This is a genomic window from Vibrio sp. CUB2, assembly GCF_001557945.1.
Lineage (GTDB): Bacteria > Pseudomonadota > Gammaproteobacteria > Enterobacterales > Vibrionaceae > Vibrio > Vibrio owensii.
This window is the reverse complement of sequence record NZ_LNRB01000023.1, coordinates 1-57,671: the sequence shown is the minus strand read 5'-3', so window position 1 is coordinate 57,671 and position 57,671 is coordinate 1. Positions and strand designations below refer to the sequence as shown.

Genomic DNA, 57,671 nt, shown 5'->3' with positions numbered 1-57,671 from the left:
TTAATGCGCTCAGCCTCCGTATCAGGTACTATCTGTGACACGAATTTTTGGTGAGGCGAAGGATAAATGCTAAAAGTTGCGATCAATGGATTTGGACGTATCGGTCGTAATGTACTGCGAGCAGTATATGAGAGCGGTAAGCATCAGCAGATAAAAGTTGTGGCGGTTAATGAACTCGCGCAACCCGAAGCGATGGCACATCTTCTTCAATATGACACCAGTCATGGCCGCTTCGGAAAGAAAATCTCGCACGACCAAGAACACCTCTATGTTCACCACGACAGTGGCGAATTCGATCCCATTAGAATCCTTCACCTAGCTGAAATTGAACTCTTGCCATGGCGTGACTTAGAAGTCGACATCGTGCTCGATTGTACTGGTGTTTTCGGCTCACAAGCTGATGGCCAAGCTCATATTGAAGCTGGCGCGCAAAAAGTTCTGTTTTCACACCCTGGCGCAAGCGATCTCGATAACACCATTATCTACGGTGTGAACCACGAAACCCTCAAAGATGAACACCGCGTGGTGTCCAATGGTTCATGTACCACCAACTGTATCGTTCCTATCATCAAAGTATTAGATGAGGCCTTTGGCATTGAGTCTGGCACTATCACCACGATTCACTCTTCAATGAACGATCAGCAAGTTATCGACGCTTACCACAATGATTTACGCCGTACGCGTGCGGCCAGTCAATCCATCATTCCAGTTGATACTAAGTTGCATAAAGGTATTGAAAGAATCTTCCCGAAATTTTCCAACAAATTCGAAGCAATTTCGGTTCGAGTTCCGACAGTTAACGTCACTGCGATGGATTTAAGTGTCACAATTAGTACAAATGTGAAAGTTAATGACGTAAATCAAACCATTGTTAACGCATCTCAGTGTACATTACGTGACATTGTTGACTATACTGAATCGCCGCTCGTTTCCATCGACTTTAACCACGATCCCCATAGTGCAATTGTGGATGGAACTCAGACACGAGTGAGTAACGGGCAACTCGTTAAAATGCTCGTTTGGTGCGATAACGAATGGGGCTTTGCTAACCGGATGCTGGATACCGCCTTAGCAATGCAAGCTTCTTCACAAGTGGAGCAATAATGGTGAAGAAGCGATGGAGAAATTTTTTATTTTAAGCCTTGAAATAAATCTGACGTATCTCCATATCAGTAACCAGTTTGAAGAATTAACGGGCTTGGCAGGATTGCCGAGTTTTTAAAAACTTTAATTATTTAATATTTGAGAGGACACATCATGTCTGTAATCAAGATGACTGACCTGGATCTTGCAGGTAAACGTGTATTTATCCGTGCTGACCTAAACGTGCCAGTAAAAGACGGTAAAGTAACTTCAGATGCACGTATCATCGCATCTCTTCCAACTATCAAGCACTGCCTAGAAGCAGGCGCTAAAGTTATGGTTACTTCTCACCTAGGTCGCCCAACTGAAGGTGAATACGCTGAAGAGTTCTCTCTACAACCAGTAGTTAACTACCTAAACGACGCACTAGACTGCGAAGTTAAACTAGCGAAAGACTACCTAAACGGTCTAGAACTAAACGCTGGTGAACTAGTTGTTCTAGAAAACGTTCGCTTCAACAAAGGCGAGAAGAAAAACGAAGAAGAACTGTCTAAGCAGTACGCTTCTCTATGTGACATCTTCGTAATGGACGCATTCGGTACAGCTCACCGTGCTCAAGCATCTACTCACGGTGTAGGTATGCACGCAGACGTAGCATGTGCTGGTCCTCTACTAGCGAACGAACTAGAAGCTCTAGGTAAAGCAATGGACAAGCCTGCTCGTCCAATGGTTGCTATCGTAGGTGGTTCAAAAGTTTCTACTAAGCTAACTGTTCTTGAGTCTCTATCTAAAATCGCTGACCAACTAGTTGTTGGTGGTGGTATTGCTAACACATTCATCGCAGCTGCTGGCCACAACGTTGGTAAGTCTCTATACGAAGCAGACCTAGTTGAAACAGCTAAGAAGCTAATGGACGAGTGTGCAATTCCAGTAGCAACTGACGTTGCATGTGCGAAAGCATTCGACGAGAACGCAGAAGCTGAAATCAAGCACGTTTCTGAAGTACAAGACGACGACATGATCTTCGACCTTGGTCCAGATTCAACTGCTGAACTAGCAGAAATCCTTAAGAACGCTAAGACTATCCTATGGAACGGTCCAGTAGGCGTATTCGAATTCAAGAACTTCGAAGCAGGTACTAAAGGTATCTCTGAAGCTATCGCTGCTTCTGAAGGTTTCTCTGTTGCAGGTGGTGGTGACACGCTAGCAGCTATCGACAAGTTCGGTATCAAAGCTGACGTATCTTACATCTCTACTGGCGGCGGCGCTTTCCTTGAGTTCGTAGAAGGTAAAGTACTTCCAGCAGTTGAAATGCTAGAAGCACGCGCTAAGTAATATTAGTAAAGCGGGAGTCCTCTCCCGCTTTCTTGTTTGCTGCAACGAGAGTGGAACTCTGCTAAAATAGCCTCAGTTGTGAGCAAACGTTTGCAAGATTTTCAATTTAACAAGTTTTGTTTATAAAACGACAGATAAATAGGATTACATCCATGTCTAAGATCTTCGACTTCGTAAAACCAGGTGTTATCTCTGGCGATGACGTTCAGAAAGTATTTGAAGTAGCAAAAGAGAACAACTTTGCACTTCCAGCAGTAAACGTTGTTGGTACTGATTCTGTAAACGCAGTACTTGAAGCAGCTGCAAAAGTTAAAGCTCCAGTTGTTGTTCAGTTCTCTAACGGCGGCGCAGCTTTCTTCGCTGGTAAAGGCGTTAAACTTGAAGGTCAAGGTGCACAAATCCTTGGCGCTGTAGCTGGTGCTAAATACGTTCACGCTGTAGCTGAAGCTTACGGTGTGCCAGTAATCCTACACACTGACCACGCTGCTAAGAAACTTCTACCATGGATCGACGGTCTACTAGACGCTGGTGAAGAGTTCTTCGCTCAAACTGGTAAGCCTCTATTCTCTTCTCACATGCTAGACCTTTCTGAAGAGTCTCTAGAAGAGAACATCGAAACATGTGCTAAGTACCTAGAGCGCATGGCTAAAATGAACATGACAATCGAGATCGAACTTGGTTGTACTGGTGGTGAAGAAGACGGCGTTGATAACTCTGATATGGACGCATCTGAGCTTTACACTTCTCCAGAAGACGTTGCATACGCATACGAGAAACTAAGCGCTGTTAGCCCACGTTTCACTATCGCAGCATCTTTCGGTAACGTACACGGTGTATACAAGCCAGGTAACGTTGTTCTAACTCCAACTATCCTACGTGACTCTCAAGCATACTGTGCAGAGAAGTTCGGTATCGCACCAAACGCTCTAAACTTCGTATTCCACGGTGGTTCTGGTTCTACTGAAGCAGAAATCCAAGAGTCTATCGGCTACGGTGTTATCAAAATGAACATCGATACTGATACACAGTGGGCTACATGGGACGGTATCCGTGCATACGAAGCGGAAAACCGCGATTACCTACAAGGTCAAATCGGTAACCCAACTGGCGAAGACGCTCCAAACAAGAAGTACTACGATCCACGCGTATGGCTACGTGCTGGTCAAGCTTCAATGGTAGCTCGTCTAGAGAAAGCATTTGCTGACCTAAACGCAGTAGACGTACTATAATTCGTCTCAACTGAGTTTCTAAAAACCCGCTCTTAGAGCGGGTTTTTTTATGTCTAAACAATGAGACAGCCTAGATTCTCCTTCCTGTAGCAATTGATAACTAAATCAACTGTTATATGATCACCGCACTTCATATCCCTTCTGTTTTTGGCGCAAATTTCGAAACTCAGCGCATTTCCGCACCAAGTGGCATAAAACCAAGTAAAAAGTGTGGCGAAATGTAAATCCATTGCGTACTCTGTAACATGCCAGTATCAGAAAAATCTGATAAAGCTTTGTTTTGTAGGTCTTTGCTAAACTCTGACTTTGCAAAATTTCAGTTTTGAGATATTGTGCCAAAAATCTGACACTGTTCAGGAAAACAATAGGGATGTTGTTGTGAATAAGAACCTATAAAAAACAAGGTTCATAAATTAACGGCAATTAGATTTAATATCTTTATTTTGAGGATACGAATTATGGCAGGTGAATCGATGGGGATCGATACCTCTTTAACGGATGGTTTGAGCAAAGCTGAAACATGGCTAAATAACAACTCAGATCTTCTTATTCAGTACGGTGTGAACATCATTTCAGCACTGCTGATCCTATTTATCGGTAACATTATCGTTAAAGCGGTAGCAAACAGCGTTTCAAAAGTGCTTGAAAAGAAAAAGATGGACAAAGCTGTTGTTGAATTCGTCAATGGTTTAGTTCGTTACCTTCTATTTGTTATCGTACTTATCGCGGCACTAGGCCGTGTAGGTGTTCAAACCGCATCTGTAGTTGCGGTAATCGGTGCGGCAGGTCTTGCTGTTGGTCTTGCTCTACAAGGCTCACTATCTAACTTTGCAGCGGGCGTACTGATTGTTGCATTCCGTCCATTCAAGTCTGGTGACTACGTAGAAATCGGCGGTGTAGCAGGTAGTGTTGAAGCAATTCAAATCTTCCAAACTGTACTAAAAACACCTGACAACAAAATGGTTGTTGTACCGAACTCATCAGTTATCGGCGGCGCAATCACGAACTACTCTCGCCACGCTACGCGTCGTGTAGACCTAGTTATCGGTGTTTCTTACAGCGCTGACCTTAAACAAACTAAGCAAGTTATCCGTGACGTGCTAGAAAAAGATGAGCGTATCCTTAAAGATCCAGCAATCCAAATTGGTGTACTGGCTCTAGCAGATTCTTCAGTGAACTTCGTGGTTCGTCCATGGTGTAAAACTGCTGATTACTGGGACGTTTACTTCGATTCTACTCAAGCAATCAAAGAAGCGTTGGATGAAGCAGGCATCGAAATTCCATTCCCACAAATGGATGTTCACTTGAACAAAGTAGAAGCTTAATCCCTTCGATTGAGAACATGAAAAAGCGAGGCAATGGCCTCGCTTTTTTTAAATCCTAATTTTCTAAAGTTCTAACAGAGTGTTACTGCCGGCAAGGAGCAGACGTTTAAGTTCGCTACCTGCAAAGCCAAAGGTTAACTCGGGTAAACCTGGTGTATAGAGCAACTCATCATGTTGGTAGAGTGTTGTATCGACGATAATGGTGACATGTTCAGGTAAGCCAATAGGACAAACTGCGCCGGGCACACAGCCTAGCTGCTCAATCATTTCATCGTCGCTGCAAATTGAAGGTCGTTTACCAGTAATGGCTTTGATTTGCTTGGAGTCTAGACGCGAGTCCTTGTCGGTTAGGTATACTGCATAACCTTGCCCTTTCAGCTTGAGAAAAAGACTCTTAGTATGCGTGCCTGTCCAACCGAGTTGTGCGGCGACTTTGACGTCGGTTTCGAAGTCGAGAATGGCTTCGTGTTGCCATTCTCTAAAGGGGATGGAGAGCGCATTGAATCGCTCTCGGTTGATTTGATGGATTTTTTCCAGTGACTCCATGTCGTGTTTCTTTCCTATTTGTCTTTACCAGTATTTGGTGACTAACTCATTCGCAAGTACAAAAGCGATAGTAAACATCATAGCGGCAACCGCAATATCAATGCCTTTCTTCACTTTCGGTTTTGAGAGCGTCGGACCTAATTTCGCAGCACCTAATGAGAGTGTGTAGAACCACACAAATGAAGCCATGATGGTGCCCATAGCAAATGCGATGCGATCGTTGCCTTCGAATTGACCACCAATTGAACCCAAGATTACCACGGTATCTAAGTAAAGATGTGGGTTCAACACTGTGACGGCAAGTGCGCCAAGAATCACGGTACGACGGCCTCGAGCGACGACTTCACCTTTCGATTCAGAGGCGTTTGCTGGCTTGAATGCGCTTTTTAGTGACAGTAAACCGTAAACACTTAAGAAGGCAATGCCACCTAAAGTGACTGAGGTCAGCAGGATTTCATTTTGCGATAGGATCGCACCACCACCAAAAATACCAAGCGATATGAAGATCATATCTAGGATGCTACAGATGGTCGCGGTCGTCAGGTGATGTTGACGCTTAATACCTTGGTTAAGGACGTACGCATTCTGCGCACCGATTGGAATGATCATCGTCGCACCTAAACCGAATCCTTGTAATAACACCCAAAAGCTCACAACACACCTCAAAAATTAGCAATAGAACAACAGAGGAATGGAAGATAAAGCTTTTATTGAAATAAGTATAATTAATGATTTTAATATATTATTAGTAATACTTATCTGGTGTTTTGGGCGTTTATTAAGGAGGAAAAACACGTGCGAGGATTGGACTATAAATGGATTGAAGCGTTAGATGCGGTGGTACATCAAGGCAGTTTTGACCGAGCGGCTGAGCACCTTTTTGTCTCACAATCCGCCATTTCCCAGCGTATCAAGCAGCTAGAGAAGTACCTTGCCCAACCGGTTCTTATTCGCGAGCAACCACCAAAACCAACCCCGATTGGTAAGAAGTTACTCGGGCTTTATCGCCGAGTAAGACTGCTTGAGCATGAAATCCTCCCTGAACTAAAAAACGACACGACAACACGTCCTGTACAGCTTTCATTGGCAACCAATGCAGACAGCCTAGCGACCTGGCTCTTACCTGCGTTGCAAGACGTAATGAAGCATCGCCAAGTGGAACTAAAACTGACCATTTATGGCGAGTCGCGCTCGATTGAGAAGCTAAGGAGTGGTGAGGTTGCAGGGGCGATCAGTTTAGAGTCTCAAGCCATCCCGGGCTGTCGAGCAGACTATCTTGGTCGCATCGATTATGTTTGTGTGGCCAACCCAGAGTTTTATCAACGTTACTTCTCGGAAGGAGTCAACAACCAGACTTTGGCCAAAGCGCCGGCGGTGTCTTATGACCAATATGATGATCTGCATAAGAAGTTCTTAACGGAACACTTCAACGTGAGGCCAGATAGCGTGATTCATCACAACATCAGTAGCTCAGAAGCTTTCCTTAAGATGGCGTTAGCAGGCGTGGCTTATTGTTTGATTCCTCGATTGCAGATCACTGACGAACTGGAGAAAGGTGAGTTGATTGATATTACGCCGGGCTTTTTGATGTCCTATCGAATTTACTGGCATCACTGGCAGTTAGAAACGGGTGTGCTTCAAGAGATCTCACAAGCGATCGTTGGCTACGCGCAACAGCATTTGCCACAATAAGTTCCCGCTTGCCTCGCGTTTTAAGCTGAAATTACGGCGAAGTAACACAGTCAAAGTTGTGTTAGAAGTCGCTTAGGGCGCTTGGATAATTGGCAGAAGTTTCTATGATGAAGCTATATACACTCCAGTTCATTGGTGCCTCTTATTTTTCTGGTTTTGATGAGACATCAACTTAATCCGCCATGGCATTCATCGAGTATCTCGTCTTGAACTCCGGCATTTGGAGTGACTTTTCTATTTCAATACGGATGGATTTATCGAATGAAACTGTCTTCAATTTTTCTGGCTTCAGCACTAAGCCTTACTAGCGTTTCTGTACTTGCGAATGATGCACCTGATTTTGCTCATGTGAGTACGACTGGATACGGTGAAGTCGTTGCAACTCCAGATATGGCCACTTTCTCTGTGAAGGTAGTTGATACCACGATGACTGCGGAACAAGCGAAGCAATCGGTCGATAATACCGTTGATGCGTTTCTAAAAAGCTTAGCAGATGCAGGGTTGTCAAAAGATAACATCACCAGTTCAAACTTGTACTTAGCACCGCAGTATCACTATCCGAAATCGGGCAAAGCAGAGCTAGTTGGCTACCGCGCATCACGTAGTATTGATGTGACGGTAAACGATCTTGCTAACTTGAATGAATACTTGGACATGGCGTTAAAAGCTGGCATTAATCAAGTCGATAATATTCAGCTTAAAGTGAGTAACCAGTCTGAGTATCAGCAAAAAGCGCGTATGGAAGCAATCAAAGACGCGCAAAGCAAGGCGGCATCTTTAGCGACGGGTTTTGACAAAAAGTTGGGTGATGTTTGGCAGATTAACTACAACCAAATGCACGCTCGTCCAGTGCTTTTACGTTCAATGGCAATGGATGCAAGAGAGAGTTCGAATAGCTACCAAGACTCTACGCTTGTGATTCGTGACCAAGTAGATGTGGTTTATAAGCTGAAATAGTACAGAGAAAATCACGACGAATAGAAACAGAAAAGGCAGGGGAGTCCCTGCCTTTTTTATGTCTAGTAATCAGTGATTAATGAAGGATACGAGCACGGATTGTGCCTTCGATGCCTTTTAGTTTCACTAGTGCTTCTTCTGCGCGAGAAGTCTCAACGTCGATAACCACGTAACCGATCTCAGCTGCCGTTTGTAGGTACTGACCTGCGATGTTGATGCCGTCTTCCGCAAAGATGGTGTTGATTTGCGTCAGGATACCAGGGCGGTTTTTGTGGATGTGCAACAGACGTGAACATTCACGATGCTCAGGCAGAGAAACCTCTGGGAAGTTCACACTTGATAGGGTAGAACCGTTGTCAGAGTATTTCGCCAGTTTACCAGCAACTTCAACACCAATGTTTTCTTGCGCTTCTTGCGTTGAACCACCGACGTGTGGCGTTAGGATGACGTTATCGAACTTCTGCAGTGGAGACTCAAATGCATCAGCATTGGTTTTTGGTTCTACTGGGAATACGTCAACCGCAGCGCCCGAGATATGACCAGACTCTAGACTGTGGCATAGAGCAGGGATGTCTACGACGGTACCGCGCGCAGCGTTGATAAAGATTGCACCTGGCTTCATGCGTGCGAACTCTTCTGCACCCATCATGTTTTTGGTCTCTGGTGTTTCAGGTACGTGCAAAGAAATGACGTCACACTTGTTCAGCAGCTCGCTCATGGTGAACACTTGCGTTGCGTTACCTAGCGACAGTTTGTTTTCAATGTCGTAGTAGTAAACGCGCATGCCTAAGTTTTCTGCGATGATACCTAGCTGAGTACCGATGTGACCGTAACCGATGATACCCAGACGCTTACCACGTGCTTCGTAAGAGCTGTCTGCACTCTTCTTCCAAATACCACGGTGTGCAAGTGCGTTTTTCTCTGGGATACCACGAAGAAGCAGAAGAACTTGGCCTAACACCAACTCGGCAACACTGCGCGTGTTTGAGAATGGCGCATTAAATACAGGGACACCGCGTCGAGCGGCAGCACTTAGGTCAACTTGGTTGGTACCGATACAAAAACAGCCAATCGCAACTAGCTTGTTCGCCGCATTGATCACTTCTTCCGATAGGTTCGTTCGGGAACGGATACCGATGAAGTGCACGTCTTTTACTGCTTCAATCAGCTCTTCTTCTGAAAGGGAACCTTTGTGATATTCAATGTTGCTGTAGCCAGCTGCTTGAAGAACTTCAACTGAAGAAGGGTGGAGTCCCTCTAGCAAGAGGATCTTAATCTTTTCTTTTTCCAGTGAAACTTTGGCCATTTTTCTCGTCCTTAAAATGGAAAGGTGGGCTAATGTGGCGCACATAAAGCAAAACCATTAAAAAGGGGATAATTAACAGTTTTGTCGGAAGACAAACGTTTCCCTGTGCGTCTTCTGTTCAATAAAGTAACAAAAAATTTTTGCTTTGGGTAAGAAAATTACGGAATAAGGCATGCTTTTCTTAGAAAAAGGAAGAAAAAACGGCGCCCTAGGGCGCCGTCTGTAATGAAATAACAGAAAATTTAAATCATCTAATGATTTATTCTTCTATTTTCGCACCTTCTGGTGTGCCAGTGATAACCACGTCTGCACCACGGTGAGCGAACAGACCTACCGTTACCACACCTGCGATGCCGTTGATCTTGTCTTCAAGCTCTTTCGGGTTAGTGATTTGCATGTTGTGCACGTCTAGGATTACGTTGCCGTTGTCCGTCGTTACGCCTTCACGGTATGCAGGGTCACCACCTAGTTTTACCAATTCACGAGCAACGTATGAGCGCGCCATTGGGATAACTTCGACAGGAAGTGGGAACTGACCAAGTACGTCAACTGCTTTTGTGCCGTCAACGATACATACGAATTTTTCTGAAATAGCTGCAACGATCTTTTCACGAGTCAGAGCAGCACCGCCGCCTTTGATCATTTCACGCGCTGCGTTGATTTCATCTGCACCATCAACGTAGATATCTAGCATTGCTACGTCGTTACACTCGTAAACTTCAATACCAAGCTCTTTTAGACGCTCAGTAGAAGCAACAGAGCTAGACACTGCGCCTTTGATATCATCTTTGATACTGCCTAGGGCATCGATGAAGTGATTCACGGTAGAGCCAGTACCAACACCGACAATGCTGCCTTTCTCAACATACTTAAGTGCTGCCCAACCAGCCGCTTTCTTCATTTCATCTTGAGTCATGCCAATCTCCTGAATAGATGTTCGTTAACGTTTGCGGCGTGATTATAGCGGGTAAGTGTTACTTTTCCCATTGCCAGATTTGGCTTGGAGTCACGATCTTAGGTAATGGAATATCACAACTTTCAACGGGTAGGCGCTCTACATGCTGGCAATCGTGGGCGATACCGATCGGTTTGGCACCTTCGCCAGTGCTAAACCAACGTGAGAGTGTCCGGTCGTAGTAGCCACCGCCCATACCTAAGCGATGGCCGACACTGTCAAACCCGACTAACGGTGTACAAATGACATCCAGTTCACGGACCGGTTTCAGGAAACGGATATCAAGCGCAGGTTCTAAGATTCCGTATTTGTTGTACACCAACTGTTCATCATTGACGTAGTGCAAGAAGAGTAATTGACCTTTAGAGAAAGGATGAATGACGGGCAGGTAAATCGACTTACCTTGCTGCCATAGTGATTCAATCAAAGGTTTGGTGTCTAACTCGCCATCGGCAGAGAGGTAGATGGCAATGTGCTGCGCAGTTTTGATTTCTGCTAACTGCGAAAACTGCTGAACGAGATCGAGCCCAGCTTGAAACTGAGTATCGCTACAAAGGGCGTTGCGTTTTTCGCGGATGAGTTTACGGAATTCTTGTCGAGATAGGTCTGACATAGAGAGGATACCCCAGGGTGCCGTTGAGGATTGTGGCCCTTGAACCAGCTGGTTCAAGGCGGATCAGCAATGATAACCGTAGGCTTCTCGGTGCATGCCAAGCTTGCTCAATAGCTATCAAGTACTAACCCTTTGGTATTGCTTATCGGCTCAGGGACTTAAATCCAACTGACGCACACCCCAGGGTAAATTTTGTATCTACTGCTGTCCTTGCTTTACCTTACTAAGCGCACTTTCTAAAGACGCGGTGAGCTTTTCCATTCGCTCAGTAATTTCTTGTTGCTGACCGTTAGATTCGTATGATTTTGTATGCAATTCATAACAAATGTTCAACGCAGCAAAGGTCAGTAGCTGAATTTCATTGGTTACCTTAGTACGCTCGCTCATCTCTTTCAATCGACGATCAAGATCTTTAGCCGCTGTAATTAGTGACTCTTCTTGCCCCGCAGGACAATTGACTCGTGTCATTTTGCCAAGGATTTCAACGTCGATCGCTTGATTGCTCATGATGAATAAACTCTATATTCGCGCTATCTAAGGCGTTGCGTTATACAACTACCGAGGAGGAAACTATAGGAAAACCGCTATTAAGATTCAAGCATTTCCCATCACAGAAAGAAAAATGGTGAAGTGATCACACAGGAATTGGGCAAATTGATTAAATGCTGTCCAAAATTGAATTTGATAGCCGTTTCAGCCGACTAGGCTTGATGGTAGGATATGTCGATACATTATTACGCAAGAATGAGCCAAGATTATGAGTGAAATCACCCTTCCTGAATACCAATCTATTGCTGCTGAACTGAAATCTGCAAGCCTTGCTGTGACCCCAGCAGAATTGCACGGTCTACTTGTTGGCATGCTAAGTGGTGGATTGGCGATTAACGACCAAACCTGGCAACCGATTCTGTTTGATTACACCAACGAAGGCATGGGCTGGCCATCAAGCGCATTAGCACTTGCACAAAGCGTGTTTCAAGTAACCGTTAACGAGCTAACTGGCACTTCTATGGAGTTGTCTCTATTGCTTCCAGATGAAGCGGGCGAAGAAGGTTTGTTTGCACTAGCTGATGGTGTGTCTGACTTTGTTAACCACTTTATCTCAGGTATGGGCTTAGCGGGCATTGCGATTGATAAGGCATCAGACGATGCAAAAGAAGCTTTGGCTGATCTAGAAGAAATCACCAAGCTTGGTATTGATGAAGACGATGACCTAGGCGAGCAAGCGCTATTACTAGAGCAAGTAATCGAACACGTTAAAGCCTGCGTATTAACTATTCATGCAGAGTTTGGTGCTCGTCCTGAAAGCAACGAAAACAAACCAACGATTCATTAATCACTCGTTCCCCATTATCGAATAGTTTCTAGAGGTTAGCATGAGGCAATATGACGTTGTAATTGCTGGTGGTGCCATGGCTGGTGCCACACTTGCGTTAGCAATCGACCGTTTATCTAAAGGCGCGCTGCAAATTGCGGTTGTTGAGCCTTTTAAAGCCCAATCGGATCAACATCCGGGGTTTGACTCGCGCTCGATTGCTCTGTCCTACGGTACGGTCAACATTCTGCGTCACTTGCAGTTGTGGTCTGCTATCGAGCCTTGTGCAACCCCAATTGAACATATTCATGTTTCTGACCGCTCTCATGCGGGCATGACTGAGATTACCAAGCACGAAGTTGGCGTTGAAGCGCTTGGCTACGTAGTGGAACTCGCCGATGTTGGTCGCGTCTACCAAGAGCTCTTGGATAAGAGTGAGGCTATCACTCTGTTTTGCCCTGATTCGGTTGCGAACATCGAACGTGAGCAAGACAAAGCACACATTGAACTGAGCAGCGGTGAGAAGCTGGAAGCTAAGTTGCTGGTGGCTGCCGATGGGGCAGTATCGCAATGTTGTCAGCAAATCGGCTTAGAGTTGTCTGAACATGATTTCGACCAAGTGGCAGTGATTGCGAATATCGTGACGCAAGAGCCTCATCAAGGTCGCGCTTTTGAACGCTTTACAGATAATGGTCCAGTCGCACTGCTGCCGATGAGTGACAACCGCATGTCTTTGGTGTGGTGTCTGCGTCCTGAAGAAGCGCAAACCGTGGTGAACTTATCTGACGCGGAGTTTCTTGAGCGCCTGCAGAACGATTTTGGTTGGCGACTAGGTGCGATGCAGAAAGTCGGACAACGCGCGAGCTATCCGCTTCTTCTGCGTCATCGTAAGCAGAACATTTCGCATCGCTTTGCTATTGTCGGCAATGCTGCACAAACGCTTCACCCGATTGCTGGGCAAGGCTTCAACCTTGGTATTCGTGATGTGGCATCGTTAGCGGAAGAGGTGGTTAAGCAAGCTGAAGACGCGGGTCGTTACCAAGGCTTAATGCGATTTAGCCAGCGCCGTGAAGATGATCGCAGCGAAACGATTTGGCTAACCAGCTCTCTCGTGCATATTTTCTCAAATGATTTACCGGCGATGCGAATTGGGCGTAACCTTGCTCTCGCAACGATGGATAACCTTTCTACTTTTAAGCAGCCGCTGCTACGCCATACGCTTGGTCTAGTGAAACGATAAACGGCAACGAATTAGGTAACAAAAGCAATGATGCAAAGTGTAGATATCGCCATCATCGGCGGTGGAATGGTAGGTTTAGCATTGGCGGCCGCTTTTAAGGACAGTGACCTTCGAGTAGCCGTTATCGAAGGCGCAGTGCCGAACGACACCCTAAATGAACTGCCAGATGTACGCGTGTCGGCGTTGAGCCGTTCAAGTGAAACTATCCTTCGTAACCTTGGTGCTTGGCAAGGTATCGAGCAGCGTCGTGCTTCTCCGTACCATGCGATGGAGGTCTGGGAGCAAGACAGTTTCGCTAACATCGCATTTGATGCACAAAGCATGGCTCAACCAGACCTTGGTCATATCGTTGAAAACCGCGTGATTCAATTAGCGTTGCTAGAACAAGTACAAAAGCTGGATAACGTAACACTGTTTATGCCTGCTCGCTGTGCAACGCTTGCGGTGGGCGAGCAAGAAAGCTGGCTAACGCTCGACAATGGTCAAGCTATGACAGCTAAGTTGGTTGTTGGCGCAGATGGTGCAAACTCTTGGCTGCGTAACCAAATGGATATCCCTCTAACGCATTGGGATTACGGCCATAGTGCGCTTGTCGCGAACGTGAAAACCGCTGACCCACACAACAGTGTTGCGCGTCAGATCTTTACACCGCAAGGTCCATTGGCTTTCCTTCCAATGTCTGATCCGCACATGTGTTCGATTGTTTGGTCTACCGAGCCAAACCGTGCTGAGCAATTGCTGGCAATGAATGAGCAAGAGTTCAATAAAGCACTGACTAGCGAATTTGATGTGCGTTTAGGTTTGTGTGAAGTGGTTGGTGAACGTGCGGCATTCCCACTTAAGATGCGTTATGCGCGTGACTTTGTGGTTGAACGCGTGGCGTTAGTTGGCGATGCTGCCCATACCATTCATCCGCTGGCAGGGCAGGGTGTGAATCTTGGTTTATTAGATGCAGCAAGCTTAGCGCAAGAAGTGTTGGCGCTATGGAAACAAGGTCAGGACATTGGCACCAAACGTAACCTACGTGGTTATGAACGTTGGCGCAAAGCTGAGGCGGCGAAGATGATAGCGGCAATGCAAGGTTTCCGTGATCTGTTCTCCGGTGAGAACCCTGCCAAGAAGTTGGTTCGTGGTATTGGTTTGAGCCTAGCAGGACAACTGCCGGGTGCGAAAGATGAAATCATGAAGCGTGCACTAGGTTTGAAAGGCAATTTGCCGGAACTAGCGCGTCAATAATCGCGTTTCTCGCTTCACGAATAGAAGACACAAAAAAGGCTGGTTAATCCAGCCTTTCTTATTACATCGATGTTTAAGCTAAGCGTATGCGCATCTGAGCTTCATAATCTCTTGGTTAATCTCTTTTACTGCCTGAAAGTGACGTTTCTCAGCTTTCTCTGGCAACATCAATTTTCCGTTATCAAACTCGAACTTACCGACTCCGTAAATATAAATTCTTCCTTTAAAAAGACGACTTATGTGTTTAGCAATCATACCTGGTGTATAGCGCTTAAACAGTCTCATATTTACTCTTCCTTATCTCTTACCTAGCCCAGTTATTCTACGTTTTTCGCGTAAAAATTATTGTGACAGCAATAGTATTAAGTGCAGTTGAGGTACTTGGCTTTAGAGATTTGTGCTGCCTTAGACAAATTGACAGAGTCATATCTCAAATAGCGTGAGGATTACCTCAAAAAATCATTATCGAAGGAACCAGTCCTTGAGTCCTCCTGTTCTTACGTGGTGCATTAAGCAACAGTTTTGTTACAGAAATAAGAATAGAAGGAAAATGATTGTTTGCTAAATGTTTTTACTCAATGGGTTGCATTTTGTTCGTTTTGACGAGGTTGAAACCTCAAATGCATTGCTTTCATTGAGTTAGAGGAAGGAAAAGGGAAAAAGTTCCACGCAAAAAAAAGCCCGCTTCGGCGGGCGAATAGTCACAGATGCATTACACAAAAGTGGACGACTGACTTAATGAACGCTGTCATACAAGTCAGCAGATTCACTTTACGCTGGCTAAGTCGTTGTTGAAAACTTAACCAACGAATTCAGCATATACGAGTTTTTTATGTGTGACTATTTATGTTTTAAAAAATGATTAAAAATTCTTAAATGTAATCGGAGAGATATGAGTGAGATCACGCAGGAGTGAGAATCCTGCGCTTGATTACATGTTAGCGACAGATATCAGCCATGGTTGGTTGGCATAATTGGATTAGATCATCGATGGATAGTGCTAAGCCAGCCATACGATCTCCGCTGCTAATGGTGATTTCTTTTTCTTCAAGCAAACTTGGGTCAAATACGATAGGCATGTAGCGTTTTAGGAGTAGTGGTGTGACAGTACCAATCTTGTATCCGGTAATCGCTTCTACGTCTGCTTGATCAACACACGTCATACGACGGCACTGCAGTAATGCGCGCACCTTCTTTGGATCAACGCTACGATCACCTGGTGCACAAGCAAGCGCATATTGGTTCCCCATATCGCGCAAAAGAATCGCTTTGACCATTTGAGAAGGGCGAATGCCACGTTGTTGCGCGGCATCCTCAATGGTTGTTGCAGGTCTTTGATGAGGAAGAAGGCGAAACTCGATGTTCTGGTCCGCCAAAAACTGCATCAAAGGGGTATGAATGGTATTACTCATCGTCAAGGCTGTACGGCAGTGGTGCGATTTCCCATTCACACTCAGGTTGAGCAACCAAGCGCAGACGAGTGTCATCGTCTAGGTTGTTTGGCAATACAATGAGCCCCATCGCTTGGTTGTCGCTGAATTGGTAATGTGTGAGCAAGGCGCCTACTGAACGCCAGTTTTCACCGACACTACGTTCCAATTCGATTGCACCTTCACCTAAGGCTTCAGCGGTTGCACCTTTAACAATGTACATTGCACGTTTGTTGGTGCCGCGGTATTTCGCGCGCGCTACGGTTTCTTGACCTGTGTAGCAGCCTTTCGTAAAGCTGATGCCCTCAAGCGCTTGTAGGTTTAGTGCTTGTGGGATGTGCTCGTTTTGCGCATCTGCTGCCACGTATGGTAGTGCGGCTTCAATATCGAAACGGGTCCAAAGCTCATGGGTTGTCAGTGTTGCTTTGCTATCTTCCACTAACGATTGTGCTGCTTCTGCTGTAAGCGCAAGCAACCAGCGGTTTGAAGCAACTTTGACTGCAGTGCCACCTTCAACTGTACGCACGTCGCCAGAATCAGCATTTAGTGTTGAGATGAACGCATCTGCATTCTCACCAGCAACACCCAGCATGATGTCGTTTGATTGTTCGATGGTCACTTTCGAGAACACCGCGTATTTTTTGATTTCTTTTAGTTCCACTTCAATCGCTGATTTCGGCTGAACCATTGCATAGCCATCGTTATGGTGGAATAGGCGGAAGACACTCCACACTTTACCTTTCGCATCACAATGGGCACCCAACATTGATTGGTCTTTCTCAAGAGAAACCACATCGCAGGTAACTTGACCGTGTAGGTACGACTTTTTGTCGTCTCCAACCATGGTGAGCATGCCTAGGTTATCCAATAGCGAGATAGACAGCTCAGGTAGTGCGTCTTGTGTCGATAGGTTCAGCGGTGAAAAGCGAGTTTGCCATTCCATGATTACAATGCCTTTTGAAGATATTTTTCAGCTATGTTAAATGCAGAATCGGCATTTGTCAGCACTCAATATATCCACTCAATTTTAAGGTGTTTGGCTTTGCTGAACGTTTGTTTATTAAATGCGTTCAGGATTTGCAGCGACTTGGCTACATATTGTGACCCGCACACTAGTGACGTTGCACATCCCTTGTTACACTCCGCACTAAGAACAAGACATCTATGAAGGAATACTGAATGTACACTGCGGAAGAAAAGGCGCGTATTAAATGGGCTTGTCGTCGTGGCATGCTTGAGCTTGACGTGGTGATTATGCCGTTTTTTGAAGAGTGCTTTGATGCACTAAATGAGCAAGAGCAGCGTGATTTCGTCTCACTACTAGAATGCGATGATCCCGATCTGTTTACTTGGGTGATGGGCCACGGTCGCAGCGAAAACCTAGGTCATGCATCGATGGTCGATAAAATTGTCGCACACAACCTCAGCAAGGTTCGTTAATCTTAAGGTTAACACTTCTCTATACGCCCAAATTGCCAACCAACTTCTTCTCCTAGGTTGCGTTTGGGCGGTTATCTGCTCTGATATCCCACTCGTCTTATCAACTTATCTGTTACTACTGATTATCCGTTGCCAATTGCAAGGTGGCTTTGTCGTACCTTCAGCCTGTAGTGGTTGGTATTTGCATCGTGATGGCACAGTACGCAATGACAAACAAACTTCGACAATATCGAGCGTTGATGTGTCGGCGGTGGCGTTCAAAGTCACGTTTGAATTAGCGTCGGGTGAGAAAGTCACGATTTGGCGAGACAGTTGTGAAGACGTGGAATATCGTCAACTGTGTTTGATATTACGACAATGGAAAATGGGAGCCGAAGCTCCCATTTGATCTTGTATCTGACGGTTACTTTTTAGTGTCAGAGCTATTTGTTTGGCGTAAGAATCGTTGGGCCGCTGTTTTCTAGCTGGTTTGGATAATCCAAGGTGTAGTGCAGACCGCGACTCTCTTTACGCTGCATCGCACAACGCACCATTAGCTCTGCGACTTGCAGAAGGTTACGCAACTCTAGCAAGTTGTTTGATACGCGGAAGTGACTGTAGTACTCGTGCGTTTCTTGTTGCAGCATCTGGATACGGCGCAGTGCACGTTCAAGGCGCTTATCGGTACGAACGATACCCATGTAATCCCACATAAATAGGCGCAGCTCATGCCAGTTGTGTTGGATGATCACTTCTTCATCACTGTTGGTGACTTGGCTTTCATCCCAACATGGAACCTGCGGTGCTAGTTCTACTTCGTTGTGATGTTTAAGAATATCTTTGGCTGCCGACCATGCGTAAACCACACACTCAAGTAGCGAGTTCGATGCCATACGGTTCGCGCCGTGCAAGCCTGTGTAGCTCACTTCACCAATAGCGTAGAGGTTCTTCAGATCGGTATGGCCGTTTTGATCGACCATGACGCCGCCGCATGTGTAGTGCGCCGCAGGTACGATTGGGATTGGCTCTTTAGTCATGTCGATACCCAAATCCATCAAACGAGAGTAGATGGTTGGGAAATGCTTAGTAATGAAATCCGCTGGCTTATGGCTGATGTCGAGATACATGCAGTCAGCACCTAAGCGCTTCATTTCGAAGTCGATCGCGCGAGCCACGACATCACGCGGAGCAAGCTCTTTACGCTCATCAAAATCCGGCATAAAGCGTGAACCATCAGGGCGACGTAAGTACGCACCCTCACCACGCAACGCTTCTGTTAGTAGGAAGTTGCGCGCTTCTGGATGGAACAGACAGGTCGGGTGGAATTGGTTGAATTCCATGTTCGCAACGCGACAACCTGCGCGCCACGCGATTGCGATACCATCACCAGAAGAGACGTCTGGGTTAGAGGTGTATTGGTAAACTTTGGAAGCGCCGCCCGTTGCGAGAACAACAAATTTTGCACGAACAGTTTCAACTTGTTCTTCGTTGCGGTTCCAAATATAAGCACCAATGATCTTGTTTTTGTCGCCGCCAATTTTATCTTCGGTGATCAAATCCAGAGCATTGTGACGTTCAAGAACATGAATGTTTGGGTGGCTGTGTGCGTTGTCTTGAAGAGAAGTTTGCATTGCCATGCCAGTTGCATCGGCTGCGTGCAAAATACGGCGACGACTGTGTCCGCCTTCGCGAGTTAGGTGATAACGTGGTTCTTCGTCAGAATCATCGTCTTCACGGTCAAATGGCACGCCACCATCAATCAACCATTGCACGCACTCTTTTGAGTTTTCCGCGATGAATTTAACCGTCTCTTCGTCACAGATACCATCTCCGGCAATTTGTGTATCTTCAACGTGAGACTCAATGGTGTCCGACTCATCAAATACTGCAGCGATACCACCTTGCGCGTAAAACGTCGCACCTTCGCTACGTGGTCCTTTACTTAGAACCATCACCTTACAGTGGTTTGCGACACGTAAAGCCAACGACAAGCCCGCGGCGCCACTCCCTACCACTAACACATCACATTCATGTTCACGATTTGTGTTCATATTACTTTTACAATCCCAAGCTAAGGTAACAAGGCTACCTTGTGTATATTTTGCACACCATGTGCATCCATTAACGCGACATCCGTCGCTAAGGGCTAAGTTGGGAGGTATCTAAATCACCGCAACTCTGGTGACTTGTGCCACTCTTATTTTTGCATGTCGATGACATGCGAATGCTTCCTGAGTTTTATTTTAAACGCGTTGTTCAGATGGCCATTAGCCGTGCCAACAAAAAGTAATAGTTTGTCAATGCCATTGCTTTTCTAGGCTCTACCCAGCACAATCTGGGACAGAGATCATCCATTATACCCATTTCCCCAACACTATGCTCGCTTGTCAAAACGAGACGTAATTCAGACGTGGCGAGGGATTTGGCTAGTGACATCACACTGTGAAAAAACAATGACAAAAAATTTGAGAAACTATGGAACTTTCTCATTCACGTCGGAGTCACAATAGTGCTCAAGTAAGCAGTGGTGTCAATACTAAGTGCTCAAGTAAGCAGTGGTGTCAATACTACGTTTTGCATAATTAGTACCCATATCTGAGAAGAGTAGGGGCATAACAAATAGGAGTATCCGCTCGAATGAACGAGCAGCTGACCGATCAAGTATTGATTGAGCGAGTTCAGAATGGAGATAAGCAAGCATTCAACCTGCTGGTAACAAAGTATCAGAACAAGGTATGTAATCTTATTTCCAGATACGTAAGTAATCCTGGCGATGTTCCAGATGTAGCACAAGAAGCGTTTATCAAGGCTTACCGAGCTATCCCTAGTTTTCGCGGGGAGAGTGCGTTTTACACTTGGCTGTATCGCATTGCGGTGAATACTGCGAAGAATCATATCGTTGCTCAGGGTCGTAGACCGCCTGCGACGGATGTTGATGCTGAAGATGCTGAATTTTACGAAACAGGTAATGCACTGAAAGAAATTTCGAACCCTGAGAACTTAACGTTGTCCAAAGAATTGCAACGGGTAGTGTTCAGCGCAATCGAAGCCTTACCTGAAGATTTGAAAACGGCAATGACTCTGCGTGAGCTTGACGGCTTAAGCTATGAGGAAATTGCTGAAGTAATGGATTGCCCGGTGGGAACGGTACGATCACGTATCTTCCGTGCTCGTGAGGCGGTGGAAAAGAAAATCAAACCTCTTTTGCAGCGCTAGTACAAGTGATAACTATGGTGAAAATAATGGCTGACAAAGAAAAACTTTCAGCTCTCATGGATGGAGAATTGGTCGATAAGGCTTTAATTCAAGAATTAGAGCAAGACCAAGAGAGCCGTGATGCTTGGCAGAACTATCACCTGATTGGTGATGTGATGCGAGGCGAAGCGCCAGCAAAGCCTGAGTGGAATATTGCTGAAAGCGTAGCGTTAGCGTTAGAAGACGAGCCTGTGCATCGTGCTATCGATTCGCGCAGTGCAAACGTGATTTCAATTAACGACGCGCCAAAAGAGTCGCAACCAGAGCCACAAAAAGCGAAACGCCAATTGCCAGCTTGGTTGACCCAGTTTGGTCAAGTTGCGGTCGCTGCGTGTGTGTCACTCGTTGTGATTTTAGGTGTGCAACAATACGGTGGTAGTGACCCAATGTCGCCACAAGCCGATCAACTTCCTGTGCTTCAAACTGTGCCATTCGCTGGCAGTGCTGAACCAGTAAGCTTGACGCGTGAATCCGTAGAGCGTTCGGTTGGTGAAGCAAATATGCAAGAGCAACGCAAACGCGTTCATGCTATGCTTCGTGACTACGAACTGCAGCTAAGAATTAACAGTGATGCGTCTCAGCAAGATGCACATCTGACTCCGGATATTGAATGAAAAAATTTCTGATCAGCGCTTGCGCTCTGTTCAGTCTGATGTCTTCGCAAGCCTTTGCTGGTGATAAGCCAGCGGAGGCTTTATTGCATCAAATGAGCGAGGCGAGCAAGAATTTAAGCTACGAACTCTCTTATATCCTTATCAAAAAGAACAGCATTGAACCTTTGCTGTATCGTCATGCGACTCACGACAAAGACCAGTACGCACATCTTGTGTATCTAAGCGGTCCTGTGCGTGAGGTTATTCGTCGCGGCACTGAAGTAAGCTACATCGAAACCGGCGCGGAACCGTTTACCATCGAATCGGGTAAAATGGTTGCTCCAATCATGCCGATGCTGAACGCGAACATCGACGAGCTAAACTTGTACTACGACTATGTAAAAGTAGGTCGTGCCCGTGAAGCAGGTGTACCAACACAAGTGCTACGTATCGTGCCAAAAGATGGCCTGCGTTATTCTTATGTGTTGTGGATTGATGAGAAGAGTAAGTTGCCACTGCGTGCTGATCTGGTCGATCGCGATGGTGAAATGCTTGAACAGTACCGAACTATCTCTTACTCAGTGAACCCTAAAATTGGCGAGCTGATGAGTGGTTTGGAAGAGGTTCAATTACCTGGTGTTTTGACCATGCCGAAAGGCGATATCGGCACTAGTGATTGGACTGTGGGCTGGATACCAGAAGGTTTCCAACCAAATGAATTGAATCGCTACCGTATGGCCGTGACCGATCAAATGGTAGAAAGCCAATTGTATTCAGATGGGCTGTTTAGTTTCTCTGTGTATGTGGCGAACAAAGATGAGCATTCGCTGAAAGGTCAGCTGGTTCGTCAAGGTCGTCGCACTCTACATAGCTTTATTAACGGCAACCACGAAATCTCTGTTGTAGGTGATATCCCACCAACAACGGCTCAGCGCATCGCACAATCGGTCACTTTTAATGTAACAAAGAGTGAAGTGCAATGATGACTGCATTGGCTACCGTGACGGGCGTTCACCGTCACGGTCAGCAATATGATGTCGATCTCAGCTGCGAGCAACAGACCAGTTGCAGCAGTTGTTCATCGCAAAAAAGCTGCGGCACTGGCGTGGTTACCAAAGCCATCGGTAACAAAACGCTGTCGTGGCATTTGCGTACCCCAAAATCCGTCAAAGTTGGCCAGGTGGTGGAAATTGGCTTCCCTGAAGCAAGCCTGATCAAATCAGCCATGGCGGTCTACCTTCTTCCTCTATTTGGTTTGATTCTCGGTGCCGTGATTGGCAACTTCCTGCTTGCGCCTTTAACCGCTGGCGGAGAGGGTATTACCATCCTCGCTTCGGTATTGTTTGCCGCTGGTGGTATGTGGCTCGCAAAACGTGTGTCACGCCCGCTAGAAGATGAGTCCAAACGTCAAGTCACCCTCATTCGAGTTCTCGGTGAACCTATTCAATAAGTTCTAAACTTTAAATAAGGTGCGCCCGTTAACGAAATTGGGTAGAATCTGCCAACTTGATTGAAATGCCGTCAACTGACGGCTTTCTTACTGTCCCTATTTGTAAAGAGTTAGTCACCCTAAATCTATGAAGCACATTCGTAACTTTTCGATTATCGCCCACATCGACCATGGTAAGTCGACCCTATCTGACCGTCTAATCCAAGTTTGTGGTGGATTAAGCGATCGTGAAATGGCCGCACAGGTTCTGGATTCTATGGATCTTGAACGTGAGCGTGGTATCACCATCAAATCTCAGAGTGTGACGCTGAACTACACCGCTAAAGACGGCGAAACGTACCAGTTGAACTTCATCGATACTCCGGGACACGTTGACTTTGCGTACGAAGTATCACGTTCTCTAGCCGCTTGTGAAGGTGCGCTACTGGTGGTTGACGCAGGTCAGGGTGTAGAGGCTCAAACGCTAGCTAACTGTTACACCGCGATCGAAATGGATCTAGAGGTTGTGCCAATCCTGAACAAGATTGACCTACCAGCGGCTGATCCTGAGCGTGTAGCGGAAGAAATTGAAGAAATCGTTGGTATTGATGCAATGGAAGCTACTCGCTGTTCTGCAAAGACAGGTATCGGTGTAGATGACGTTCTAGAAAACATCGTATCAGCAATTCCAGCACCAGAAGGTGATCCAGACGCGCCACTTCAAGCGCTGATCATCGACTCATGGTTCGACAACTACCTTGGCGTTGTTTCTTTGGTTCGTATTAAAAACGGCTCACTGAAGAAAAACGACAAGATCAAAGTAATGAGCACAGGCCAAACTTGGGGTGTAGACCGTCTAGGTATCTTCACGCCTAAGCAAGTGGACACTGATGTTCTGCGTACTGGCGAAGTAGGCTGGGTAGTTTGTGGTATCAAAGACATCCTAGGCGCGCCAGTAGGTGATACGCTGACACTAGCGAAAAACGGTAGCGAGAAGCCACTACCAGGCTTTAAGAAAGTAAAACCTCAGGTATACGCGGGTCTCTTCCCAGTATCTTCTGATGATTACGAAAACTTCCGTGACGCACTAGGTAAACTGAGCCTTAACGACGCATCGCTATTCTACGAGCCAGAAAACTCAGCAGCACTAGGCTTTGGTTTCCGTTGTGGTTTCCTTGGCATGTTGCACATGGAAATCATCCAAGAGCGTCTAGAACGTGAATACGACCTAGACCTGATTACAACGGCACCAACCGTAGTTTACGAAGTTGAGCAAACAAACGGCGAGACTCTGTATGTTGATAGCCCGGCAAAACTACCAGCGGTTAACGACATCGAAGAGATCCGTGAGCCTATCGCGCGTTGTAACATCCTAGTACCTGCGGATTACCTAGGTAACGTAATCACACTTTGTGTTGAGAAACGTGGTACTCAGGTAGATATGGTTTACCACGGTAACCAAGTAGCCGTTACTTACGATATTCCAATGGCAGAAGTAGTACTGGATTTCTTTGACCGTCTGAAGTCTACATCACGTGGTTATGCGTCTCTGGATTACAACTTCCAACGCTTTGAAGCATCGAACATGGTACGCGTAGACGTACTACTGAACGGCGACAAAGTGGATGCGCTAGCGTTGATTACGCACAAAGATCAGTCTCAGACTCGTGGTCGTCAGCTTGTAGAGAAGATGAAAGAATTCATCCCTCGTCAGATGTTCGACATCGCGATCCAAGCGGCTATCGGTAACCACATCATCGCGCGTTCTACCGTGAAACAGCTACGTAAGAACGTAATCGCGAAATGTTACGGTGGTGACGTGAGCCGTAAGAAGAAACTTCTGAAGAAACAGAAAGAAGGTAAGAAACGTATGAAGCAGATCGGTAACGTAGAACTGCCTCAAGAAGCGTTCCTAGCAATTCTTCACGTTGGTAAAGACTAGAGTTGAACTATCTCGTACTCTTGTCTGTCATAAGACGTTAGATAGTAAAATAAGTGAAAGGGTTTCGGCTCTTTCACTTTCGTATTTTTAGATAAGGGAATTTAATGGCGAATACATTCTCACTGATTCTAGTTATCGTGACTTTGGTAACTGGCGTAGTTTGGTTACTAGAAAAGCTGGTGTTTGCGAAAAAACGTCAAGCAAAGGTAGCGGAGATCCAAGCGCAAACAGCAAATGGTCTGGATGCGGTGACGCTACAAAAAGTAGAAAGCCAACCTTGGTGGGTAGAGAACAGCGTCTCTATCTTTCCAGTGATTGCATTCGTACTGGTATTACGTTCTTTTATCTATGAACCGTTCCAAATCCCTTCAGGCTCAATGATGCCTACTCTGCTAGTAGGTGACTTCATTTTGGTTGAGAAATACGCATACGGATTGAAAGACCCAGTATGGCGCACGCAGCTAGTGGAAACTGGCAAGCCTGAGCGTGGCGACATCGTGGTATTCAAATACCCACCACAGCCAAACATTGACTACATTAAACGTGTGGTTGGTTTGCCTGGTGATACCGTGCGTTACTCTGCGGACAAACAGGTATGTATTCAATCGAAAGGTGAATCATCTTGTAAGCCAGTCAAATTGAGCAATGTTGAAGAGAGCCAATTCATCCAAAATGGCATTCCTCTGATTCAGATGAATGAAAAACTGGGTGAAGTGGAACACCAAGTTTTGGTGAACCCGCTCGCTCGTGACCGTGTGCAGAACTACCAGCCACGTCCAGGAGTTAACGAATGGGTTGTACCACAAGGTCAGTACTTTGTTATGGGTGATAACCGTGATAACAGTGCTGATAGCCGTTACTGGGGCTTTGTTCCAGAAGCAAACTTAGTCGGTAAAGCTGTCGCGATCTGGATCAGCTTCGAGTTTGATCGTGGCGCAGACAGCGTTCTACCTTCATGGATTCCAACTGGTGTGCGTTTTAACCGCGTCGGTGGTATTCACTAACCATTACATATCGAGAGAGTATGAATTCTCCAATTGATAAACTAGAGAGAAAGCTCGGCTACCAATTTAAGGATGCTGGGCTTATCAACTTGGCGCTGACTCACCGCAGCGCCAACAGCAAGCATAATGAACGTCTTGAGTTTCTGGGCGATTCAATTTTAAGTTTTGTCATCGCTGATGATCTGTACCATCGCTTCCCGAAAGTGAACGAAGGTGACATGAGCCGTATGCGCGCTACTTTGGTACGTGGGCACACATTGGCGGAACTGGGTCGTGAATTCGATCTAGGAGATTATTTAAAATTAGGTCCAGGTGAATTGAAGAGTGGCGGATTCCGCCGAGACTCTATTCTAGCCGATGCGGTAGAAGCCATTATTGGTGCGATTTACCTTGATAGTGATATTGAAGCCGTGCGCGGTATTGTACTGAGCTGGTACAACTCGCGTCTTGAAGCCATCAAGCCTGGCGTATCACAAAAAGATCCAAAAACTCGCCTACAAGAGTTCCTGCAAGGCAGAAGAAAACCACTGCCTGTCTACACAGTGACTAATATTAAAGGTGAAGCGCACAACCAAGAGTTCACGGTTGAGTGTGACGTAGCAGGTGTGGATAAGCCTGTCATTGGTAAAGGCACCAGCCGCCGCAAGGCAGAACAAGCGGCTGCTGAAACAGCACTTGAGCAATTAACAAATGGCTGATAACGAATTCGATATCGATGCATTTTTTGCATCCAATGGTGAAGTAAGTTCACCAGAAAACCAGCACTGTGGCTTTATTGCGATTGTTGGTCGCCCAAACGTTGGTAAATCGACGCTTCTAAACAAAATTCTTGGTCAGAAGATTTCGATTACATCTCGTAAGCCGCAAACGACTCGTCACCGCATCATGGGTGTGGACACCGACGGCGATTACCAAGCGATCTACGTAGATACGCCAGGACTTCACATTGAAGAGAAGCGCGCGATTAACCGCTTGATGAACCGTGCAGCAAACTCATCTCTAAGTGATGTGAACCTAGTCTTCTTCTTGGTCGATGGTACGCATTGGACCAAAGACGACGAGATGGTGCTGACTAAGCTTCAAAAGTCGAACTTCCCAGTTGTACTTTGTGTGAACAAGGTAGACAACGTGCAAGATCGTAACGAAGTGATGATGCACATGGCCGACATGTCTAAGAAGATGGACTTCGTTGACGTTGTGCCAATTTCTGCAAAACAAGGTAAGAACATCGATGTTCTGCGCAAGCATGTTCGCGATCACTTACCAGAAGCAACGCATCACTTCCCAGAAGAATACGTAACCGACCGTTCTCAGCGTTTCATGGCGTCTGAAATCGTGCGTGAAAAGCTGATGCGTTTTACTGGTGAAGAGCTGCCATACTCGGTAACGGTTGAGATTGAGCGTTTCGATTACAACCCAGAAACTGACGGTTTCCATATCAACGCCCTGATTCTTGTTGAACGTAATGGTCAGAAGAAAATGGTGATTGGTAAAGGCGGTGAGAAGATCAAGACAATTGGTCGTGAAGCACGTCTAGATATGGAAGAACTATTCGGTCGTAAGGTTTACCTAGAGACTTGGGTAAAAGTGAAATCTGGCTGGGCAGACGACGAACGTGCACTGCGCTCACTGGGTTACATCGACGACCTATAAGTTTGGTTGCTTGTAAGTTTGGTAACGAAGACACTTCGTTCCAACATCGACTAAAATATAATATCGATTAAAATAAGGAGCCACTTGGCTCCTTATTTTTTATTACCGACTTAGGCACACTGATTGAAATGAGCAACCAGTCTTCAGAAGGCTTCCAACGCTGCTTTGTCTTGCACCGACGCCCTTACAGTGAATCAAGCTTAATCCTTGATGTATTCAGCGAGGAGTATGGTCGTATCACGTTGATGGCGAAAGGTGCGCGCAGCAAACGCTCCAATCTGAAAGGGGCATTACAGCCCTTCACGCCGCTATTGCTGAAATGGTCCGGAAAAGGTTCGATGAAAACCTTACGTCAGGCTGAGCCCATCAGTTTGGGCTTGCCGCTGTTCGGGATAAACCTTTATTCCGCGATGTACGTAAATGAATTAGTCGGGCGCGTGTTAATGGCGGAAGTGCCGATGCCTGCGCTGTTTCATGATTATCTGCATGCACTAACGGAATTGGCTCAGAGTGATAATCCTGAACCGGGGTTACGTCGTTTTGAATTGGCCCTGCTGTCTTCAATGGGCTATGGCGTCGATTTCTTGCATTGCGCCGGGACAGGTGAGCCTGTCGATCCTGAGATGACTTACCGTTATCGTGAACAAAAGGGATTCATAGCTTCAGTAAGGCGCGACAACCTGACATTTTTAGGTAATGAATTGATTGCGATTAGCGAACGGCGATTCGTCACTAAAGAGCAATTAAAAGCGGCGAAACGCTTTACACGTATGGCATTAAAGCCGTATCTTGGCGGCAAACCTTTAAAAAGTCGCGAATTATTCATTCAGACATATCGAGCACGGAGTAACGGAAAATGAGCTCAATCTACTTAGGCGTTAATATCGACCATATTGCCACTCTACGTAATGCACGTGGTACTAAATACCCAGATCCAGTTCATGCTGCTGAGATCGCAGAGCGTGCAGGTGCTGACGGTATTACCATCCACCTACGTGAAGACCGTCGCCACATCCTAGATCGTGATGTTCGCATCCTACGTGAAACCATTCAAACTCGCATGAACCTTGAAATGGCAGTAACGGACGAGATGGTTGAGATTGCGCTACAAACTAAGCCTGAGTTCGTTTGTCTGGTTCCTGAAAAACGTGAAGAGTTGACAACAGAAGGTGGTCTGGATGTTGTCGGTCAACTTGAGAAAGTGAAAGCGGCAACGCAAAAGCTAACTGAAGCGGGCATCAAAGTTTCTCTGTTCATCGATGCTGACCGTCAACAGATCGATGCGGCAAAAGCTTGTGGTGCACCTTACATTGAGCTTCACACTGGTCACTACGCAGACGCGACAACAGAAGAAGATCAGCAAGATGAGCTGAAGAAGATCGCAGCAGGCGCTAGCTACGCTGATGACCTAGGTATCATCGTAAACGCAGGTCACGGTCTGACTTACCACAACGTTGCACCAATCGCAGCTCTACCAGAAATCTACGAGCTAAACATCGGTCACTCGATCATTGGTCGTGCCGTTTTCGATGGTCTAGAAAAATCTGTGGCAGAAATGAAAGCCATCATGGTTGCGGCTCGTAAGTAATCAGATTTAAGCATGGCAATTTTAGGATTAGGCACTGACATCGCAGAGATTGAGCGCATTGAAAAAGCGCTCGGTCGTACTGGTGAACCCTTCGCAAAGCGCATTTTGTCGCAAGATGAAATGATAAAGTTTGCTGAATTGAAGCAAAAAGGGCGTTACCTTGCGAAGCGTTTCGCAGTAAAAGAGGCGGCCTCAAAAGCGTTAGGAACTGGCATCGCAAAAGGCGTGACCTTTCATGATTTTACGGTTTCGAATGATGAGTTTGGTAAACCAGTACTGACCTTATCCGGTGTGGCGAAGCAAATCGCTGAGTCGATGGGCGTCAATCATGTTCATCTGTCCATTTCGGATGAACGTCATTACGCCGTTGCGACGGTGATTTTTGAATCCTAACTTAGCCTGATTACGGATTAATAACCGAATACGAAAAAGCCAGAGTCGATGCTCTGGCTTTTTTATTGCTCTGATTTATGCTCTCATTCTCTACTGCTCAAGATAGAGTTTCGCGGTGCTAGTGACCTTTATCATCTCATCTTGCAGTTCAAACATTTCTGGCTCGATGTCTTCAATGCTAGCCCCTGAGCGCAGCGCTTGTTCCAAGGTTGCACACAATGACTTTAATCTTGGCACGCCGCAGTAAGAGCTGCTGCCGTGAAGTTTATGCACTACATGGATAAGGTCATCACGCGAGAAGTCTTCTTGCTCTAATGCTTGATCGACCACTTCTTCCACCTCAGGAATAAAATCAATCAGCATGCGCAGCATGTCTTTGGCTAAGTCTTCTTTATTGGCACTTTGTTTTAACGCTGCTTGCCAGTCGATGATGACATCTTGCTGCGGTTTTTCTGGTGCTGGTGGCGCAGTTTCCACAACAGGTTCGACATACGAAGGTGCAATCTTGTCGACACTCTCAGTGCAGGTATTTGGATTCCAATGAACCAAAACCTGTTGCAGTACATGCTCTTCAATTGGCTTGGTTAGGTAGTCATCCATTCCCGCTGCTAATAGTCGGTCACGCTCGCCCGCCATGGCATGCGCGGTCACCGCAATCACTGGGGTGTCTTTGTTCAGCTCTAGCTCTTTAATATGCTGACAAGCCGTCACGCCGTCCATTAATGGCATTTGAATGTCCATGAAGATCAGATCGTATTTCTTCTCAGTCGCAAGATTCACCGCTTGCTGACCATTGCTGCACGCCGTTACCGTTTCTACACGCTCTTTCAATAGCGCAGAGATCAGTTTCAAGTTAGCTGGGTTATCGTCGACTGCAAGCACCGTAAGTGGTAAGCGTTCATTCACCACTGGCTCAATTGGTGCAATCACCGCCTGAGGCGTTTCGACGTGATCTGTGATCAGGCTTTGTAGAAGCTTGCGACGTGATAATGGCTTGGTCAGACATTGGATCTGATGATCGTTCATCACTTGGTCTGCCAGTGCCAGTTCGGTACTCGGCGTACCCATGATCACACTCGGCGCCATGCGTTTTGCTTGTTCAATCCAAGCTGCTACCGACTGTTCGTCGTAGGTTTGGTTGGCAGCCAAGTTCAACAAGACGTAATCGTAGTTCTCGTCGTTTTCTGGCAACGAAGAGCGGTAGGTCACCAGAATGCCTTCTTGGCTTAGGATCTGCTGTGTCACCGACGCCGCTTGCATGTTTGGTTCAACCAACAGCAATTGTTTACCAGTTAGTAGTTCGACTTCAATCAGATCGCTCATTGGCATTTCAGTTGAGTGCAAGCGAACCGTAAACCAGAAGGTAGAACCTTGGTGTAGGCGACTGGTTAGGCTGATTTCACCGCCCATCTGGCTTACCAGTTTTTGAGTGATAACCAGACCAAGACCGGTACCACCATAGCGACGTGAAATACTTGCATCCGCTTGGCTAAACGCTTGGAACAACTGAGCTTGCTGACGCTCAGAGATACCAATACCAGTATCACGCACCATGAATTGCAGTTCGACCGAATCACCAGATTGTGAGCGCATCTCAACGCTGATGTCGATATTACCGCGCTCAGTAAATTTGATGGAGTTACCGACCAAGTTAGTAAGGATTTGTTGGATACGAAGCGGGTCACCCACCAAGCCTTGCGGGATCTTCGGATCCACTTTCAAGGTGATCTCCAAACCTTTCTCGTGCGCGCTGGTGGCTTGTAGGTTGATCACTTCTTCTAAGCTCTCTCGGAATTCAAACGGAATGTTTTCCAGTGCTAGCTTACCGGCTTCCAGTTTCGAGAAGTCGAGGATGTCGTTAATGATGTTCAGTAGGTTGTTTGCGGACTTCTCAATGGTCTGCAAGTAATCCGTTTGGCTGTTTGAAAGCTGTGTTTTCAGCATTTGACGGGTAAAGCCGATCACACCATTCAGCGGAGTACGAAGTTCGTGAGACATGTTCGCCAAGAATTCGGATTTCACACGTGCTGCTTCTTGGGCACGCTTCTTCGCGATGTCCAACTCCACGTTTTGAATCTCTAGCTGTTCCAGAGTCTCACGCAAGTCTGACGTCGCTTGGTCTATACTGTGCTGCATCTCAACGTGGTATTCCGACAGCGAGACCGCCATGGCGTTGATACCGTTTTTCAGCTGGTCTAACTCACCGTGCATTTTGCCTTCGATACGCACATCAAGGTGACCACGACGAATGCGGTCAACCACGTTCTTCATGTGGGTGATCGGTTGGGTTACATCATGCATGAGGCGAGAGGCGAATACACTCGCGAGACCAAGACCGAGGATCAACACCAAGAACGCAGAGAACACTTCTTGGTATTGCTGTAATCGAAGTGACGAAAGATCCATTTCCACTGCGATGTAGCCGATGGCTTTTGTGCCCTGATTCTCATTTGAGAGCTCCGAAAGATAGTGACCTTCAGATAGAATCGGCACGCGCAGAATAAGCGAGTTATCGAAGATTTCCGAATTGCCTAATTGAGGGATAGGCTTATCCTTCGGGAACATCAGAGCTTCAAAATTGGGATGGAAGTTAGAAGTGACGAAAAGCTCATGATTTTCATCGAACACCGCGATACTACGAACCAGTTTCGAGTTTTTGCGGTGGGCATAACTGATAAGGCGACGAACGGCTTCGCGACTTTCGGAAAGTAGGTGAGTTTCACTGGCAATCGCAAGCGGTTCGATAATGCTATTGCCTGTGGTGATAACTTGTTTCTCGAGGTCTTGGTAGCGGTTAAATGAGAAAAAGCCGCTCAGTAATAAACCAATAATGAGAGTGGGAGCGAGAGTTAGTGTAATTACACGTGCTCTTAAGCCATATCTGGTCATGTTATCTAATTACATCGGAGTCTGGATATGGGAAAATAACGCATTATTTCTCAAGCGCACGATAAAGCCTTGAGCAAAGAAGTGACGTCACCGGATAAACGGTAAGCATAATCAAGTCACTCGAATCACACAACGGCTGCAATCAAGAATAGTGAAGCAGTAGAGCAATTAGACACAAATCAGGCACAGAGCATGGCACGTATCTTTCAACCTAAAAAGAAAACGCAACTGAATACCCGCCACCAAGCGGTGCAAGTAGAGCGTTTGGATCACCACGGCGCAGGCATTGCTTACCTTAAGAAAAAACCATTGTTTATTGATGGTGCCCTACCGGGTGAGGAAGTGGTAACCCAATTGGTGGAAGAAAAGAGCAAGTTCGCTCGCGGTAAGTTGATTAAAATCCTTAAACCGAGTGACGCTCGCGTGGAGCCATTTTGTCCGCATTACCATGAATGCGGTGGCTGTGACCTGCAGCATCTGAACTATGACCAACAATTGACGCACAAGCAGCAAACGCTTCGTCAGTTGATGAGAAAATTTGCCGGCAGTGATATCGAGTTGGATGCGCCTGTGTTAGGTGAGTCTCTTGGCTACCGTCGCCGTGCTCGTGTGAGCTTGTTCGTGGATAAAAAGACTCGTCAGTTGCACTTTGGTTTCCGTAAGAAACAGAGTAAGCAAATTGCGCAAGTGACGGACTGCCCAGTGCTCGCACCTGAGTTGAATGTGCTATTGCCAGAAATCTACTCGACGTTAAAAGCGTTTAAGAAGCCAGAGCAACTTGGTCACGTAGAGTTGGTGCTAGGCGACAACGGTCCATGCATCACATTGCGTCATCTAAGCAAACTGACTGAAAAAGAAACCAACTCGTTGGTGGAATTGGCGAAGCGTCACAATGCATCGCTCTACTTGATGCCAGAAACCGATCAGCTTGATTTGATTGAAGGTGAAGTGCCTTTCTATCAAGAAGCGGGTGTCACCGTGCCATTTACGCCAAATAACTTTATTCAAGTTAACCAAGCGGTAAACCAGAAAATGGTCGCTCAGGCAGTAGAGTGGTTAGACCCACAAAGTGACGAACGAGTGTTAGATTTGTTCTGTGGCTTGGGTAACTTCAGTTTGCCTATCGCGAAGCGTGCAAAGCACGTAGTTGGCGTAGAAGGCGTGGCAGAAATGGTGGAAAAGGCGGCAAATAATGCATCTTTGAACCAAATCAATAACGCGCAATTTTATCACGCTAACCTTGAGCAAGATTTTGAAGGGCAAGTTTGGGCGGCTGAACAATTCGACAAAGTGCTGCTCGATCCGGCACGCGCTGGCGCGAGTGGGATCATCGATCAAGTTTCTGCGCTTGGCGCACAGCGTGTAGTTTATGTTTCGTGTAATCCTGCTACCCTTGCAAGGGATAGCCAGAGCTTGCTGGAGCAAGGCTACCAATTAACCAAATTAGGTATGCTGGACATGTTCCCTCATACCAGCCATCTAGAATCGATGGCACTGTTTGAAAAGTCCTGATAATTGGGACTTTGTTGATCACTTACACGTGGTGGGTGGTCAATAAGCCAACGCTTAAAGCTTGGCACAAGAACTAACCTGGATGGTGTTAGTCAAACCACACAAATATAATAATTAGGATGATGAGATGGTTGCGGTAAGAAGCGCGCATTTAAACCAAGATGAACAGTTTGAACTTGAAAACTGGGTGGCTAGCCTAGGTCAAGAGAAGAACACAGCGAAACGCTTAACCGAAGTGTATCGTGATTGCCAATCGATTTTGGCGAACCACGAGCAGGCGGAGCTTTTGTTGTGGCGTGGACGAGAGATGATCGAAATCTTGATCACCTTGTCGATGGATAAAGCGACACTCGTCGCTGCGCAACTGTTCCCTTTGGTCTCAAGCGGTGCTTTTGATAGAGAACTCCTTGAGGAAAAATACAGCAAAGAAATCATTAAGCTGATCGATGGCGTCGACGAAATGGCGGCGATTGGTCAACTGAATGTAACAATGGATGGTGGTGCTGCCTCGTCTCAAGTAGATAACGTTCGTCGTATGTTGTTGGCCATGGTGGATGATTTCCGCTGCGTGGTCATCAAGCTGGCAGAACGTATCTGCAACCTGATTGAAGTAAAAAAAGCGCCGGACGAAGTTCGTCGTGCAGCGGCAAAAGAGTGTGCAAACATCTATGCGCCTCTGGCAAACCGCCTTGGTATTGGTCAGTTGAAGTGGGAAATCGAAGATTACGCCTTCCGCTACCAACAACCAGAAACCTACAAGCAAATCGCGAAGCAATTGGCTGAGCGTCGTATTGTCCGTGAACAATACATCAAAGACTTTGTCGACGACCTTACTCAAGAAATGACCGTATGCGGCATCAACGCAGAAGTCAGTGGTCGTCCGAAGCACATCTACAGTATCTGGCGCAAAATGCAGAAGAAGAGTCTGGCGTTTGATGAATTGTTTGACGTACGTGCGGTACGTATCATCGCTGACAAACTTCAAGACTGTTATGCCGCTCTGGGTGTGGTTCACACCAAATACAAACACTTACCAAGTGAGTTCGACGACTACGTTGCGAACCCGAAACCAAATGGCTATCAGTCCATCCATACCGTGATTCTTGGCCCTGAAGGCAAGACCATCGAGATCCAGATTCGTACTAAAGAGATGCACGAAGACTCGGAGCTAGGTGTTGCAGCGCACTGGAAATACAAAGAAGGCGCAAGCAGCCGCAGCGGTTACGATGAGAAGATCACGTGGCTACGTAAGCTACTGGATTGGCAAGAAGAGATGTCCGACTCTGGCGAGATGTTGGATGAGCTGCGTAGTCAGGTATTTGATGACCGCGTGTATGCCTTTACTCCACGTGGTGATGTCGTCGACCTACCGATGGGCGCAACCCCATTAGACTTCGCTTACCACATTCACTCAGAAGTGGGGCATCGTTGTATCGGTGCCAAAGTAGCGGGTCGTATCGTACCGTTCACTCATAAACTGCAAATGGGCGATCAGGTTGAAATCATCACCCAGAAAGAACCAAACCCTTCACGAGATTGGTTAAACCCGTCGCTAGGCTTTGTGACTTCAAGCCGAGCGCGTGCGAAGATCAACGCATGGTTCCGCAAGCAAAGTCGTGAGAAGAACCTAGAAGCGGGTCGTGAAATTCTAGAACACGAACTGGCGAAAATCGGCGCGACACTGAAAGACGCCGATAACTACGCGCTGAAACGCTTTAACGTTAATAGTGCTGATGAGTTGTATGTTGGTATTGGTAGTGGTGACTTGCGTATCAACCAGATCATCAACCACATCAACGCGTTAGTGAATAAGCCAACCGCGGAAGAAGAAGACCAGCAAGCGCTAGAAAAACTGCAAGAAGCAGAAAGTCGCGCGCCAGCACAGAGTCGTCCGAAGAAAGATGCGGTCGTAGTGGAAGGCGTTGATAACTTAATGACGCATCTAGCGCGCTGTTGTCAGCCTATCCCAGGTGATGAAATCGCAGGTTACATCACCCAAGGTCGTGGTATTTCGGTGCACCGCAGTGACTGTGAGCAACTTGAGGAGCTTCGTCATCACGCACCAGAACGTATCATCGATACCGTCTGGGGCAGCGGCTTTGTCGGTTCTTACATCTTGACGGTTCGTGTTGAAGCAATGGAGCGCGGCGGTCTTCTTAAAGACATCACAACGCTATTTGCGAACGAGAAAATCAAAGTCACCAGCATGAAGAGCCGTGTCGATTACCGCACGCAAATGTCGATCATGGACTTCGATCTTGAAGTGACCAACCTTGAAGTGTTCTCACGTGTCTCAAAACGTGTTGAGCAGATCAAGGATGTCATGTCGGTGAAACGCTTAGGCTAATTCTTACGTCGTATTTGGCTTTCTAGCGGCGTTAGCTGCACTTATATCCGGAATGCCGGCCCAGACCCATCTCATAGACAAGCTATGCTCATGGGTCTCCTAAGTTTGCTGCCTTGCCAGAAGAACCAACTACTTAGTAAAAACAGTTAGAAAACAAATTAAAGGTGAGTGGTTTTGGCTGCTCACCTTTTTCTTTAGATAGAAAGGTTTAAAGGAACAGAAAATGAGTCATCCAATTGAACAGTTAGAACAAATCATGGCGAAGTTGCGTGACCCAAAAAGCGGTTGCCCTTGGGACTTAAAGCAGACCTTCGACACCATTGTTCCTCACACCATTGAAGAAACCTACGAAGTGGTGGATGCGATTCAAAACCGCGATTGGCCGAACTTGCAAGAAGAGTTGGGTGACTTATTGTTCCAAGTGATTTTCTACAGCCAAATGGCGAAAGAGCAGGGACTATTCGAGTTTTCTGATGTGGTGGAAACCGTTAACGAGAAACTGACGCGTCGCCATCCACATGTTTTTTCAGAAGTAGAGTTCGATTCTGAAGAGGCTATTAGCGCTAATTGGGAGGCGGAAAAAGCCAAAGAGAAAGCGCAAGTAGGCAAAGCTGAAAAAAGTATTCTAGACTCAATACCAAACTCTCTACCTGCGCTTTCGCGTGCTACAAAGATCCAGAAAAAGTGCGCAAAATTCGGCTTTGATTGGGACTCGCTTGGCCCTGTCGTCGGAAAAGTGCAGGAAGAAATTGAAGAGGTGATGGAAGAAGCGCTTCAAATTACTCCAGATGAGGAAAAAGTCGAACTTGAATTAGGCGATCTTTTATTTGCTACCGTGAACCTGTCTCGCCACCTAGGGAAAGACCCTGAAGTGGCACTGGCAAAAGCCAACTTAAAGTTCTCGAAACGCTTTAAAGGCGTGGAAACTAAAGTTGCAGCGCACGGTAAGCAGCTCACAGACTTTACTCTAGATGAACTCGATTCCATGTGGGATGAAGTGAAACGAGAAGAGCAAAGCTGAAATTGCATGAATACTCGACTTTGATTTGAAGCAAAAAATAAAAAATTACGGTGTGATAGATTTCACGTTGTGGCGGTTAGGAGCTTCTGGTATATTTACGTCCCGTCCAGAAGCACTCCATTTCCCTCATTCAACCAATTTCAGGTTAAACATGACGACAAATTACATTTTTGTTACTGGCGGGGTTGTATCCTCTCTAGGTAAAGGTATTGCAGCAGCATCTCTTGCAGCTATTCTAGAAGCTCGTGGTCTAAAAGTGACTATGATGAAGCTTGACCCTTACATCAACGTTGATCCAGGCACAATGAGCCCAACTCAACACGGTGAAGTGTTCGTTACGGAAGATGGCGCAGAGACTGACCTTGACCTTGGTCACTACGAGCGTTTCATCCGCACCAAGATGACTAAGCGTAACAACTTCACTGCTGGTCGTGTTTATGCAGACGTACTACGTAAAGAACGTCGCGGCGATTACCTAGGTGCAACCATTCAGGTTATCCCTCACATCACTAACGCTATCAAAGACCGCGTAATCGCTGGTTCTGAAGGCCATGATGTTGCTATCGTTGAAGTCGGTGGTACGGTAGGTGATATCGAATCACTACCATTTATGGAAGCTATCCGTCAGCTTGCTGTAGAACTAGGCCGTGAACGCGCAATGTTCATGCACCTAACGCTAGTTCCTTACTTAGCAGCTGCAGGTGAAGTGAAAACTAAGCCAACTCAGCACTCTGTTAAAGAGTTGCTATCTATCGGTATCCAACCAGATATTCTTGTTTGCCGCTCTGATCGTATGATCCCAGCGAACGAGCGTAAGAAAATTGCGCTATTCTGTAACGTTCCTGAGAAAGCGGTAATCTCAATGAAGGACGTAGATTCAATCTACAAGATCCCTCAACTTGTTAAGTCTCAAGGTCTAGATGACCTAGTTTGTGCTCGCTTTGGTATCAACGCACCAGAAGCTGACCTGTCTGAATGGGAACAGGTTATCTATGAAGAAGCGAACCCAACTGGCGAAGTAACTATCGGTATGGTCGGTAAATACATCGAACTACCAGATGCTTACAAGTCAGTAAACGAAGCACTTAAACACGCAGGCTTGAAAAACCGTCTAAACGTCACAATTAAATACGTAGACTCTCAAGATGTTGAGACGAAAGGCGTAGAAGTACTTGAAGGTCTAGATGCAATCCTAGTACCTGGTGGCTTCGGTGACCGTGGTATCGAAGGTAAGATTCGTGCAGCACAATACGCTCGTGAAAACAAAGTACCTTACCTAGGTATCTGTCTAGGCATGCAAGTAGCACTTATCGAATACGCGCGTAACGTAGCGGGTATGGAAGGTGCACATTCAACAGAATTTAACAAAGACACTAAGTACCCTGTGGTAGGTTTGATCACTGAATGGGTAGACGGCGAAGGTAAAGTTGAAGAACGTACTGAAACGTCTGACCTAGGTGGTACGATGCGTCTTGGTTCACAGCTATGTCACCTAGAGAAAGGTACCAAAGCTCGTGAACTATACGGCAACGCGACAATTCATGAGCGTCACCGTCACCGTTACGAAGTAAACAACAATCTTCGCCCGCAAATCGAAAAAGCAGGTCTGAAAGTGTCTGGCCTATCAGCGGACAAGAAACTAGTGGAAATGATTGAGAACCCAGCTCACCCATGGTTTGTAGCGGCTCAATTCCACCCAGAATTCACCTCGACGCCTCGCGATGGTCACCCACTATTCGCAGGTTTCGTTAAAGCTGCAGGCCAAAACGCTCGCGGCGAATTCGAGAAGTAAAAGGATACGGGCAGCGGCAAAGGTTGTACTGCTGCCCTTTAAAATTGACATTTATATTTGAAACGAGAGGAAACATTAATGTCTAAGATCGTTAAAGTTCTAGGTCGTGAAATCATCGACTCACGTGGTAACCCAACTGTAGAAGCTGAAGTACACCTAGAAGGCGGTTTCGTAGGTATGGCAGCAGCTCCATCTGGCGCATCTACTGGTTCTCGCGAAGCTCTTGAGCTACGTGACGGTGACAAAGCACGTTTCCTAGGTAAAGGTGTTCTTAAAGCTGTTGAAGCTGTAAACGGCGCAATCGCTGAAGCTCTAGTTGGCAAAGACGCTAAAGACCAAGCTGCAATCGACGCAGTAATGATCGAACTAGACGGCACTGAAAACAAATCTAAGTTCGGTGCGAACGCTATCCTAGCTGTTTCTCTAGCAAACGCTAAAGCTGCTGCAGCAGCTAAAGGCATGCCTCTATACGAGCACATCGCTGAGCTAAACGGCACAGCTGGCCAGTTCTCTATGCCTCTACCAATGATGAACATCATCAACGGTGGTGAGCACGCAGACAACAACGTTGACATCCAAGAGTTCATGATCCAACCAGTTGGTGCTAAGACTCTTAAAGAAGGTCTACGTATCGGTGCTGAAGTATTCCACAACCTAGCTAAAGTTCTTAAGTCTAAAGGCTACAGCACTGCAGTTGGTGACGAAGGTGGTTTCGCTCCTAACCTTAAGTCTAACGCTGAAGCTCTAGAAGTTATCGCAGAAGCTGTTGCAGCTGCTGGTTACGAACTAGGTAAAGACGTTACTCTAGCTATGGACTGTGCTGCATCTGAGTTCTTCGACAAAGAAGCTGGCATCTACAACATGAAAGGCGAAGGTAAAACTTTCACTTCTGAAGAGTTCAACCACTACCTAGCTGAGCTAGCTAACCAATTCCCAATCGTTTCTATCGAAGACGGTCTAGACGAGTCTGATTGGGCTGGCTTCAAGCACCAAACTGAACTACTAGGTGACAAGCTTCAACTAGTAGGTGACGACCTATTCGTTACTAACACTAAGATCCTTGCTGAAGGTATCGAGAAAGGCGTAGCAAACTCTATCCTTATCAAGTTCAACCAAATCGGTTCTCTAACTGAGACTCTAGCTGCAATCAAGATGGCTAAAGACGCAGGTTACACAGCAGTAATCTCTCACCGTTCTGGCGAAACTGAAGATGCAACTATCGCTGACCTAGCGGTAGGTACAGCTGCAGGTCAAATCAAAACTGGTTCTATGAGCCGTTCTGACCGTGTTGCTAAGTACAACCAACTAATCCGTATCGAGGAAGCTCTAGGTGAGCGCGCTCCTTTCAACGGTCTTAAAGAAGTTAAAGGTCAAGCTTAATTCTTAACTGAGTTAACCGCTTAACTTAAAGCTTTTAAAAACGCCTCGCACTTGCGGGGCGTTTTTTTGTATGACGGAAGCTCTAAGTGAGCGCGCTCCTCCATGTTTCAAGGAAGCGGTCTCAAAGAAGTTAAAGGCCAGGCTTAATTCTTCACTGAGTTAACTGCTTAACTTAAAGTTCTTGAAAACGCCTCGCACTTGCGGGGCGTTTTTTTATATGACGGAAGCTCTAAGTGAGCGCGCTCCTCCATATTTCAAGGAAGCGGTCTCAAAGAAGTTAAAGGTCAAGCTTAATTCTTAACTGAGTTAACCGCTTAACTTAAAGCTTTTAAAACACCCTGCTTTGGCGAGGTGTTTTTGTATCTGATATATGGGAAGGCTTTGCGTCTAGAGGCGGGAGCGGACTTGGCTCTTCGAGAGCAGTTCACTTGGATATATGAGAACAGGCTTTGCTTTTGAAGTCTTTCGCTCACGTTCATTTGTCATTCGATAGAACGAGGAGGGAGAGAGTAGGGAAGTCTCTTTGTTTCATTTTGCTGCTTTTTTCCTGTAAGGAGCGTGTGAGTCTCTTTTTCTGCCCTAGAGCCAACCACGCATTTATGCTATATATGTCACCTTATCTAATCCCTTCCGGTACAGAATGTTAGCAACGATATGCGAATCTTTGTTATAGCCCTTACGTTACTGTTTGGCTGGCTTCAATATACCCTCTGGTTTGGCAAAAACGGGGTGTCTGACTACTACACAGTAGAAGATGAAATTGAAGTGCAGCAGCAAGTAAACAGCAAGCTGCAAGCTCGTAATAACGAGATGTTCGCTGAGATTGATGACTTACGACAAGGTCTTGATGCGATCGAAGAACGTGCGCGTCACGAACTTGGTTTGGTCAAAGATGGCGAAACCTTCTACCGAATCGTAGGTGAGGATGAACAATAAGATGTTGGCTACTTCACCATCTCATATTGCTATCGTGCCAGCAGCTGGCGTTGGTAGTCGAATGAAGGCAGACCGTCCAAAACAGTACCTGTTGATTGACGGCAAAGCGGTATTGGAACATACCGTGGAAAAACTGCTTTCTCACCCAAAAATTTCTAAGGTTGTCGTAGCTATTACCGACGGTGACCCATACTACCCTGAACTGTCCATTGCCCAGCACCCAGACGTAATTCGTGTGGCTGGTGGTAAAGAAAGGGCAGATTCTGTGCTTTCAGGGCTAAACTATGTAAGTACACATCTTGAGAGTGAGTGGGTTTTAGTTCACGACGCAGCAAGGCCATGTGTACTCACATCCGATATTGACCATTTGATCGACGTTTGTAGCGCACACCCAACAGGTGGCATCCTTGCCTCTCCAGTGAGAGACACAATGAAGCGAGCAAACGCAGCACAAGATATTGATCATACGGTAGATAGAGAAGCATTGTGGCATGCATTAACTCCACAAATGTTTAAAACTCAGCAGCTTACTCAAGCACTGGCTGACGCATTAGAACAAGGTGCAACTATCACAGATGAAGCCTCGGCTTTGGAATGGTTAGGCGAAAAGCCGGCACTTGTTCAAGGGAATGCGAATAATATAAAAATTACTCAGCCAGAAGATCTTGCGTTAGCCGAGTTTTATCTCAGCCGTGAGCGCGGCGAATAAAGAAAGGATAGAAAATGATTCGAATTGGTCATGGTTTCGACGTACATAAATTCGGCGATGAAGGTCCGGTAATCATCGGTGGTGTAGCGATTCCTTACGAACAAGGTTTGATCGCACATTCTGATGGTGATGTCGCACTGCATGCATTGAGTGATGCTTTGTTAGGAGCGATCGCTGCGGGTGACATTGGTCGCCACTTCCCTGATACCGACGATAAATGGAAAGGCGCGGATAGCCGTGAATTATTGAAAGACGTATATCGTCGAGTCAAAGAACAAGGCTACCGACTTGGTAATGCTGACATCACTATCATTGCACAAGCACCTAAGATGGCTCCGTACATTGAAGCTATGTGCGCAGCGATTGCCGAAGACTTGGAAACCGACATTAACAACATTAACGTAAAAGCGACGACGACAGAACGTCTTGGCTTTACTGGACGCAAAGAAGGCATTGCAACGGAAGCAGTTGTACTTCTGTTTAAGCAATAACTAGCAATTTGCTCCTCTAAGCTGTGATATCAGCGGAAACACATCATGTCAGACATTTTATCTTCATTGGCTTACCTAACAGGTAAGCCAGTTGCATCTGCAAAAATCAAAGCGCAACCAGAGCACTTTCAGGTTCGCGAAGATTTAGGTTTTGCCTTTACGGGTGAAGGCGAGCACTTAATGGTTCGTATCCGTAAAACCGGTGAGAACACCAGCTTTGTTGCTAACGAGTTAGCTAAAGCCTGTGGTGTTAAGTCTAAAGACGTCAGCTGGGCAGGTCTTAAAGACCGTCATGCTGTGACTGAACAGTGGCTAAGCGTGCATTTACCAAAAGGTGAAACACCAGACTTTTCAGCATTTTTAGCGCAATACCCGAGCATCGAAATCCTTGCAACGGATCGCCACAACAAAAAACTGCGTCCTGGTGACTTAGTAGGGAACGAGTTCGTGGTTACTTTGTCTGAAGTGACAGATGTAGCGGATGTTGAGCAACGTCTTGAAAAAGTGAAACAAGTAGGTGTGCCAAACTACTTTGGTAGTCAGCGTTTTGGTAACGATGGCAACAACCTTGAAGAAGCACGTCGATGGGGACGCGAGAACGTTCGTACCCGCAACCAAAACAAGCGCAGCATGTACTTGTCAGCGGCTCGTTCATGGATTTTCAACCGTATTGTTTCAGCTCGCCTAGAGAATGGTGTGTTTGATAAGTTTATCGACGGTGATGTGGCGCAGACGGCTTCTGGCACTCAGTTGGTTGATGCAAGTAACATGGCAGATCTACAAGCACAGTTTGCTCAAGGTGAAGTGGCGATCACTGCTGCACTGGCGGGCGACAACGCACTACCGACTCAAGCGGATGCGCTAACCTTAGAGCAACCGTTCTTAGATGAAGAACCAGATTTGATGGCACTGATTCGCGGTAACCGTATGCGCCATGACCGTCGTGACATCGCACTCAAGCTACAAGACTTAGCTTGGACTGTCGATGGTAACAACATCACACTGACGTTCTCGCTGGATGCGGGCTCCTTTGCGACTTCAATCGTGCGCGAATTGGTTATCGAAGAAAAGGTAGAAAGAGAATATTAATGGAAATGGATTCACACAACGCGAAGCCATTAAGAATACTGCTCAGTAATGATGACGGTGTTCATGCTCAGGGAATTCACGCGCTTGCTGATGAGCTAAGAAGCATTGCTGAAGTGACAATCGTAGCACCAGACAGAAACCGCTCAGGTGCTTCTAACTCGCTCACGTTGGAGCAGCCACTACGCGTTACTGAGATTGCGCCGAAAACCTTCTCTGTGCAGGGGACGCCAACTGACTGTGTCCACTTCGCGCTGAATGAGTTGATGAAAGATGACCTGCCAGACCTCGTGCTGTCAGGCATCAATCATGGTGCCAACTTAGGTGACGACGTGCTGTACTCTGGTACAGTCGCTGCGGCGATGGAAGGGCACTTCCTTGGTGTGCAGGCCATTGCTTTCTCCCTCGTCGGCAAACAGCATTTTGAATCTGCTGCGAAAGTTGCGCGTCAGCTGGTTGAGCAACACTTGGTTCGTCCGATCCCAACTAACCGTTTATTGAATGTAAACGTGCCCGATCTTCCATTTGAAGAGCTTGGTGAGATTGAAGTGACTCGCTTAGGTGCTCGTCATCACGCTGAGAATATGATCAAGCAGAAAGATCCGCGCGGACATGATATTTATTGGCTCGGCCCTCCGGGTAAAGAGCAAGATGCTGGTATTGGTACAGACTTTTATGCGATTGAACATGGCTTTGTTTCAATCACGCCGCTACAAGTCGACTTAACAGCTCATGAGTCATTACGTGCAATGGATAGTTGGTTAAAGGAAGAGAATTAATGAGTAACCCACATGCTGACAGGTTGATAGCGTTTCTTATCTCCAGTGGCATCAGTGATCAACGCGTGTTGGATGCAATTTATCGTTTGCCACGTGAGAGCTTTGTCTCACAAGCGATGATGCACCAAGCATACGACAACAATGCGTTGCCGATTGGTCAGGGACAAACTATTTCTCAACCTTACATCGTCGCGAAAATGACAGAACTGTTGGATCTAAAATCGAACAGCAATGTATTAGAAATTGGTACAGGCTCAGGTTACCAAACCGCTGTCCTCGCTCAAGTTGTCGATCATGTTTATTCCGTTGAACGCATCAAATCCTTGCAATGGGATGCGAAGCGCCGTCTGAAACAACTCGATATTTATAATGTATCGACTAAACATGGTGATGGTTGGCTTGGTTGGGAAGGCAAAGGTCCTTTCGATGCGATTATCGTCACTGCCGCCGCGGAGAGTGTTCCCCAAGCACTTTTATCGCAGCTAAAAGAAGGCGGTAAGATGGTCATTCCGGTGGGTGACGATGAGCAACAACTATTAAAAATTGAACGTCAGGGTGAACAATATCTGTCGACCGTGGTAGAAATGGTAAGATTTGTGCCATTAGTTGCAGGTGATTTAGCTTAAAGGTTAAAGACTAGGTGAAGAAGTTATTACATCGTTTTGTTATTAGCTGTTTGTTAGCTGCGGGACTTGTTGGTTGCGCGGCTCATTCACCTGCACCTGTTTCAAGCCTAAATAAAGATTACTCGACGGTTGAGCGTGGCAGTTATAGAGGGAGTTATTACGAAGTAAAGAAAGGTGATACCCTTTATTTTATAGCCTACGTCACAGATAAGAATGTAAATGATCTAGTTCGTTACAATGAATTGTCTGCTCCTTACACGATTTTTCCGGGCCAGAGGTTGAAACTTTGGGCTCCGAAATATGTGGCCCCTAAATATGGCCACAAAGTGGAACCCGTTGTCGCTCCTGTTGTTGCAGCAAAACCTGCACCGGTGACTAAAACATCAACAACGTCAAAGGCGTCAAATTCAAGTAAAAGCTCTACTCAGAAACCTAAGACAACTACGACTCAGGTTGCACAAAAACAGCCGCCAAAGAAGGTTGAACAATCCAAACCAAAGGAGTATGTTGGGTCAAAAGGTAATCAGAATGTTAAACCGAAACCGCCAACAACCACCGCGAAAAATGAAAAAGTCTCGAAGTGGTTATGGCCGACAAAAGGGAGAGTAATCAGTAACTTCTCAGCGGGAGAACAAGGAAATAAAGGTATCGACATCGCAGGACAGCGTGGTCAACCTATCGTTTCAACCGCAGCTGGCACCGTCGTTTATTCGGGTAATGCGCTACGAGGTTATGGCAACCTAATTATAGTGAAGCATAACGACAATTATTTAAGCGCATACGCACACAACGACAGACTGCTGGTATCAGAAGGACAAAGTGTTAAGAGCGGACAAAAAATAGCAACCATGGGTAGTTCAGGTGCTAAATCCGTCAAACTACATTTTGAAATTCGTTATCAAGGTAAATCAGTGAATCCAAAGCGCTATTTACCGTAAAACTTTGAATAACAACTTGCGACATCATTTAGCGGCATATTGAGTTGTCATGTCTTGCTAACTCGCCAGGGGGAGGCGTTATGAGTATCAGCAACACAGTAACCAAAGTTGAAGAGTTCGACTACGATAATGCACAATCGGAAGGCATTTCAAACGAACCTGCAAAAACATCTACTGGAACCAAATCAGCGGCGCGCGAAGAATTTGACGCGAGCAGTAAGAGCTTAGACGCAACACAGCTCTACTTGGGCGAAATTGGTTTCTCACCACTACTCACTGCAGAAGAAGAAGTACTTTATGCTCGACGTGCGCTGCGTGGCGATGAAGCTGCTCGCAAACGTATGATCGAAAGTAACTTGCGTCTTGTAGTGAAGATCTCTCGTCGATACAGCAACCGTGGTCTTGCACTTCTTGATCTCATCGAAGAAGGTAACCTAGGTTTGATCCGTGCGGTCGAGAAGTTCGATCCAGAACGAGGTTTCCGTTTCTCAACTTACGCGACGTGGTGGATTCGCCAAACGATCGAACGTGCGTTGATGAACCAAACTCGTACGATCCGTCTGCCAATTCATGTGGTTAAAGAGCTGAACATTTATCTGCGTACTGCGCGTGAACTTTCTCAGAAGCTCGACCATGAACCAACAGCAGAAGAGATCGCTGCACAGTTAGATATCCCAGTAGAAGACGTAAGCAAAATGCTACGCCTCAACGAGCGTATCAGTTCTGTTGACACACCAATCGGTGGTGACGGCGAGAAAGCGCTACTGGATATTATCCCTGATGCCAACAACTCGGATCCTGAAGTTTCCACTCAAGACGATGACATCAAATCTTCATTGATCCATTGGCTAGAAGAGCTGAATCCAAAACAGAAAGAAGTGCTGGCACGTCGTTTTGGTTTGCTTGGTTATGAGCCATCAACGCTTGAAGAAGTGGGACGTGAAATCGGACTAACGCGTGAACGTGTTCGTCAGATCCAAGTGGAAGGTTTGCGTCGACTACGCGAGATCTTGATTAAGCAAGGTCTGAACATGGAAAACTTGTTCAACGTAGAAGATGATTAGGTAGAAGCGCTGTAGAGGCGAGTTCAGAATAAACAAAAGGCTATGGGTGACCATAGCCTTTTTGCGTTTTCCTGTATCAGTACAGGAACTAGAGCATTTTTTTCAAGCGATATAACTCTTCCAGTGCCTGACGCGGTGTTAGATCGTCAGGATCGATGTTCGACAATGCTTGTTCAACATCGCTTGGTTCTGGGATCAGACTAAGTTGGTTTGCCACATCAACGGTACTCGGACGAGGCGAGTCTGTTCCCTGACCTAATTGTTCAAGTTGAGACAGTTTGTGACGCGCATTCTTGATGACTGGTTTTGGAACGCCCGCTAAACCAGCAACCGCTAGACCATAAGACTTGCTTGCCGCGCCTTCTTGTACCGCGTGCATAAAGGCAATGCTGTCACCGTGCTCTACAGCATCAAGGTGAACGTTGGCTAGATTTGGCAGTAAGTTTGGCAGCTCAGTCAGTTCGAAGTAGTGGGTTGCGAATAGCGTCATTGCCCCAATCTGAGTTGCAAGCCATTCTGCACTTGCCCATGCTAAAGATAGACCATCGTAAGTACTGGTACCGCGACCGATCTCATCCATCAGAACCAAGCTGTTCTTGGTAGCGTTGTGAAGAATGTTGGCTGTTTCAGTCATTTCTACCATGAAGGTTGAACGGCCAGATGCCAAATCATCAGATGCACCGATACGAGTAAAGATACGGTCTAGAGAGCCAATATGAGCTGATTCTGCAGGTACGTATGAACCAATGTGAGCCATCAAAGCAATCAACGCAGTTTGGCGCATATAGGTCGATTTACCACCCATGTTTGGACCGGTGATGATCAGCATCTTACGGTTTGAGCTGAGTTCAATAGGGTTCGCGATAAATGGTTCGCTTGTTACTTGCTCCACGACAGGGTGACGACCTGCTTGAATACTAATGCCTGCTTCTTTGTCCAACGTTGGGCGACAGTAATCAAGTGAATCTGCACGCTCGGCTAGGTTTTGTAGTACGTCCAACTGAGAAATCGCCGAAGCAAGGTTTTGCATCTTCTCAAGGTTTGGCATCAACAAATCAAACAGCTCTTCCCACAGTTTTTTCTCAACTGCTAGCGCTTTTGACTTAGAGTTTAGTACCTTGTCTTCGTGCTCTTTCAACTCAGGAATGATGTAGCGTTCTGCGTTTTTCAGCGTTTGGCGACGTACATAGTGTGGTGGAACCAAATGGCTTTGACCACGACTAACCTGAATGAAGAAGCCGTGAACGGCGTTGTAGCCAACTTTTAAGGTGTCGATACCATGACGTTCACGTTCGTCTGCTTCGAGTTTTTCAAGATACTCGGTTGCACCGTCTGCAAGCTTGCGCCATTCATCAAGTTCCGCGTTGTAGCCCTCTGCAATCACGCCACCCTCGCGAATCACAACTGGTGGGTTTTCTTTGATTGCGCGCTCAAGTAAGTCACATACCTCATCCATTGGTGCAGCAAATTGAGCCAGTTTTTTAAGGTATGGGTGAGCTAGAGAAGAAGTGACGGCTTCCAAGTCTGGCAACTGTTGCATTGCATGGCGTAGGCGAGCCATATCGCGTGGACGTGCCGAGCGAAGCGCCAAACGAGCAAGGATACGTTCAATATCACCGATCTGTTTGAAGATCGGTTGAATGTCGGTAAACAAGCTTTGCTCTTTGATTTCACCAATCGCATCAAGACGATTGTTGAGAGTATCGACGCAGCGCATTGGCTGATGTAACCAGCGCTTCAACATACGGCTGCCCATTGGAGTTGCACAGTGATCGAGCACTTCAGCGAGCGTGTTATCAATGCCGCCTGATAGGTTTTGCGTCAGCTCTAAGTTACGACGTGTCGCCGCATCAAGAATAACTGAGTGATCTTGGCGATCAAACGTCAATGAACGAATGTGCGGTAGGGCAGTACGCTGAGTATCTTTAACGTACTGGATCAAACAACCTGCAGCACATAGGCCTAGTGAAGCGTGCTCAACACCAAAGCCGACCAAATCGCGCGTACCAAATTGTTGGTTCAACTGCTGCTTAGCGGTATCGAGCTCAAATTCCCAGACTGGGCGACGACGGTTGCCGTTTCGGCTAGACATAAGGTGAACTGCCTCAAAATCTTCAGGGAAGAGTAATTCGCGAGGTGCCGTGCGCTGCAACTCAGCAGCCATTGCTTCTTCGGTTTCTGGCTCGACTAGCTGGAAACGACCCGAAGTCACATCCAATGTCGCGTAACCGAACTTACCATTGTGTTGGTAAATTGCTGCAATCAGGTTGTCGAGACGCTCAGACAGCAGTGCTTCGTCGGTCACCGTACCTGGGGTGACGATACGCACTACTTTACGTTCAACCGGACCTTTGCTTGTCGCTGGGTCGCCAATCTGTTCACAGATCGCAACAGACTCACCTAGTTGAACAAGTTTAGCCAGATAACCTTCAACAGCGTGGAATGGGACGCCAGCCATAGGAATTGGTTCACCTGCCGATGCACCGCGTTTGGTCAACGAGATATCTAACAATTGAGATGCACGTTTTGCATCGTCGTAGAAGAGTTCGTAGAAGTCGCCCATGCGATAGAACAGCAAGATTTCTGGGTTCTCAGCCTTTAGCTTGAGATATTGCTGCATCATCGGAGTATGTTTTTGTTCAGCTTTCACAGGTAAGTACTTTTGTTTATTTCCGTAGCGGCTTAGGATACGTGAATCCCTATCAAGTAAAAAGAGACAAAGGGCATTTTTGGCTATGGAAAGAGCAACAAAATTGAGTGCCGATCTCGGCGCATTATTGGCTAAGCATGGACATGTTTTAACCACCGCAGAATCATGCACGGGTGGTGGTGTTGCAACCGCTATTACTGATATTGCTGGTAGTTCAGCTTGGCTTGATCGTGCGTTCGTCACTTACAGTAATGAAGCCAAAATGGAGATGCTTGGCGTACAGGCTTCAACGTTAGAAGCGCACGGTGCAGTGAGTGAGCCTGTTGTGATTGAAATGGTGCAGGGCGCAATTAAAAACTCCAACGCGACCATCGGCGTATCCATCAGTGGTATCGCTGGTCCGGGAGGAGGCAGTGAAGAGAAACCTGTTGGAACGGTCTGCTTTGCTTTTGCTGATAATCAAAATTGGCAGCAAGTCGAAACCATGCATTTCACTGGTGACCGTGCTGAAGTTCGCAAAAAAGCGGTCGAGCATGCACTGACTCAATTGCATCAACATCTGATTTAGAATTTGTGAAATTGTCTTAGCCCAGCGTTGATAAGGGCTAGAGCAAATCACAGCTTTAGGTCAGCCAAATTTTTTTCATACAGGTATAGACACTGTATGAATCAACAGTATAATAACTTTCATTGCTGAGCAGTTCTTCTGCTTAAGAAAAATGAATTACTATTCGTCGCCCAAAGAAGATGAATAAATCGGAGAAAGTAATGGACGAGAACAAACAGAAAGCGCTCGCCGCTGCGCTAGGTCAAATTGAAAAGCAATTCGGTAAAGGCTCTATCATGCGCCTTGGTGATAACCGCGCAATGGACGTAGAAACCATCTCAACGGGTTCTCTTTCTCTTGATATCGCTTTGGGTGCTGGTGGTCTACCAATGGGTCGTATCGTAGAAATCTACGGTCCAGAATCTTCAGGTAAAACAACGCTAACTCTTGAACTTATTGCTGCTGCGCAACGTGAAGGCAAAACTTGTGCGTTTATCGATGCAGAGCACGCTCTAGATCCTGTATATGCAAAGAAACTTGGCGTTGATATCGATGCACTATTGGTTTCTCAGCCAGACACTGGTGAGCAAGCGCTAGAAATTTGTGACGCACTTGCACGCTCTGGTGCGATTGACGTTATGGTTGTCGACTCAGTTGCAGCACTAACACCAAAAGCAGAAATCGAAGGCGAAATGGGCGACAGCCACATGGGTCTTCAAGCACGTATGCTTTCTCAAGCGATGCGTAAGCTAACGGGTAACCTAAAGCAATCTAACTGTATGTGTATCTTCATCAACCAAATCCGTATGAAGATTGGTGTGATGTTCGGTAACCCAGAAACAACAACAGGTGGTAACGCACTTAAGTTCTACGCTTCTGTTCGTCTAGATATCCGTCGTACTGGCGCAATCAAAGAAGGTGACGAAGTAGTAGGTAACGAAACGCGCATCAAAGTTGTTAAGAACAAGATTGCTGCACCGTTTAAAGAAGCAAACACGCAAATCATGTACGGCCAAGGCTTCAACCGCGAAGGCGAACTGATTGATCTAGGCGTGAAGCACAAGCTAGTTGAAAAAGCGGGTGCATGGTACAGCTACCAAGGTGACAAGATTGGCCAAGGTAAAGCAAACGCTTGTAACTACCTACGCGAAAACCCAGAAATCGGTAAGACTATCGATACTAAACTGCGTGAAATGCTACTTTCACCAGCACTACCTGAAGCACCAGAATCAGGTGAAAAATCAGAGCAAGAAGAAGAGTTTTAAGCTTCTGATTGAATCATATTGAACAAAGCCCTGCTATGCGGGGCTTTGTTGTATCTGCTGAAATCAAAAAACAAAGGCTAGGTTAATATCAATTAGGGTAGGCAAGCGATCAGAACTAGCGCGTTGGTAAGCTAGAGTGAGCGGTTATTTACTGCGATTGTTATAAAGCCTGTACAGCAAAAACAGTTTTAGGATCACCATGTACCAAAAGCGTCAAGCACCGACTCTATCTAGCAAAGAAGCGGCTATCCAATTATTGAGCCGTCGAGACCATGGGCAATACGAGTTATACCAAAAGCTGGCTCTAAAAGGGTATGAAGAGGCAGACATCGAAGCGGCCATTAATTTTTGTCTCGACCACAACTATTTAGATGACCTGCGTTACGCCAAAAGCCAAGTGCGCCAGCATGTTTACAAAGGTCACGGTGAGCGCCGCATTCGTCAAGAATTGAACCAAAAGCGTGTGGCAGAATCCATCATTGATATGGCGATGGCAGAAGAGCCCCAAGATTGGTTTGAACTGGCAAGAATGGCTGCTGAGAAGAAATTCAAAGGAATAAAAGCCAAAGACCAGAAAGAGTACGCTAAACAGGTGCGATTTCTACAATATCGTGGCTACAGTTTTGACCAAATTAGCTATGCGCTGAGCTTTGAGGACGAAGATTAGCGGTCAGCCGTTCGCACTGTTTTTTGTTTTGCTTCAAATTTTTTCTTCTAATGCCTCTTTTCCGCAAGAAAACTAGTCGTAGCTGATTGCATGATCTACAATACGGCAAAATTCTAACTCGACTATTTTCAGGAAGAGCTGCATGTACATGAGCACTGATGAGGTTCGTAACGCGTTCCTCAAGTTCTTTGAGAGCAAAGGACACCAAATCGTAGAAAGTTCATCGTTAGTTCCACATAACGACCCAACCCTGCTGTTCACAAACGCGGGTATGAACCAATTTAAAGATTGTTTCTTAGGCTTAGAAAAACGAGCCTACACTCGAGCGACTACGGCTCAACGTTGTGTACGTGCTGGTGGTAAACACAACGACCTGGAAAACGTTGGCTTCACTGCTCGTCACCACACATTCTTTGAAATGCTAGGTAACTTCAGCTTTGGCGATTACTTCAAAGAAGACGCTATCGCGTTCGCTTGGGAATTCCTAACGGTAACTCTTAAGCTGCCAGCAGACCGTCTACTTGTTACAGTTTACGAGACAGACGACGAAGCATTCGATATCTGGAACCAAAAAGTAGGCGTTCCAGCAGACCGCATTATTCGCATCGGCGACAAAAAAGGTGGTAAACCATACGAGTCAGATAACTTCTGGCAAATGGGTGACACAGGTCCTTGTGGTCCATGTACTGAAATCTTTTACGATCACGGTGAGCACATCTGGGGTGGCCGTCCTGGCACACCTGAAGAAGATGGTGACCGTTTCATAGAGATCTGGAACAACGTATTCATGCAGTTCAACCGTCATGCAGACGGCACTATGGAACCGCTACCAAAGCCATCGGTAGATACTGGTATGGGTATTGAGCGTATCTCTGCAATCATGCAAGGCGTTCACTCAAACTACGAAATCGATGTATTCCAAGCTCTTATCAAAGCTGCTGCTGAAGTGATTGGCTACGAAGATCTATCAAACCAATCGCTACGCGTTATCGCTGACCACATCCGTTCATGTTCATTCCTGATCGTTGATGGCGTTATGCCTTCAAACGAAGGTCGTGGTTACGTTCTACGTCGTATCATCCGTCGTGCAGTTCGTCACGGTAACAAGCTGGGCGCACAAGGTGCATTCTTCCACAAACTGGTTGGTGTACTAGCGGAAATCATGGGTACGGCTGGTGAAGAGCTGAAGCGTCAACAAGCTGTGGTTGAAAAAGTACTGCGTATCGAAGAAGAAAACTTCGGTCGTACACTTGAGCGCGGTATGGCGATTCTAAACGAAGCTCTAGATAACCTAGACGGTAAAGTACTAGACGGCGAAACCGTATTTAAACTTTACGATACTTACGGTTTCCCAGCTGACTTAACTAACGACGTTGCACGTGAGCGTGAGTTCGCAATCGACGAAGAAGGTTTCGAGAAAGCGATGGAAGAGCAGCGTCAACGTGCGCGTGAAGCTGGTAACTTCGGTACTGACTACAACGCAGCAATCAAAGTTGATACGCAAACAGAATTCTGTGGTTACACAGGTACTAAAGGCTCTAGCTCTGTAGCGGCGATGTTCGTTGAAGGCAACGAAGTAGAATCTCTATCTGCAGGCGACAAAGCAATCATCGTGCTTGGTGAGACACCATTCTACGCAGAGTCAGGTGGTCAATGTGGTGACGCTGGTGAAATCCGTACTGAAGCTGGCGTATTCCGTGTTGAAGATACTCAAAAGCTAGGTAACGCAATCGCACACCACGGTGTAATGGCAGAAGGCGTTCTAGCGAAAGGCGACGAAGTAGCAACTATCGTTGACGCAGAGCGTCGCGCAGCTATCTCTCTAAACCACTCAGCAACGCACTTGCTACATGCAGCACTTCGCCAAGTTCTTGGTGAACACGTAACGCAGAAAGGCTCTCTAGTGAAAGCTGACAGCCTACGTTTCGACTTCTCACACCTAGAAGCTGTAACTGCAGCAGAACTGAAAGAAGTTGAGCGTCTAGTTAACGCGCAAATTCGTCGTAACCACACGATTGAAACCAACGTGATGGACATTGAGTCTGCTAAGAAGAAAGGCGCAATGGCTCTATTTGGCGAGAAGTACGACGACGAAGTACGCGTACTGTCTATGGGCGACTTCTCTACTGAACTTTGTGGTGGTATTCACGCTTCAAACACAGGTGATATCGGTCTATTCAAGATCACATCTGAAGGTGGTATCGCAGCAGGTATCCGTCGTATCGAAGCGGTAACGGGTGAAGGTGCGCTAGACGCAATCGAAGCTCAAGCGGCTAAGTACGAAGAGAAACTGGCTGAATCAGCGCAGAAAGCAAAATCTCTAGAGAAAGAAATCCAGAAACTGAAAGACAAGATGGCTGCGGCAGAAAGCGCAAACATCATGGGTAAAGTTCAGGACATCAACGGTACTAAAGTACTGATCGCTGCTCTAGAAGGCGCAGATAACAAGAACCTACGTACTATGGTTGATGACATCAAGAACCAAGTAGGTAGCGGCGTAATCCTTCTTGCTAACGTGAACGATGACAAGATCGGTCTGATTGCAGGCGTAACCAAAGACCTTATCGGTAAAGTGAAAGCAGGTGACCTAGTTAAGATGGTTGCTGAGCAAGTTGGCGGTAAAGGCGGTGGTCGTCCTGACATGGCGCAAGCGGGTGGTACTGATGTTGCCGCGCTGCCTGCGGCGATTCAGTCCGTACAGCCTTGGCTAGAAGAACGCCTATAAGCTTTTAAAATAATGAATTACGCTCAATCAAGCTTCTTTGATTGAGCGTAATTTTTTTATGGTAACCAAGTGGTTTAATTGACCGTATTTTAACCAGGTCATTTACGCTGCTTGGTTTTTGTTGTAACTACCGCTTATATAATTTATCTCAATGGAGTATGAGTGGTCCTAATGAGACTTTGGTCTTGGGAAGGTGAAGACTGGTGAAAAAGCCCCTTATCGTGCAAAAGTTTGGCGGAACCTCAGTGGGTTCAATTGAAAGAATCCACCAGGTAGCTGAACACATCATTAAGGCGAAAAATGATGGTAATCAAGTTGTCGTTGTTGTGTCTGCAATGTCAGGCGAAACAAATCGACTAATGGATCTCGCTAAGCAAGTAGATAGCGTTCCAACGGCTCGAGAACTTGATGTTTTGCTCTCTGCTGGTGAGCAAGTGTCGATGGCACTGCTGGCGATGACCCTGAATAAATTGGGTTATGCAGCGCGCTCACTTACCGGAGCACAAGCGAACATTGTGACGGACAATCAACACAATGACGCGACGATTAAACACATTGATACTTCTACGATTATGGATTTGCTTGAACAAGACCAAATCGTCATCGTAGCTGGCTTCCAAGGTGTGAATGAAAATGGGGATATCACCACATTAGGTCGAGGTGGCTCAGATACGAGCGCAGTGACACTGGCTGGCGCATTATGCGCGGATGAGTGTCAAATCTTTACCGACGTTGATGGTATATATACTTGTGATCCACGTGTAGTGAAAAACGCTCAAAAGATGGCGGTTATCGATTTTCCTTCAATGGAAGCGATGGCGAGCCGTGGAGCGAAAGTGTTACATCTCCCTTCTGTGCAGTATGCATGGAAGAATAATGTTCCACTGCGCGTGCTTTCGACATTTGAACTGAATGAAGGCAGTTTGGTGAAAGGGGAGGCAGGCTCAAAAGCCGTCTCTGGTCTAGCCATTCAACGTGACCTTGCCATTATTGAAGTTGACGACGAACATTTGCCTAGCGTTACAAAGCAATGTCAGATGTTAGGTATCGACATTTGGAATGTGATCGAGGAAACAGAACGAACAGGTATCATGATAAAACAAGATGCATGTGCCAAGTTGGATCTGGTGTTCAGCGATAAAATCCGTAATAGTGAAGTAGTAAGCCTGTTGACCGCTGTGGGGCTAGAAGCCAATGGAATGGTTGACCATGCCTGTGAATTGTTGGCACAGCAAGATATTGCGATCAATTTCTGCTCAACGAATGCACTCACTATGATGCTAGTCTTACCACCTGAGAGTGTGGATGCAGCAGCAAACATTCTTCATAATGCTTACGTTACATCTAGTGAAGTATTAAACATTCAGCAAAAACATGCCTTTTTGGGCTAATTTTCGGTAACAAGGTAGTTTACGAAAATATAACTTTTGTTGGATAATAGCTTTGTAGCAAGAAAATTTAGAGATTACTCAAGGAGCAAAGAATGCTAATTTTGACTCGCCGCGTAGGCGAAACACTTATGATTGGTGATGAAGTGACTGTAACTGTACTAGGTGTTAAAGGTAACCAAGTACGTATCGGCGTTAACGCTCCGAAAGAGGTTTCTGTTCACCGTGAAGAAATCTACATGCGCATTCAAGCTGAAAAAGGCAACGGTAACGTTGCTTCAGGTAACTACTAAGCCGCTCCTGTTTACAGAGCTTAGTTTGAATGAAAAAGGCTAGCCGAATGGCTAGCCTTTTTAGTTTCGAAAAAATGTCATTTTTTAAGGGAAGACTCTCTTTTTTTCATCATAATAGAGTGATAAAGTTTGTTTAATAATCACTTTGATTAAATCCGCATCGGTTAAGCGATTTTTGCGTTTTTTTTCAAAGAAAGTGTTTGACATATTTTCGGTAAAACGTAATATGTGCCTCCGCAAGACGGTGAGGTGGCCGAGAGGCTGAAGGCGCTCCCCTGCTAAGGGAGTATACGGTTTATCCCGTATCGAGGGTTCGAATCCCTCCTTCACCGCCATTCTTGCAACGTTGATTTATCAACAAAAAGTGCGTCCTTAGCTCAGCTGGATAGAGTACCTGGCTACGAACCAGGCGGTCGGAGGTTCGAATCCTCCAGGACGCGCCATATCTCTTCTGAGATATAACAATGAAAACGGTGAGGTGGCCGAGAGGCTGAAGGCGCTCCCCTGCTAAGGGAGTATACGGTTTATCCCGTATCGAGGGTTCGAATCCCTCCTTCACCGCCATTCATTGACTGGCCCGACGGCCTTTTTTTTGTTTCGTAAGAAATGAATGTGATTTACTTCACAACTTCCTAGCAAGAAGATCTGCGCGTCCTTAGCTCAGCTGGATAGAGTACCTGGCTACGAACCAGGCGGTCGGAGGTTCGAATCCTTCAGGACGCGCCACTATTTAATAATTCGTTTGATAAACGGGTTATACAAAGTAAAATAAAGATTACTGCGCGTCCTTAGCTCAGCTGGATAGAGTACCTGGCTACGAACCAGGCGGTCGGAGGTTCGAATCCTCCAGGACGCGCCACTCTTTAGGGTTTCTTTGTGAACTCCTGATATTGGTAATACCGATATCGAAAACTGCGCGTCCTTAGCTCAGCTGGATAGAGTACCTGGCTACGAACCAGGCGGTCGGAGGTTCGAATCCTCCAGGACGCGCCACTCTTTAGGGTTTCCTTGTGAACTCCTGATATTGG

General features: G+C 46.3%; 53 protein-coding genes, 6 tRNA genes and 1 other RNA gene. 47 read left to right on the top strand and 13 right to left on the bottom strand.

The window, feature by feature from the left end; genetic code table 11:
- Nucleotides 1-66: 66 nt before the first annotated feature.
- From epd to mscS, 4 genes are all read left to right on the top strand, one after another.
- Entirely contained in the window at nt 67-1,104 is a 1,038-nt protein-coding gene (gene epd, locus ATB78_RS24980) for an erythrose-4-phosphate dehydrogenase (protein WP_038891914.1), read from the top strand.
- Nucleotides 1,105-1,257: 153 nt separating this feature from the next.
- Complete coding sequence (locus ATB78_RS24975) at nt 1,258-2,418, top strand: phosphoglycerate kinase (protein WP_005436484.1); 1,161 nt, start codon at nt 1,258-1,260, stop codon at nt 2,416-2,418.
- Nucleotides 2,419-2,570: 152 nt separating this feature from the next.
- Nucleotides 2,571-3,647 (top strand): class II fructose-bisphosphate aldolase, encoded by a 1,077-nt coding sequence (gene fbaA, locus ATB78_RS24970; protein WP_005436482.1) that lies wholly within the window; start codon nt 2,571-2,573, stop codon nt 3,645-3,647.
- A 458-nt stretch (nt 3,648-4,105) separates the two neighbouring features.
- Complete coding sequence (gene mscS / locus ATB78_RS24965; protein WP_005436480.1) at nt 4,106-4,972, top strand: small-conductance mechanosensitive channel MscS; 867 nt, start codon at nt 4,106-4,108, stop codon at nt 4,970-4,972.
- 63 nt (nt 4,973-5,035) lie between these two features.
- Here mscS and ATB78_RS24960 read toward each other — a convergent pair whose 3' ends face one another.
- Nucleotides 5,036-5,518 (bottom strand): YbaK/EbsC family protein, encoded by a 483-nt coding sequence (locus ATB78_RS24960; RefSeq protein WP_061010906.1) that lies wholly within the window; start codon nt 5,516-5,518, stop codon nt 5,036-5,038.
- A gap of 24 nt (nt 5,519-5,542) precedes the next feature.
- Complete coding sequence (locus ATB78_RS24955; protein ID WP_005436477.1) at nt 5,543-6,172, bottom strand: LysE/ArgO family amino acid transporter; 630 nt, start codon at nt 6,170-6,172, stop codon at nt 5,543-5,545.
- A 141-nt stretch (nt 6,173-6,313) separates the two neighbouring features.
- On the opposite strand from ATB78_RS24955, the gene ATB78_RS24950 reads away from it, so the two are divergent.
- Together ATB78_RS24950 and ATB78_RS24945 are read left to right on the top strand one after the other, a co-directional pair.
- A complete protein-coding gene (locus ATB78_RS24950) occupies nt 6,314-7,210 on the top strand; it encodes a LysR family transcriptional regulator ArgP (protein WP_009707613.1) in 897 nt (298 codons plus the stop codon).
- Between the two features lie 261 nt (nt 7,211-7,471).
- Nucleotides 7,472-8,167, top strand: a complete 696-nt coding sequence (locus ATB78_RS24945) for an oxidative stress defense protein (RefSeq protein ID WP_009707611.1) — start codon at nt 7,472-7,474, stop codon at nt 8,165-8,167.
- Nucleotides 8,168-8,243: 76 nt separating this feature from the next.
- Here ATB78_RS24945 and serA read toward each other — a convergent pair whose 3' ends face one another.
- From serA to ATB78_RS24920, 5 genes are all read right to left on the bottom strand, one after another.
- Entirely contained in the window at nt 8,244-9,473 is a 1,230-nt protein-coding gene (gene serA / locus ATB78_RS24940; RefSeq protein WP_009707610.1) for a phosphoglycerate dehydrogenase, read from the bottom strand.
- A 259-nt stretch (nt 9,474-9,732) separates the two neighbouring features.
- A complete protein-coding gene (gene rpiA / locus ATB78_RS24935; protein ID WP_005436473.1) occupies nt 9,733-10,389 on the bottom strand; it encodes a ribose-5-phosphate isomerase RpiA in 657 nt (218 codons plus the stop codon).
- A 58-nt stretch (nt 10,390-10,447) separates the two neighbouring features.
- Entirely contained in the window at nt 10,448-11,041 is a 594-nt protein-coding gene (locus ATB78_RS24930; protein ID WP_061010905.1) for a 5-formyltetrahydrofolate cyclo-ligase, read from the bottom strand.
- Between the two features lie 5 nt (nt 11,042-11,046).
- A non-coding RNA gene (gene ssrS, locus ATB78_RS24925) (6S RNA) lies at nt 11,047-11,231 on the bottom strand.
- Between the two features lie 8 nt (nt 11,232-11,239).
- Nucleotides 11,240-11,548, bottom strand: coding sequence for a cell division protein ZapA (locus ATB78_RS24920; protein ID WP_005436471.1), 309 nt, complete (start codon nt 11,546-11,548; stop codon nt 11,240-11,242).
- 250 nt (nt 11,549-11,798) lie between these two features.
- On the opposite strand from ATB78_RS24920, the gene ATB78_RS24915 reads away from it, so the two are divergent.
- The 3 genes from ATB78_RS24915 to ATB78_RS24905 are packed head-to-tail and all read left to right on the top strand — an operon-like array spanning nt 11,799 to nt 14,832.
- Nucleotides 11,799-12,377 (top strand): YecA family protein, encoded by a 579-nt coding sequence (locus ATB78_RS24915; RefSeq protein WP_061010904.1) that lies wholly within the window; start codon nt 11,799-11,801, stop codon nt 12,375-12,377.
- A 40-nt stretch (nt 12,378-12,417) separates the two neighbouring features.
- Nucleotides 12,418-13,596, top strand: coding sequence for a 2-octaprenyl-6-methoxyphenyl hydroxylase (gene ubiH, locus ATB78_RS24910; protein WP_061010903.1), 1,179 nt, complete (start codon nt 12,418-12,420; stop codon nt 13,594-13,596).
- A 27-nt stretch (nt 13,597-13,623) separates the two neighbouring features.
- Nucleotides 13,624-14,832, top strand: coding sequence for an FAD-dependent 2-octaprenylphenol hydroxylase (locus tag ATB78_RS24905; protein WP_061010902.1), 1,209 nt, complete (start codon nt 13,624-13,626; stop codon nt 14,830-14,832).
- A 78-nt stretch (nt 14,833-14,910) separates the two neighbouring features.
- Here ATB78_RS24905 and ATB78_RS24900 read toward each other — a convergent pair whose 3' ends face one another.
- From ATB78_RS24900 to ygfZ, 3 genes are all read right to left on the bottom strand, one after another.
- Complete coding sequence (locus tag ATB78_RS24900; protein ID WP_005449772.1) at nt 14,911-15,117, bottom strand: DUF1107 domain-containing protein; 207 nt, start codon at nt 15,115-15,117, stop codon at nt 14,911-14,913.
- Nucleotides 15,118-15,770: 653 nt separating this feature from the next.
- The gene (locus ATB78_RS24895) at nt 15,771-16,244 is read right to left on the bottom strand and encodes a YbaK/EbsC family protein (protein WP_038891909.1); all 474 of its coding nucleotides are present in this window, start codon (nt 16,242-16,244) and stop codon (nt 15,771-15,773) included.
- On the bottom strand, nt 16,237-17,205 hold the full coding sequence (gene ygfZ / locus ATB78_RS24890) for a tRNA-modifying protein YgfZ (protein ID WP_061010901.1): 969 nt from the start codon (nt 17,203-17,205) through the stop codon (nt 16,237-16,239). The genes ATB78_RS24895 and ygfZ overlap by 8 nt, the downstream gene beginning before the upstream one ends.
- 236 nt (nt 17,206-17,441) lie before the next feature.
- Here ygfZ and ATB78_RS24885 point away from each other — a divergent pair, with 236 nt between their 5' ends.
- On the top strand, nt 17,442-17,702 hold the full coding sequence (locus ATB78_RS24885) for a succinate dehydrogenase assembly factor 2 (protein ID WP_005429937.1): 261 nt from the start codon (nt 17,442-17,444) through the stop codon (nt 17,700-17,702).
- Nucleotides 17,650-18,090: a protein YgfX gene (locus ATB78_RS30175; protein ID WP_346393702.1), complete on the top strand. Its 441-nt coding sequence runs from the start codon at nt 17,650-17,652 to the stop codon at nt 18,088-18,090. Before ATB78_RS24885 ends, ATB78_RS30175 begins: the two co-directional genes overlap by 53 nt.
- 34 nt (nt 18,091-18,124) lie before the next feature.
- On the opposite strand, the gene nadB is transcribed toward ATB78_RS30175, so the two are convergent.
- A complete protein-coding gene (nadB, locus tag ATB78_RS24880) occupies nt 18,125-19,732 on the bottom strand; it encodes an L-aspartate oxidase (RefSeq protein ID WP_005436463.1) in 1,608 nt (535 codons plus the stop codon).
- 586 nt (nt 19,733-20,318) lie between these two features.
- Here nadB and rpoE point away from each other — a divergent pair.
- From rpoE to acpS, 11 genes are all read left to right on the top strand, one after another.
- Nucleotides 20,319-20,897, top strand: a complete 579-nt coding sequence (gene rpoE, locus ATB78_RS24875) for an RNA polymerase sigma factor RpoE (protein WP_005436461.1) — start codon at nt 20,319-20,321, stop codon at nt 20,895-20,897.
- 26 nt (nt 20,898-20,923) lie between these two features.
- On the top strand, nt 20,924-21,550 hold the full coding sequence (locus tag ATB78_RS24870) for a sigma-E factor negative regulatory protein (RefSeq protein WP_005449785.1): 627 nt from the start codon (nt 20,924-20,926) through the stop codon (nt 21,548-21,550).
- Nucleotides 21,547-22,512 (top strand): sigma-E factor regulatory protein RseB, encoded by a 966-nt coding sequence (gene rseB / locus ATB78_RS24865; RefSeq protein WP_009707602.1) that lies wholly within the window; start codon nt 21,547-21,549, stop codon nt 22,510-22,512. The genes ATB78_RS24870 and rseB overlap by 4 nt, the downstream gene beginning before the upstream one ends.
- Nucleotides 22,509-22,979: a SoxR reducing system RseC family protein gene (locus tag ATB78_RS24860; protein WP_033005323.1), complete on the top strand. Its 471-nt coding sequence runs from the start codon at nt 22,509-22,511 to the stop codon at nt 22,977-22,979. The genes rseB and ATB78_RS24860 overlap by 4 nt, the downstream gene beginning before the upstream one ends.
- Nucleotides 22,980-23,106: 127 nt before the next feature.
- Nucleotides 23,107-24,900, top strand: coding sequence for a translation elongation factor 4 (lepA, locus tag ATB78_RS24855; RefSeq protein WP_005436452.1), 1,794 nt, complete (start codon nt 23,107-23,109; stop codon nt 24,898-24,900).
- A 104-nt stretch (nt 24,901-25,004) separates the two neighbouring features.
- Nucleotides 25,005-25,904, top strand: a complete 900-nt coding sequence (gene lepB, locus ATB78_RS24850; protein WP_005436449.1) for a signal peptidase I — start codon at nt 25,005-25,007, stop codon at nt 25,902-25,904.
- A 20-nt stretch (nt 25,905-25,924) separates the two neighbouring features.
- A complete protein-coding gene (gene rnc, locus ATB78_RS24845) occupies nt 25,925-26,602 on the top strand; it encodes a ribonuclease III (RefSeq protein ID WP_005436448.1) in 678 nt (225 codons plus the stop codon).
- A complete protein-coding gene (era, locus tag ATB78_RS24840; protein WP_005436447.1) occupies nt 26,595-27,557 on the top strand; it encodes a GTPase Era in 963 nt (320 codons plus the stop codon). The genes rnc and era overlap by 8 nt, the downstream gene beginning before the upstream one ends.
- 128 nt (nt 27,558-27,685) lie before the next feature.
- The gene (gene recO, locus ATB78_RS24835; RefSeq protein WP_005426504.1) at nt 27,686-28,417 is read left to right on the top strand and encodes a DNA repair protein RecO; all 732 of its coding nucleotides are present in this window, start codon (nt 27,686-27,688) and stop codon (nt 28,415-28,417) included.
- Nucleotides 28,414-29,145: a pyridoxine 5'-phosphate synthase gene (gene pdxJ, locus ATB78_RS24830; protein ID WP_005426507.1), complete on the top strand. Its 732-nt coding sequence runs from the start codon at nt 28,414-28,416 to the stop codon at nt 29,143-29,145. Before recO ends, pdxJ begins: the two co-directional genes overlap by 4 nt.
- Before the next feature lie 12 nt (nt 29,146-29,157).
- Entirely contained in the window at nt 29,158-29,538 is a 381-nt protein-coding gene (acpS, locus tag ATB78_RS24825) for a holo-ACP synthase (protein ID WP_009707600.1), read from the top strand.
- Nucleotides 29,539-29,628: 90 nt separating this feature from the next.
- Here the strand turns inward: acpS and barA are convergent, their stop codons facing one another.
- Nucleotides 29,629-32,427 (bottom strand): two-component sensor histidine kinase BarA, encoded by a 2,799-nt coding sequence (gene barA / locus ATB78_RS24820; protein ID WP_045395389.1) that lies wholly within the window; start codon nt 32,425-32,427, stop codon nt 29,629-29,631.
- A gap of 192 nt (nt 32,428-32,619) precedes the next feature.
- On the opposite strand from barA, the gene rlmD reads away from it, so the two are divergent.
- The 13 genes from rlmD (at nt 32,620) to rpoS (ending at nt 47,108) form a co-directional block, all read left to right on the top strand.
- Nucleotides 32,620-33,939, top strand: coding sequence for a 23S rRNA (uracil(1939)-C(5))-methyltransferase RlmD (gene rlmD / locus ATB78_RS24815; RefSeq protein ID WP_061010900.1), 1,320 nt, complete (start codon nt 32,620-32,622; stop codon nt 33,937-33,939).
- 127 nt (nt 33,940-34,066) lie between these two features.
- On the top strand, nt 34,067-36,286 hold the full coding sequence (relA, locus tag ATB78_RS24810) for a GTP diphosphokinase (protein ID WP_005436441.1): 2,220 nt from the start codon (nt 34,067-34,069) through the stop codon (nt 36,284-36,286).
- A 223-nt stretch (nt 36,287-36,509) separates the two neighbouring features.
- Nucleotides 36,510-37,307 (top strand): nucleoside triphosphate pyrophosphohydrolase, encoded by a 798-nt coding sequence (gene mazG, locus ATB78_RS24805; protein ID WP_061010899.1) that lies wholly within the window; start codon nt 36,510-36,512, stop codon nt 37,305-37,307.
- Nucleotides 37,308-37,458: 151 nt separating this feature from the next.
- A complete protein-coding gene (locus ATB78_RS24800) occupies nt 37,459-39,099 on the top strand; it encodes a CTP synthase (protein WP_009707596.1) in 1,641 nt (546 codons plus the stop codon).
- Nucleotides 39,100-39,177: 78 nt separating this feature from the next.
- Nucleotides 39,178-40,479, top strand: coding sequence for a phosphopyruvate hydratase (gene eno / locus ATB78_RS24795; protein WP_005425372.1), 1,302 nt, complete (start codon nt 39,178-39,180; stop codon nt 40,477-40,479).
- Between the two features lie 654 nt (nt 40,480-41,133).
- Nucleotides 41,134-41,415 carry a cell division protein FtsB gene (ftsB, locus tag ATB78_RS24790; protein WP_005436434.1) on the top strand — a complete coding sequence of 94 codons (282 nt, stop codon included), beginning with the start codon at nt 41,134-41,136 and terminating at the stop codon, nt 41,413-41,415.
- A 1-nt stretch (nt 41,416) separates the two neighbouring features.
- On the top strand, nt 41,417-42,124 hold the full coding sequence (gene ispD / locus ATB78_RS24785) for a 2-C-methyl-D-erythritol 4-phosphate cytidylyltransferase (protein ID WP_061010912.1): 708 nt from the start codon (nt 41,417-41,419) through the stop codon (nt 42,122-42,124).
- Between the two features lie 14 nt (nt 42,125-42,138).
- Nucleotides 42,139-42,615, top strand: a complete 477-nt coding sequence (gene ispF / locus ATB78_RS24780) for a 2-C-methyl-D-erythritol 2,4-cyclodiphosphate synthase (protein WP_041058541.1) — start codon at nt 42,139-42,141, stop codon at nt 42,613-42,615.
- A 45-nt stretch (nt 42,616-42,660) separates the two neighbouring features.
- The gene (gene truD / locus ATB78_RS24775; protein WP_061010898.1) at nt 42,661-43,704 is read left to right on the top strand and encodes a tRNA pseudouridine(13) synthase TruD; all 1,044 of its coding nucleotides are present in this window, start codon (nt 42,661-42,663) and stop codon (nt 43,702-43,704) included.
- Nucleotides 43,704-44,480 (top strand): 5'/3'-nucleotidase SurE, encoded by a 777-nt coding sequence (gene surE, locus ATB78_RS24770; protein ID WP_005436425.1) that lies wholly within the window; start codon nt 43,704-43,706, stop codon nt 44,478-44,480. The genes truD and surE overlap by 1 nt, the downstream gene beginning before the upstream one ends.
- Nucleotides 44,480-45,106: a protein-L-isoaspartate(D-aspartate) O-methyltransferase gene (locus ATB78_RS24765; RefSeq protein ID WP_061010897.1), complete on the top strand. Its 627-nt coding sequence runs from the start codon at nt 44,480-44,482 to the stop codon at nt 45,104-45,106. The genes surE and ATB78_RS24765 overlap by 1 nt, the downstream gene beginning before the upstream one ends.
- Nucleotides 45,107-45,120: 14 nt before the next feature.
- Nucleotides 45,121-46,044: a peptidoglycan DD-metalloendopeptidase family protein gene (locus tag ATB78_RS24760; RefSeq protein ID WP_005436421.1), complete on the top strand. Its 924-nt coding sequence runs from the start codon at nt 45,121-45,123 to the stop codon at nt 46,042-46,044.
- An 80-nt stretch (nt 46,045-46,124) separates the two neighbouring features.
- Nucleotides 46,125-47,108 carry an RNA polymerase sigma factor RpoS gene (gene rpoS / locus ATB78_RS24755; protein WP_009707587.1) on the top strand — a complete coding sequence of 328 codons (984 nt, stop codon included), beginning with the start codon at nt 46,125-46,127 and terminating at the stop codon, nt 47,106-47,108.
- Between the two features lie 88 nt (nt 47,109-47,196).
- Here the strand turns inward: rpoS and mutS are convergent, their stop codons facing one another.
- A complete protein-coding gene (gene mutS, locus ATB78_RS24750) occupies nt 47,197-49,758 on the bottom strand; it encodes a DNA mismatch repair protein MutS (protein WP_061010896.1) in 2,562 nt (853 codons plus the stop codon).
- Between the two features lie 85 nt (nt 49,759-49,843).
- Between mutS and pncC the strand changes: the two genes are divergently transcribed.
- From pncC to ATB78_RS24690, 12 genes are all read left to right on the top strand, one after another.
- The gene (gene pncC / locus ATB78_RS24745) at nt 49,844-50,326 is read left to right on the top strand and encodes a nicotinamide-nucleotide amidase (RefSeq protein ID WP_009707585.1); all 483 of its coding nucleotides are present in this window, start codon (nt 49,844-49,846) and stop codon (nt 50,324-50,326) included.
- 200 nt (nt 50,327-50,526) lie between these two features.
- Complete coding sequence (gene recA, locus ATB78_RS24740) at nt 50,527-51,570, top strand: recombinase RecA (protein ID WP_005436413.1); 1,044 nt, start codon at nt 50,527-50,529, stop codon at nt 51,568-51,570.
- Nucleotides 51,571-51,769: 199 nt separating this feature from the next.
- The gene (gene recX, locus ATB78_RS24735; protein WP_005425358.1) at nt 51,770-52,237 is read left to right on the top strand and encodes a recombination regulator RecX; all 468 of its coding nucleotides are present in this window, start codon (nt 51,770-51,772) and stop codon (nt 52,235-52,237) included.
- Nucleotides 52,238-52,379: 142 nt separating this feature from the next.
- Nucleotides 52,380-54,962, top strand: a complete 2,583-nt coding sequence (gene alaS / locus ATB78_RS24730; RefSeq protein ID WP_005436411.1) for an alanine--tRNA ligase — start codon at nt 52,380-52,382, stop codon at nt 54,960-54,962.
- A gap of 203 nt (nt 54,963-55,165) precedes the next feature.
- Nucleotides 55,166-56,353, top strand: a complete 1,188-nt coding sequence (locus ATB78_RS24725; protein WP_039841940.1) for an aspartate kinase — start codon at nt 55,166-55,168, stop codon at nt 56,351-56,353.
- A 92-nt stretch (nt 56,354-56,445) separates the two neighbouring features.
- Nucleotides 56,446-56,643, top strand: coding sequence for a carbon storage regulator CsrA (csrA, locus tag ATB78_RS24720; protein WP_004415691.1), 198 nt, complete (start codon nt 56,446-56,448; stop codon nt 56,641-56,643).
- Nucleotides 56,644-56,886: 243 nt separating this feature from the next.
- Nucleotides 56,887-56,978 (top strand) — tRNA-Ser (locus tag ATB78_RS24715).
- A 31-nt stretch (nt 56,979-57,009) separates the two neighbouring features.
- Nucleotides 57,010-57,086: transfer RNA gene (locus ATB78_RS24710), tRNA-Arg, on the top strand.
- Between the two features lie 29 nt (nt 57,087-57,115).
- A tRNA-Ser gene (locus tag ATB78_RS24705) sits at nt 57,116-57,207 on the top strand.
- 85 nt (nt 57,208-57,292) lie between these two features.
- Nucleotides 57,293-57,369: transfer RNA gene (locus tag ATB78_RS24700), tRNA-Arg, on the top strand.
- 56 nt (nt 57,370-57,425) lie between these two features.
- Nucleotides 57,426-57,502, top strand: a tRNA-Arg gene (locus ATB78_RS24695).
- 57 nt (nt 57,503-57,559) lie between these two features.
- Nucleotides 57,560-57,636: transfer RNA gene (locus tag ATB78_RS24690), tRNA-Arg, on the top strand.
- The last annotated feature ends 35 nt before the right edge of the window (nt 57,637-57,671 follow it).

Coding starts and splice junctions, on each gene's coding strand:
- ATB78_RS24945 (WP_009707611.1), top strand. CDS start 7,472: ATGAAACTGTCTTCAATTTTTCTGGCTTCAGCACTAAGCCTTACTAGC.
- ATB78_RS24860 (WP_033005323.1), top strand. CDS start 22,509: ATGATGACTGCATTGGCTACCGTGACGGGCGTTCACCGTCACGGTCAG.
- ATB78_RS24905 (WP_061010902.1), top strand. CDS start 13,624: ATGATGCAAAGTGTAGATATCGCCATCATCGGCGGTGGAATGGTAGGT.
- ATB78_RS24920 (WP_005436471.1), bottom strand. CDS start 11,548: ATGAGCAATCAAGCGATCGACGTTGAAATCCTTGGCAAAATGACACGA.
- alaS (WP_005436411.1), top strand. CDS start 52,380: ATGTACATGAGCACTGATGAGGTTCGTAACGCGTTCCTCAAGTTCTTT.
- ATB78_RS24885 (WP_005429937.1), top strand. CDS start 17,442: ATGTACACTGCGGAAGAAAAGGCGCGTATTAAATGGGCTTGTCGTCGT.
- ATB78_RS24930 (WP_061010905.1), bottom strand. CDS start 11,041: ATGTCAGACCTATCTCGACAAGAATTCCGTAAACTCATCCGCGAAAAA.
- rlmD (WP_061010900.1), top strand. CDS start 32,620: ATGGCACGTATCTTTCAACCTAAAAAGAAAACGCAACTGAATACCCGC.
- ygfZ (WP_061010901.1), bottom strand. CDS start 17,205: ATGGAATGGCAAACTCGCTTTTCACCGCTGAACCTATCGACACAAGAC.
- ATB78_RS24960 (WP_061010906.1), bottom strand. CDS start 5,518: ATGGAGTCACTGGAAAAAATCCATCAAATCAACCGAGAGCGATTCAAT.
- ATB78_RS24870 (WP_005449785.1), top strand. CDS start 20,924: ATGGCTGACAAAGAAAAACTTTCAGCTCTCATGGATGGAGAATTGGTC.
- epd (WP_038891914.1), top strand. CDS start 67: ATGCTAAAAGTTGCGATCAATGGATTTGGACGTATCGGTCGTAATGTA.
- rseB (WP_009707602.1), top strand. CDS start 21,547: ATGAAAAAATTTCTGATCAGCGCTTGCGCTCTGTTCAGTCTGATGTCT.
- eno (WP_005425372.1), top strand. CDS start 39,178: ATGTCTAAGATCGTTAAAGTTCTAGGTCGTGAAATCATCGACTCACGT.
- era (WP_005436447.1), top strand. CDS start 26,595: ATGGCTGATAACGAATTCGATATCGATGCATTTTTTGCATCCAATGGT.
- ispF (WP_041058541.1), top strand. CDS start 42,139: ATGATTCGAATTGGTCATGGTTTCGACGTACATAAATTCGGCGATGAA.
- ubiH (WP_061010903.1), top strand. CDS start 12,418: ATGAGGCAATATGACGTTGTAATTGCTGGTGGTGCCATGGCTGGTGCC.
- serA (WP_009707610.1), bottom strand. CDS start 9,473: ATGGCCAAAGTTTCACTGGAAAAAGAAAAGATTAAGATCCTCTTGCTA.
- nadB (WP_005436463.1), bottom strand. CDS start 19,732: ATGAACACAAATCGTGAACATGAATGTGATGTGTTAGTGGTAGGGAGT.
- acpS (WP_009707600.1), top strand. CDS start 29,158: ATGGCAATTTTAGGATTAGGCACTGACATCGCAGAGATTGAGCGCATT.
- ftsB (WP_005436434.1), top strand. CDS start 41,134: ATGCGAATCTTTGTTATAGCCCTTACGTTACTGTTTGGCTGGCTTCAA.
- ATB78_RS24765 (WP_061010897.1), top strand. CDS start 44,480: ATGAGTAACCCACATGCTGACAGGTTGATAGCGTTTCTTATCTCCAGT.
- pdxJ (WP_005426507.1), top strand. CDS start 28,414: ATGAGCTCAATCTACTTAGGCGTTAATATCGACCATATTGCCACTCTA.
- csrA (WP_004415691.1), top strand. CDS start 56,446: ATGCTAATTTTGACTCGCCGCGTAGGCGAAACACTTATGATTGGTGAT.
- ATB78_RS24895 (WP_038891909.1), bottom strand. CDS start 16,244: ATGAGTAATACCATTCATACCCCTTTGATGCAGTTTTTGGCGGACCAG.
- mazG (WP_061010899.1), top strand. CDS start 36,510: ATGAGTCATCCAATTGAACAGTTAGAACAAATCATGGCGAAGTTGCGT.
- ATB78_RS30175 (WP_346393702.1), top strand. CDS start 17,650: ATGCATCGATGGTCGATAAAATTGTCGCACACAACCTCAGCAAGGTTC.
- recX (WP_005425358.1), top strand. CDS start 51,770: ATGTACCAAAAGCGTCAAGCACCGACTCTATCTAGCAAAGAAGCGGCT.
- ispD (WP_061010912.1), top strand. CDS start 41,417: ATGTTGGCTACTTCACCATCTCATATTGCTATCGTGCCAGCAGCTGGC.
- rnc (WP_005436448.1), top strand. CDS start 25,925: ATGAATTCTCCAATTGATAAACTAGAGAGAAAGCTCGGCTACCAATTT.
- barA (WP_045395389.1), bottom strand. CDS start 32,427: ATGACCAGATATGGCTTAAGAGCACGTGTAATTACACTAACTCTCGCT.
- rpoS (WP_009707587.1), top strand. CDS start 46,125: ATGAGTATCAGCAACACAGTAACCAAAGTTGAAGAGTTCGACTACGAT.
- lepA (WP_005436452.1), top strand. CDS start 23,107: ATGAAGCACATTCGTAACTTTTCGATTATCGCCCACATCGACCATGGT.
- rpoE (WP_005436461.1), top strand. CDS start 20,319: ATGAACGAGCAGCTGACCGATCAAGTATTGATTGAGCGAGTTCAGAAT.
- ATB78_RS24900 (WP_005449772.1), bottom strand. CDS start 15,117: ATGAGACTGTTTAAGCGCTATACACCAGGTATGATTGCTAAACACATA.
- ATB78_RS24975 (WP_005436484.1), top strand. CDS start 1,258: ATGTCTGTAATCAAGATGACTGACCTGGATCTTGCAGGTAAACGTGTA.
- ATB78_RS24800 (WP_009707596.1), top strand. CDS start 37,459: ATGACGACAAATTACATTTTTGTTACTGGCGGGGTTGTATCCTCTCTA.
- rpiA (WP_005436473.1), bottom strand. CDS start 10,389: ATGACTCAAGATGAAATGAAGAAAGCGGCTGGTTGGGCAGCACTTAAG.
- relA (WP_005436441.1), top strand. CDS start 34,067: ATGGTTGCGGTAAGAAGCGCGCATTTAAACCAAGATGAACAGTTTGAA.
- mscS (WP_005436480.1), top strand. CDS start 4,106: ATGGCAGGTGAATCGATGGGGATCGATACCTCTTTAACGGATGGTTTG.
- surE (WP_005436425.1), top strand. CDS start 43,704: ATGGAAATGGATTCACACAACGCGAAGCCATTAAGAATACTGCTCAGT.
- pncC (WP_009707585.1), top strand. CDS start 49,844: ATGGAAAGAGCAACAAAATTGAGTGCCGATCTCGGCGCATTATTGGCT.
- truD (WP_061010898.1), top strand. CDS start 42,661: ATGTCAGACATTTTATCTTCATTGGCTTACCTAACAGGTAAGCCAGTT.
- fbaA (WP_005436482.1), top strand. CDS start 2,571: ATGTCTAAGATCTTCGACTTCGTAAAACCAGGTGTTATCTCTGGCGAT.
- ATB78_RS24915 (WP_061010904.1), top strand. CDS start 11,799: ATGAGTGAAATCACCCTTCCTGAATACCAATCTATTGCTGCTGAACTG.
- recO (WP_005426504.1), top strand. CDS start 27,686: ATGAGCAACCAGTCTTCAGAAGGCTTCCAACGCTGCTTTGTCTTGCAC.
- recA (WP_005436413.1), top strand. CDS start 50,527: ATGGACGAGAACAAACAGAAAGCGCTCGCCGCTGCGCTAGGTCAAATT.
- lepB (WP_005436449.1), top strand. CDS start 25,005: ATGGCGAATACATTCTCACTGATTCTAGTTATCGTGACTTTGGTAACT.